56 protein-coding genes, 3 tRNA genes and 2 pseudogenes (1 of these 61 running past the window's edge) are annotated in these 55,094 nt (G+C 69.6%); 39 read left to right on the forward strand and 22 right to left on the reverse strand.

Translation table 11 applies throughout. The features are described 5' to 3' along the window. A pseudogene (locus EXE46_RS07350) lies at window positions 1-238 on the forward strand (IS66 family transposase); the annotation flags it as partial. A 144-nt stretch (window positions 239-382) separates the two neighbouring features. Here the strand turns inward: EXE46_RS07350 and EXE46_RS07355 are convergent. The 9 genes and pseudogenes from EXE46_RS07355 to EXE46_RS07400 all read right to left on the reverse strand — a co-directional run. After that, window positions 383-3,139, reverse strand: a pseudogene (locus EXE46_RS07355) (Eco57I restriction-modification methylase domain-containing protein); the annotation flags it as partial. A gap of 144 nt (window positions 3,140-3,283) precedes the next feature. After that, window positions 3,284-3,580: a DUF3006 family protein gene (locus EXE46_RS07360; RefSeq protein WP_137687781.1), complete on the reverse strand. Its 297-nt coding sequence runs from the start codon at window positions 3,578-3,580 to the stop codon at window positions 3,284-3,286. Next, entirely contained in the window at window positions 3,577-5,034 is a 1,458-nt protein-coding gene (locus EXE46_RS07365) for a lamin tail domain-containing protein (protein WP_241981512.1), read from the reverse strand. Before EXE46_RS07365 ends, EXE46_RS07360 begins: the two co-directional genes overlap by 4 nt. A 449-nt stretch (window positions 5,035-5,483) precedes the next feature. Continuing rightward, window positions 5,484-5,554, reverse strand: a tRNA-Pro gene (locus tag EXE46_RS07375). Between the two features lie 46 nt (window positions 5,555-5,600). Beyond that, complete coding sequence (locus EXE46_RS07380) at window positions 5,601-6,788, reverse strand: succinylglutamate desuccinylase/aspartoacylase family protein (RefSeq protein ID WP_137687783.1); 1,188 nt, start codon at window positions 6,786-6,788, stop codon at window positions 5,601-5,603. Between the two features lie 22 nt (window positions 6,789-6,810). After that, complete coding sequence (locus EXE46_RS07385; protein ID WP_137687784.1) at window positions 6,811-7,815, reverse strand: RNA-guided pseudouridylation complex pseudouridine synthase subunit Cbf5; 1,005 nt, start codon at window positions 7,813-7,815, stop codon at window positions 6,811-6,813. A gap of 21 nt (window positions 7,816-7,836) precedes the next feature. Continuing rightward, a complete protein-coding gene (gene cmk, locus EXE46_RS07390) occupies window positions 7,837-8,415 on the reverse strand; it encodes a (d)CMP kinase (RefSeq protein ID WP_137687785.1) in 579 nt (192 codons plus the stop codon). 98 nt (window positions 8,416-8,513) lie between these two features. Continuing rightward, a complete protein-coding gene (locus tag EXE46_RS07395) occupies window positions 8,514-8,906 on the reverse strand; it encodes a hypothetical protein (RefSeq protein ID WP_137687786.1) in 393 nt (130 codons plus the stop codon). Then, window positions 8,896-9,936 (reverse strand): zinc-binding dehydrogenase, encoded by a 1,041-nt coding sequence (locus EXE46_RS07400; RefSeq protein WP_137687787.1) that lies wholly within the window; start codon window positions 9,934-9,936, stop codon window positions 8,896-8,898. Before EXE46_RS07400 ends, EXE46_RS07395 begins: the two co-directional genes overlap by 11 nt. 270 nt (window positions 9,937-10,206) lie before the next feature. On the opposite strand from EXE46_RS07400, the gene EXE46_RS07405 reads away from it, so the two are divergent. The 13 genes from EXE46_RS07405 (at window position 10,207) to rpsB (ending at window position 16,420) form a co-directional block, all read left to right on the forward strand. Next, a tRNA-Ser gene (locus EXE46_RS07405) sits at window positions 10,207-10,292 on the forward strand. A 56-nt stretch (window positions 10,293-10,348) separates the two neighbouring features. Beyond that, window positions 10,349-10,870, forward strand: coding sequence for a 30S ribosomal protein S13 (locus EXE46_RS07410; RefSeq protein WP_137687788.1), 522 nt, complete (start codon window positions 10,349-10,351; stop codon window positions 10,868-10,870). Further along, complete coding sequence (locus EXE46_RS07415; RefSeq protein ID WP_006112313.1) at window positions 10,867-11,394, forward strand: 30S ribosomal protein S4; 528 nt, start codon at window positions 10,867-10,869, stop codon at window positions 11,392-11,394. Before EXE46_RS07410 ends, EXE46_RS07415 begins: the two co-directional genes overlap by 4 nt. Before the next feature lie 6 nt (window positions 11,395-11,400). Next, window positions 11,401-11,790 (forward strand): 30S ribosomal protein S11, encoded by a 390-nt coding sequence (locus EXE46_RS07420; RefSeq protein WP_004046448.1) that lies wholly within the window; start codon window positions 11,401-11,403, stop codon window positions 11,788-11,790. 1 nt (window position 11,791) lies between these two features. Beyond that, window positions 11,792-12,544, forward strand: coding sequence for a DNA-directed RNA polymerase subunit D (locus EXE46_RS07425; protein WP_137687789.1), 753 nt, complete (start codon window positions 11,792-11,794; stop codon window positions 12,542-12,544). A gap of 149 nt (window positions 12,545-12,693) precedes the next feature. Continuing rightward, a tRNA-Leu gene (locus EXE46_RS07430) sits at window positions 12,694-12,778 on the forward strand. Window positions 12,779-12,817: 39 nt separating this feature from the next. Further along, window positions 12,818-13,171: a 50S ribosomal protein L18e gene (locus tag EXE46_RS07435; protein WP_137687790.1), complete on the forward strand. Its 354-nt coding sequence runs from the start codon at window positions 12,818-12,820 to the stop codon at window positions 13,169-13,171. Next, window positions 13,168-13,617, forward strand: coding sequence for a 50S ribosomal protein L13 (locus EXE46_RS07440; RefSeq protein WP_137687791.1), 450 nt, complete (start codon window positions 13,168-13,170; stop codon window positions 13,615-13,617). The genes EXE46_RS07435 and EXE46_RS07440 overlap by 4 nt, the downstream gene beginning before the upstream one ends. After that, a complete protein-coding gene (locus EXE46_RS07445) occupies window positions 13,611-14,009 on the forward strand; it encodes a 30S ribosomal protein S9 (protein WP_137687792.1) in 399 nt (132 codons plus the stop codon). The genes EXE46_RS07440 and EXE46_RS07445 overlap by 7 nt, the downstream gene beginning before the upstream one ends. Before the next feature lie 12 nt (window positions 14,010-14,021). Beyond that, window positions 14,022-14,216 carry a DNA-directed RNA polymerase subunit N gene (locus EXE46_RS07450; protein WP_006628058.1) on the forward strand — a complete coding sequence of 65 codons (195 nt, stop codon included), beginning with the start codon at window positions 14,022-14,024 and terminating at the stop codon, window positions 14,214-14,216. Between the two features lie 2 nt (window positions 14,217-14,218). Continuing rightward, on the forward strand, window positions 14,219-14,395 hold the full coding sequence (locus tag EXE46_RS07455; protein ID WP_006628057.1) for a DNA-directed RNA polymerase subunit K: 177 nt from the start codon (window positions 14,219-14,221) through the stop codon (window positions 14,393-14,395). Then, window positions 14,395-15,597 carry a phosphopyruvate hydratase gene (eno, locus tag EXE46_RS07460; RefSeq protein ID WP_137687793.1) on the forward strand — a complete coding sequence of 401 codons (1,203 nt, stop codon included), beginning with the start codon at window positions 14,395-14,397 and terminating at the stop codon, window positions 15,595-15,597. Before EXE46_RS07455 ends, eno begins: the two co-directional genes overlap by 1 nt. Before the next feature lie 16 nt (window positions 15,598-15,613). After that, window positions 15,614-16,420: a 30S ribosomal protein S2 gene (gene rpsB, locus EXE46_RS07465; protein WP_137687794.1), complete on the forward strand. Its 807-nt coding sequence runs from the start codon at window positions 15,614-15,616 to the stop codon at window positions 16,418-16,420. 80 nt (window positions 16,421-16,500) lie between these two features. On the opposite strand, the gene EXE46_RS07470 is transcribed toward rpsB, so the two are convergent. Next, a complete protein-coding gene (locus EXE46_RS07470) occupies window positions 16,501-17,064 on the reverse strand; it encodes a mechanosensitive ion channel domain-containing protein (protein WP_137687795.1) in 564 nt (187 codons plus the stop codon). 43 nt (window positions 17,065-17,107) lie between these two features. Then, complete coding sequence (locus EXE46_RS07475) at window positions 17,108-18,046, reverse strand: halo transducer protein (RefSeq protein ID WP_137687796.1); 939 nt, start codon at window positions 18,044-18,046, stop codon at window positions 17,108-17,110. Window positions 18,047-18,254: 208 nt separating this feature from the next. Between EXE46_RS07475 and EXE46_RS07480 the strand changes: the two genes are divergently transcribed. The 8 genes from EXE46_RS07480 to EXE46_RS07515 all read left to right on the forward strand — a co-directional run bounded on the left by EXE46_RS07480 (window position 18,255) and on the right by EXE46_RS07515 (window position 26,967). Beyond that, window positions 18,255-19,487: a PstS family phosphate ABC transporter substrate-binding protein gene (locus EXE46_RS07480; RefSeq protein WP_137687797.1), complete on the forward strand. Its 1,233-nt coding sequence runs from the start codon at window positions 18,255-18,257 to the stop codon at window positions 19,485-19,487. 170 nt (window positions 19,488-19,657) lie between these two features. Next, window positions 19,658-20,791 carry a phosphate ABC transporter permease subunit PstC gene (gene pstC / locus EXE46_RS07485; RefSeq protein WP_137687798.1) on the forward strand — a complete coding sequence of 378 codons (1,134 nt, stop codon included), beginning with the start codon at window positions 19,658-19,660 and terminating at the stop codon, window positions 20,789-20,791. Then, the gene (gene pstA, locus EXE46_RS07490) at window positions 20,791-22,419 is read left to right on the forward strand and encodes a phosphate ABC transporter permease PstA (RefSeq protein WP_137687799.1); all 1,629 of its coding nucleotides are present in this window, start codon (window positions 20,791-20,793) and stop codon (window positions 22,417-22,419) included. Before pstC ends, pstA begins: the two co-directional genes overlap by 1 nt. Window positions 22,420-22,425: 6 nt before the next feature. Continuing rightward, window positions 22,426-23,409, forward strand: a complete 984-nt coding sequence (gene pstB / locus EXE46_RS07495; protein ID WP_137687800.1) for a phosphate ABC transporter ATP-binding protein PstB — start codon at window positions 22,426-22,428, stop codon at window positions 23,407-23,409. 4 nt (window positions 23,410-23,413) lie between these two features. Further along, on the forward strand, window positions 23,414-24,085 hold the full coding sequence (gene phoU, locus EXE46_RS07500) for a phosphate signaling complex protein PhoU (RefSeq protein WP_137687801.1): 672 nt from the start codon (window positions 23,414-23,416) through the stop codon (window positions 24,083-24,085). 2 nt (window positions 24,086-24,087) lie between these two features. Next, the gene (locus EXE46_RS07505) at window positions 24,088-25,098 is read left to right on the forward strand and encodes an AbrB/MazE/SpoVT family DNA-binding domain-containing protein (protein ID WP_137687802.1); all 1,011 of its coding nucleotides are present in this window, start codon (window positions 24,088-24,090) and stop codon (window positions 25,096-25,098) included. 61 nt (window positions 25,099-25,159) lie between these two features. Continuing rightward, window positions 25,160-26,176, forward strand: coding sequence for a mevalonate kinase (mvk, locus tag EXE46_RS07510; RefSeq protein WP_137687803.1), 1,017 nt, complete (start codon window positions 25,160-25,162; stop codon window positions 26,174-26,176). Continuing rightward, on the forward strand, window positions 26,173-26,967 hold the full coding sequence (locus EXE46_RS07515; RefSeq protein ID WP_241981513.1) for an isopentenyl phosphate kinase: 795 nt from the start codon (window positions 26,173-26,175) through the stop codon (window positions 26,965-26,967). The genes mvk and EXE46_RS07515 overlap by 4 nt, the downstream gene beginning before the upstream one ends. Before the next feature lie 12 nt (window positions 26,968-26,979). Here EXE46_RS07515 and EXE46_RS07520 read toward each other — a convergent pair whose 3' ends face one another. Then, window positions 26,980-27,816, reverse strand: a complete 837-nt coding sequence (locus EXE46_RS07520) for a response regulator (protein ID WP_137687804.1) — start codon at window positions 27,814-27,816, stop codon at window positions 26,980-26,982. A gap of 123 nt (window positions 27,817-27,939) precedes the next feature. On the opposite strand from EXE46_RS07520, the gene EXE46_RS07525 reads away from it, so the two are divergent. Together EXE46_RS07525 and EXE46_RS07530 are read left to right on the forward strand one after the other, a co-directional pair. After that, on the forward strand, window positions 27,940-28,995 hold the full coding sequence (locus EXE46_RS07525; protein WP_137687805.1) for an Mrp/NBP35 family ATP-binding protein: 1,056 nt from the start codon (window positions 27,940-27,942) through the stop codon (window positions 28,993-28,995). Further along, window positions 28,992-29,315, forward strand: coding sequence for a hypothetical protein (locus EXE46_RS07530; RefSeq protein WP_137687806.1), 324 nt, complete (start codon window positions 28,992-28,994; stop codon window positions 29,313-29,315). The genes EXE46_RS07525 and EXE46_RS07530 overlap by 4 nt, the downstream gene beginning before the upstream one ends. A gap of 34 nt (window positions 29,316-29,349) precedes the next feature. Here the strand turns inward: EXE46_RS07530 and EXE46_RS07535 are convergent, their stop codons facing one another. Continuing rightward, a complete protein-coding gene (locus EXE46_RS07535) occupies window positions 29,350-31,239 on the reverse strand; it encodes an aldehyde ferredoxin oxidoreductase family protein (RefSeq protein WP_137687807.1) in 1,890 nt (629 codons plus the stop codon). Window positions 31,240-31,415: 176 nt separating this feature from the next. Here EXE46_RS07535 and yqeC point away from each other — a divergent pair, with 176 nt between their 5' ends. Continuing rightward, window positions 31,416-32,147, forward strand: a complete 732-nt coding sequence (gene yqeC, locus EXE46_RS07540) for a selenium cofactor biosynthesis protein YqeC (RefSeq protein WP_137687808.1) — start codon at window positions 31,416-31,418, stop codon at window positions 32,145-32,147. 3 nt (window positions 32,148-32,150) lie between these two features. Here yqeC and EXE46_RS07545 read toward each other — a convergent pair whose 3' ends face one another. Further along, window positions 32,151-32,777: a hypothetical protein gene (locus EXE46_RS07545; protein ID WP_137687809.1), complete on the reverse strand. Its 627-nt coding sequence runs from the start codon at window positions 32,775-32,777 to the stop codon at window positions 32,151-32,153. A gap of 89 nt (window positions 32,778-32,866) precedes the next feature. On the opposite strand from EXE46_RS07545, the gene EXE46_RS07550 reads away from it, so the two are divergent. Then, window positions 32,867-33,997, forward strand: coding sequence for a GTP-binding protein (locus EXE46_RS07550; RefSeq protein ID WP_137687810.1), 1,131 nt, complete (start codon window positions 32,867-32,869; stop codon window positions 33,995-33,997). On the opposite strand, the gene EXE46_RS16800 is transcribed toward EXE46_RS07550, so the two are convergent. Beyond that, entirely contained in the window at window positions 33,994-34,173 is a 180-nt protein-coding gene (locus EXE46_RS16800) for a hypothetical protein (protein WP_158413932.1), read from the reverse strand. The genes EXE46_RS07550 and EXE46_RS16800 overlap by 4 nt on opposite strands. 140 nt (window positions 34,174-34,313) lie before the next feature. Here EXE46_RS16800 and EXE46_RS17080 point away from each other — a divergent pair, with 140 nt between their 5' ends. Next, on the forward strand, window positions 34,314-34,481 hold the full coding sequence (locus EXE46_RS17080; RefSeq protein WP_199234127.1) for a hypothetical protein: 168 nt from the start codon (window positions 34,314-34,316) through the stop codon (window positions 34,479-34,481). A gap of 72 nt (window positions 34,482-34,553) precedes the next feature. On the opposite strand, the gene EXE46_RS07555 is transcribed toward EXE46_RS17080, so the two are convergent. Further along, entirely contained in the window at window positions 34,554-35,723 is a 1,170-nt protein-coding gene (locus tag EXE46_RS07555) for a glutathione-independent formaldehyde dehydrogenase (RefSeq protein ID WP_137687811.1), read from the reverse strand. Window positions 35,724-35,931: 208 nt separating this feature from the next. Here EXE46_RS07555 and fdhF point away from each other — a divergent pair, with 208 nt between their 5' ends. Beyond that, complete coding sequence (gene fdhF / locus EXE46_RS07560; protein ID WP_137687812.1) at window positions 35,932-38,073, forward strand: formate dehydrogenase subunit alpha; 2,142 nt, start codon at window positions 35,932-35,934, stop codon at window positions 38,071-38,073. A gap of 14 nt (window positions 38,074-38,087) precedes the next feature. Here the strand turns inward: fdhF and EXE46_RS07565 are convergent, their stop codons facing one another. Then, on the reverse strand, window positions 38,088-38,555 hold the full coding sequence (locus EXE46_RS07565) for a hypothetical protein (RefSeq protein WP_137687813.1): 468 nt from the start codon (window positions 38,553-38,555) through the stop codon (window positions 38,088-38,090). A 123-nt stretch (window positions 38,556-38,678) separates the two neighbouring features. On the opposite strand from EXE46_RS07565, the gene EXE46_RS07570 reads away from it, so the two are divergent. The 3 genes from EXE46_RS07570 (at window position 38,679) to EXE46_RS07580 (ending at window position 41,648) form a co-directional block, all read left to right on the forward strand. Then, entirely contained in the window at window positions 38,679-38,996 is a 318-nt protein-coding gene (locus tag EXE46_RS07570) for a DUF5785 family protein (RefSeq protein WP_137687814.1), read from the forward strand. A gap of 532 nt (window positions 38,997-39,528) precedes the next feature. Then, the gene (locus EXE46_RS07575) at window positions 39,529-40,605 is read left to right on the forward strand and encodes a DUF1611 domain-containing protein (RefSeq protein ID WP_137687815.1); all 1,077 of its coding nucleotides are present in this window, start codon (window positions 39,529-39,531) and stop codon (window positions 40,603-40,605) included. After that, window positions 40,602-41,648, forward strand: a complete 1,047-nt coding sequence (locus EXE46_RS07580; protein WP_137687816.1) for a dipeptide epimerase — start codon at window positions 40,602-40,604, stop codon at window positions 41,646-41,648. Before EXE46_RS07575 ends, EXE46_RS07580 begins: the two co-directional genes overlap by 4 nt. A 110-nt stretch (window positions 41,649-41,758) precedes the next feature. Here EXE46_RS07580 and EXE46_RS07585 read toward each other — a convergent pair whose 3' ends face one another. Together EXE46_RS07585 and EXE46_RS07590 are read right to left on the reverse strand one after the other, a co-directional pair. After that, window positions 41,759-41,947, reverse strand: coding sequence for a hypothetical protein (locus tag EXE46_RS07585; RefSeq protein ID WP_137687817.1), 189 nt, complete (start codon window positions 41,945-41,947; stop codon window positions 41,759-41,761). Window positions 41,948-42,083: 136 nt separating this feature from the next. Continuing rightward, window positions 42,084-42,971 carry a PspA/IM30 family protein gene (locus EXE46_RS07590; protein WP_137687818.1) on the reverse strand — a complete coding sequence of 296 codons (888 nt, stop codon included), beginning with the start codon at window positions 42,969-42,971 and terminating at the stop codon, window positions 42,084-42,086. Between the two features lie 197 nt (window positions 42,972-43,168). Between EXE46_RS07590 and EXE46_RS07595 the strand changes: the two genes are divergently transcribed. Then, window positions 43,169-44,140 (forward strand): sugar phosphate isomerase/epimerase, encoded by a 972-nt coding sequence (locus EXE46_RS07595; protein ID WP_137687819.1) that lies wholly within the window; start codon window positions 43,169-43,171, stop codon window positions 44,138-44,140. A gap of 31 nt (window positions 44,141-44,171) precedes the next feature. Next, on the forward strand, window positions 44,172-45,305 hold the full coding sequence (locus EXE46_RS07600; RefSeq protein ID WP_137687820.1) for a Gfo/Idh/MocA family protein: 1,134 nt from the start codon (window positions 44,172-44,174) through the stop codon (window positions 45,303-45,305). Between the two features lie 75 nt (window positions 45,306-45,380). Here the strand turns inward: EXE46_RS07600 and EXE46_RS07605 are convergent, their stop codons facing one another. Beyond that, on the reverse strand, window positions 45,381-45,842 hold the full coding sequence (locus tag EXE46_RS07605) for a type IV pilin (RefSeq protein ID WP_137687821.1): 462 nt from the start codon (window positions 45,840-45,842) through the stop codon (window positions 45,381-45,383). A gap of 209 nt (window positions 45,843-46,051) precedes the next feature. On the opposite strand from EXE46_RS07605, the gene EXE46_RS07610 reads away from it, so the two are divergent. Further along, window positions 46,052-46,660: a YIP1 family protein gene (locus tag EXE46_RS07610; protein WP_137687822.1), complete on the forward strand. Its 609-nt coding sequence runs from the start codon at window positions 46,052-46,054 to the stop codon at window positions 46,658-46,660. A 108-nt stretch (window positions 46,661-46,768) separates the two neighbouring features. Then, window positions 46,769-48,970: a DHH family phosphoesterase gene (locus EXE46_RS07615; protein ID WP_137687823.1), complete on the forward strand. Its 2,202-nt coding sequence runs from the start codon at window positions 46,769-46,771 to the stop codon at window positions 48,968-48,970. A 51-nt stretch (window positions 48,971-49,021) separates the two neighbouring features. On the opposite strand, the gene fer is transcribed toward EXE46_RS07615, so the two are convergent. Beyond that, window positions 49,022-49,681, reverse strand: a complete 660-nt coding sequence (gene fer / locus EXE46_RS07620) for a ferredoxin Fer (protein ID WP_137687824.1) — start codon at window positions 49,679-49,681, stop codon at window positions 49,022-49,024. 140 nt (window positions 49,682-49,821) lie between these two features. On the opposite strand from fer, the gene fen reads away from it, so the two are divergent. The 4 genes from fen (at window position 49,822) to gcvPB (ending at window position 54,422) form a co-directional block, all read left to right on the forward strand. Then, window positions 49,822-50,799: a flap endonuclease-1 gene (gene fen, locus EXE46_RS07625; protein WP_137687825.1), complete on the forward strand. Its 978-nt coding sequence runs from the start codon at window positions 49,822-49,824 to the stop codon at window positions 50,797-50,799. 219 nt (window positions 50,800-51,018) lie between these two features. Then, entirely contained in the window at window positions 51,019-51,402 is a 384-nt protein-coding gene (gene gcvH / locus EXE46_RS07630; RefSeq protein ID WP_137687826.1) for a glycine cleavage system protein GcvH, read from the forward strand. Window positions 51,403-51,613: 211 nt separating this feature from the next. Next, window positions 51,614-52,990, forward strand: coding sequence for a glycine dehydrogenase (locus EXE46_RS07635; RefSeq protein WP_137687827.1), 1,377 nt, complete (start codon window positions 51,614-51,616; stop codon window positions 52,988-52,990). Window position 52,991: 1 nt separating this feature from the next. Next, on the forward strand, window positions 52,992-54,422 hold the full coding sequence (gene gcvPB, locus EXE46_RS07640; RefSeq protein WP_137687828.1) for an aminomethyl-transferring glycine dehydrogenase subunit GcvPB: 1,431 nt from the start codon (window positions 52,992-52,994) through the stop codon (window positions 54,420-54,422). A 27-nt stretch (window positions 54,423-54,449) separates the two neighbouring features. On the opposite strand, the gene EXE46_RS07645 is transcribed toward gcvPB, so the two are convergent. Beyond that, window positions 54,450-55,094, reverse strand: partial view of a helix-turn-helix domain-containing protein gene (locus EXE46_RS07645; protein WP_137687829.1) — the 3' portion only. 177 nt of this gene lie beyond the right edge of the window; only the last 645 of its 822 coding nucleotides appear in the window; its start codon lies off the right edge, out of view — the gene reads right to left on this strand; the stop codon is at window positions 54,450-54,452.

The following is a 55,094-nucleotide window of genomic DNA, read 5'->3' on the forward strand; positions in this document are numbered from 1 at the left end:
GGTCTCCCCGACGAACAACGCCGCAGAGAACGCACTCCGTGAACCCGTTGTTCTCCGGAAAATCATCGGAACGCTTCGTAATGACCGAGGAATGTTCGTCCACGAGACAGTCTTGTCCCTGCTGGCGACGTGGCGCCAGCAGGGACGCAATCCTTACGACGAACTCAGGCGAGTTGTCCGCGACAACGAGATGATCTCACGGGATCAAGCTGCTCCGATTGTTGAGTCTTCAGGGTAAACACGTACCATCTATGTTTTGGAGCAATTCCAATTCCTTGAGACCTGAGCCATAGCGTATCTGATGTCCCGGCGTCTCGTGGAACGTAGACTGGTCGACTGTCTTCGGATTAGAAGTCCGATGCCTTGTTTTGATGAAGTCCTCGTCAATCGATATTGGCTTGGATTCTACCGCTGAATCAGTTTTTGAGATGATTGGGACAATCGTCTGTCTCGATACGCCTGAGAAGACATTAACATCTCCAGATGGTGCGACAGTTTTAATGTCAGAATTAGTTAAAAAGAGATCCCTAACTGGCTCCGCATACTTTTCCCTTGAGAATGCGTTTGGAATAATAAATGATAGATACCCTTCATTTCGGATTAGAGAATAGGATTTGAGCAAGAAAGGCACATAGAGATCCCAGTGGCCTTCTAGAACCTCAGAAAATGGATTTGTCCCATTGATACCATCACGGAGTGATCCTCCTACATCCGACTCCGTCATTTGCCAAGCATTCACCCAAGGCGGGTTCCCGACAACCGCGTCGAACCCTGCCTCGCCCATCCTCTCGCCTTCCGAATCGAAGAACACCTCGGGGAACTCCAGTTCCCAGTGGAAGAAGTCCTGCTCGTCGGCCGTCGCCTGTGCCGCTTTGAACCACGGCTCCTCGCGGATCTCCGCCCAATCGTCCTCGTCTTCGATCGCACCGGCCATCTGCTCGTAGGCGTCCTCGGGCACGTCGACGCCGAACTCCTCGGCGGTGTGGACGTTCGCCAACTCGAAGAGTCGCTTGTAGAGGGGATCGTCCCGGATCTCGTGGTACAGATCCTCCATCGATTTGATCTCGTCGAGCGTCTCGTTGTCGTACGCGAGTAAGTCCGCCATCAGGTCCATCACGTGTTCGAGCGTGTCCTGCCGAACGCGAGCGAACGCCTGTGTGAGCGTGATCTGCCCGTCGTCGTCGCCCGGTCCGTCGTCGCTCAGGACCTCCGTGATGTCGCTCCCGACGAGCGAGTTCCCCGGCTTCACGTGGTGATCGAGGAACGCCAGCGGCTGATCCGCCGCGAGCGTCTCCAGCCACATCGAGAGCTTCGACAGCTCGACCGCCATCTCGTTGATGTCGACGCCGTAGATGACCTCTTTCGAGATCTGCCGCCGGATGTGCTGTTCGTCTAAGAACCCGCCCTGCTCGTCGAGCGCCCGCACCTCGTCCATCACCTGCTTCGAGAGGTAGCCCGTCGCCTTCGTGAGGAAGTGCCCGGACCCCATCGCCGGATCGAGGACGCTCAACTCCTGAACCCGGTTGAAGAACTCCGCGGCGTACTCGACCGTCTCGGGTTCGTAGTCCTCCGCGCGGAGGTCCTCGTGAATCTCGTCGAGCAGAGGATCGATCGTCTCCTCGACGATGTACGTCACGACGTAGTCCGGCGTGTAGTACGCGCCCGTCGCCTTCCGCTCGCCGTCGTCGTTGACGACGTACAGCCCGCCCTCGTCGACGACTTCGACCGCCTCCGAGACGGACACCTCGTCACCCGACTTCCAGACCTGTCCGCCGTCCTCCGAGACCGCGGCGACGCCCTCCGGCCCCGCGATCCGGAACTCGTGTTCGAGCAGGCCCTCGTAGATCGACCCGAGGTGCCGCGTGTCGAGGTCGGCGTAGTCGGCGGGGACGTGCTCGCCCGCCTCGTTCTCCGTCGTCGACAGCCAGTAGACCACCTCCGCGATGTACGGGTCTTTCACCTCGTTCTCGGTCAGGAACGCGTGGTCCTCGCGACTGAACAGCCCGCCGTTGTACGGCGGGATGTCGAGGTCCTCTTCGCCCTCGTCGATCAGCTCGAACAGCTCCGTGAGCCGTCCCCAGATCGACGACGAGTACTGACTGAACTCGCGATCGAACGCCGCGCCCGACTCGACGTCGAGCCCGTCGACCTCGTCGAGGATCTCCTCGCGCTTCGCTTCGAGGCTGAAGTACTCCTGGTACTCCTCGCTGGCTGCCGGGTCGTCGGGGTCGATCAGCCCCCGCGACTCGGCGTAGAGGACGAACATCAACCGGTAGAGCAGCACCAGCGACTGCTCTTTCAGCTCGTCGGCGCTGAGCCCGTCCTCGTCGTCGGGATCGATTTCGAGGTCGTTCGACTCGACGAACCCCTTCCCGAGGACGCGGAGCGCCCGGAACACGTTGTCTTGGAGGTCTTCTCCGAGTTCCTGTGCCGCGGTCTCGGACTCGGACCACACGTCGTCGAGGAACGAACTCCCCGCCGTCTCGACGAACGCACCGGGCCGGAAGAAGACGTAGAAGTACTTGAACGCCTCTAGGTTCCCGCTTTCGAGGATCTCGGGCAGGTCGACCTCGTAGTAGGTTTGGGTCTCGTAGTCCTTCGTCCCGTAGAGCCGCCACTTCTTCCCGTCGGTGAGGATCCCCCAGTTGAGGTCGCCGGGAGTCCGTTCGAGGTAGAACTTGATCTGGTGTGACGCGTCGCGGTACGACCGCTGTTCGGAGAAGAACTTCTCGAAGTCGGCGTCCCACTGCTTCGCTTCGAGAATCGACAGCGCCCGGGAGAAGTGGCCTTCCGTGCCGCTGTCGAGCGCCTGTTTGGCGCTCTCGCGGCGCGTGTCCGGATTCTCGAAGAGCAGTCGGTCGACGTAGCCACCGCCGTCCGGGAGCGTCACCTCGGAACTCGTGCCGTACCCGAGGATGTCGAGGACCTCGGCGATCCACGTGTCGATCAGTTCGTCTTCCTTGTAGGAGGGCAAGAGGGCGCCCTCCCGGTTCCAGAGGTCGCGGATCTGCTCGAACGCTTCCTCGGCTTCCGCGTCACAGTCCCACGCGTCGAGGTCGGCGACGCGCTCGTCGAGATAGTAGCCGGAGAAGAGGCTGGAGTTCCGGTAGGGTCCGCTCCCGAGCGTCGCTTGACTCATTGAATATCAAACCCACACGTCAGCGCGATTAAATAGATGACGGAGAAGGTCACAGGTTCTGATCTGTCGCGAGCCGGGACCGAGACGAGGCTCCCGGACAGCGGTTAGAACTGATCCCACGGCGCCAACTCGGTCGTCAGCCAGCTACGTCTCCTCGTCGGACGGCGGCCGCTTCGAGAGCCGATCGAACCGGTCCTGTGCCGCCTCTGCTCGACGCTCCGTCCGCTCTGGCTCGTACGAGGCGGACTCGATACGCCCCTCGCTGAGAACCACCGAGAGGATCGCGTCCGCGTGCCGTCCGTCCGACGGGAGCCGCGAGGCCTCCAGCACCGCGTTCCCGATCTCGCCGCCGTCGCGCTCGAAGAACACCGTCGCGAGCCCGTCCTCGACGCTGTCGACGACCGCGGTGTACTCGCCGTCGGGGAGGTCGATATCGGTCATTCGTCGCTCACCTCCAAGACGTGTTCCCCGTCGGCGTTCGAGAGCGTCACCGTGTCGCCGGCGTTGTTCCAGATCGGCGAGCCCGCTCCCCAGTACAGGTCGGTGTCCGTGTCCGTGCCGCTGCCCGTCCGGAGCGTCACGGTCGCGCCCGCGTCGAGCGTGAATCCCTGCGGGAACTCGTAGCTGTGCGACGCCTCGTCTTCGACGGTCCACCCGGACAGGTCGATCGCCTCGTCGCCCGCGTTCTCGAAGACCACGTACTCGTCGTTGAGGTTCGCCCCGTCGTCGCCCTCGGCGTCCGCGTTGATCGCCGCGACCGCCAGCGCCGCGGCCGGGTCGGTCGAGGTCGTCTCGTCGTCACTGCCGGTACCGTCGGTGTCGCCGGTGTCGTCGCCGCCGTCGTCAGTGCCGTCTCCGGAGCCGGCGCCGACCGGGTCACCGCCGAGCCGAGCGCGTTCGACGACTCCGCCGCTCGTGCCCGGCTCGATCGGCTCGGCGTCGCGGATCGCCAGCGGGTCAGTGGGCGCGTCGCGTTGCGTCCGCACGGAGACGCCGTTCCCGTCGCTCACGAGGACGATGTTCCCGTGCGTGGCGGTCCAGTACGTCGGAATCGACCGGTCCGCGAAGCGCTGGAGGACCTCCTCCGTCGGGTGTCCGTACTGCGAGTCGTACGCGCTCGACATGACGACCGCCTGCGGCGCTACCGCGTCGACGAACGGCCCGCTCGACGAGCTCGACGAGCCGTGGTGCCCGGCCTTCAACACCGTCGACCCTAACGCCGCGCCGTACGTGTCGATCATGTACTCCTCCTGGTCGTCTTCGGCGTCGCCGGACAGCATGAAGCTCGTCTCGCCGTGCGTGAGCTTGAGCACGATGCTGTTCTCGTTGCGCGCTTCGCTTTCGAGGTACGGCTCGGGCGGTCCGAGCACGTCGACGTCGACCGCACCGAACGAGACCGTGTCTCCCTCGCGCGTCTCGTACAGCGTCACGTCGTGTTCCTCGACGGCGTCGAGGTACTCGGCGTACGTCTGCGTGCTCGCGGCGATTCCGGGGTCGTAGACGGCGCCGATCCCGTCGGCCTCCGTCTCGAAGTACTCGATGATCGCCGCGTTGCCGCCGATGTGGTCGGCGTCGTTGTGCGAGGTGACGAGGTGGTCGATGCGCGTGACGTCGTGTCGCCGGAGGTACTCCAGCACGTACTCGCCGTCGTCGTTGTAGTGACCCGTATCGACGAGCATCGTCTCGCCCTCCGGCCCGATAACGAGCGTACTGACTGATTGGCCGACGTTGATGTAGTGGACTTCGAGGGTCCCGTTCGCCGTTTCACCCGTCGCCTCGTCGCCCGTGTCCGATCCGGTCGGTGCCTGCTCGCCGGGTACTGCGCCGGCACATCCCGCGAGGAAGATGATCCCCACAATCAGGAGGATCTTGAACGCACCTCCTGTTCGTTTCATGTCTTGTTAATATCCCACACCGGCAAAGAGGTATGTATCCGTTAATTACCCACACGTGAGCGAATCGAAACCTCCCTGTGGGATCGGGGCGGGCGACAGACAGCAGAAAAGCGAGCCGACACCGATTGTCTAATACCCCGCTCGACTCGCAGCTCAGTTGTCTGAGGGCTGTGCGGGGAGCGCGATCTCGCCGTCGTGGAGGCCGATACCGACGGCGCTGCCGCGGCTGATGCGACGGGGGCAGTACACCCGAAGCAGCGGTGTGCGACGCCGCCTTCGTCGCCGAAGACGGCATGGAATCTATCAGTTACGTGACCGTCACAGAACCGGCACTGCCCGGTGTCGTCGGAACCGCCGATCTGGCGGTTCATAGCGCACCCCCAGAACGCTGTTTTCGGGCGTTAGATGGTTCTGAGGCTGCTGATAATGAGAAGCAGTCAGAATTTTTATGGGACCGCTGAGAGTCGAACTCAGGTCATACGGACCCCATCCGCATAGGATACCACTACCCCACGGTCCCTGACTACACGCTGACGAACGGCGGTCCGGTAATTAAGGACTTCGCTTCACTCCTCGTCGGCGTCCCTCGGGGCCACGAGGTCGCCGTCGTCCCGGACCGCGAGGCTCCCGATCGGATCGCCCTCGTAGACGGCGAGTCCCTCGCACCGACCGAGGACGTACCCGTCGCGGTCGGCGGGGACCGTCGCTCGCGCTTCGCCCGCGGGCTTGACGACGTCCGCGAGGACGTCGCCTTCGTCGAACGCGTCGCCGGCCGCGACGCGGTGCCGAACGATCCCGGACACGTCGGCCGTCGGCCCGCGGAAGCGCCGCACGGGGAACTCGACGGGTGCGGGTTCGACGCCGCCGCCGGGCTCGTCGACCGACTGGGGGACGGCTTCGAGCTCCAGCAGCCCGAGTTCGACGGCGACGCCGACCGCGCCCGCGACGCCCGCGTCGAGGAGAGCGTCGTCGACGACGCTGGGTGCGCCCAACTCCGCCGTGAACGCCGGGACGCCCGCCTCGTTGAGGACCGCGCCCGCGGTCGACCGCTGGAGGTTCTCCTCGACGTATTCGGCCGCGGGGTACTCGCGGACGACCGGGAGCCCGAAGGCGTCGACCAGCCGGCCGAGGTCCGCCGAGAGCGCGGCCGCTTCGGACTCGCTCCGTCGGTCGCCGTAGAGGACGCGGTCGCGGATGGCGAAGGGCTCGCTGCCGACGCCCGCCGTGTGGCAGTCGATCAGCGCGTCCGCGGCGGCGTTCGTTCCGGCCGTCTCGACGGGAACGTCGTTCGCGTCGGCCGGGGAGTCGCCCGTGATCGCGGCGTACAGCCGGGCGTCGATCCGCTCCTGAAGCTCCGGGGGACGGGCCGACTCCGCGTCGGCGTCCGGAAAGTGACGGTTCGGGTCCTCGTCGGCGTAGTACGTCTCCCTCGCGTTCCGACGCAGTCCCGCCGGGGAGACCACGGGCACCGCGACGACCGCGCCCGCGAGGTCGGCGAGCCCCTCGCCGAAGGCCGCGACCGCGTCCTGAACGACCGCGACGCCGGTCGCCTCGTCGCCGTGGACGCCGCCCGTGAGCCAGAGCGTCGGTCCGTCGGCGGCCCCGTTCGCGACGACGACCGGGAGCCGCTCCGAACCCCCGGTCGGGAGATCCGCGACCGTGAGCCACCCCCGATCGACCGCGCCCGGCGCGGCGCTCGCGCTGCCGACTTCCACCCGTCCGCCGTCGTCCCCGCCCGCACCCGAATCGATCATACCTGTATCCGGGGTAGCGGGTTCATAAAAGAACGCGCTCCAAGGCGACGACCGTCCCGGCGTCGGCGTCGGGATCGCCGACGACTCGCCCGAGACAGACCGCAGTCCCGTCGGGGGTGAAACACGCGACGAGCGGCGGCTCGGAGTCGCCGGTGTCCTCGCCGGCATCTTCTGTGTCGCCTCGCAGGGCCGCGTCATCGGCGTCGATAACCCCGGGGGCGTAGACGGGTGCCCCGGTCGCGACGCTGCGCGCGGCCGACCCCGCGATCGTCACCGCGGGGAGGTGCGTCAGGGCGTCCTCGGCCGGCCGGACGACCTCGCGGAGGAACCTGTCGTCGCCGTCTTCGGCCCACGTGAGCGCGTCCACCAAGTCCTGGAGCGTACGGAGATCGCGGTCGTCGAACGGGTCGGTGGCGGTGCGCCGGAGGTGACCCATGTGCGCGCCGACACCGGTCGCGAGCCCGATGTCGTGACACAGCTTCCGCACGTACGTCCCCGACTCGCACCGGATCCGGAGGAGGGCCTTCCGGCCGTCGACCTCCAGCACGTCGAGGTCGTGGACCGTCCGCGTCCGGAGTCGTCGGCTGACGGCGCTCTTCCGCGGCGGCTTCTGGTAGATCTCGTCCTCGAACTCCGCGACCACGTCTCGGAAGTCCGCCGGTGGAGATCCGTGGAGCTCCAGCACCGCGACGTACTCCTTGGTGCCTTCAAGGAACACCTGCGCCATGCGCGTCGCGTCGCCGGTCAGCGTGGGGAGACAGCCGGTGACCTTCGGATCGAGCGTGCCGGAGTGAGCGACGCCGCCGGTGGAGGGACCATCCGGGTCGAGCGCCGCGAGCGTCTCGTCGACGGCGTCGCGCACCCACGCGGACACCTGGTGCGAGGAGGGGCCGGCCGGCTTGTCGAGGTTGACGACGCCGAACCGAAGCAGCTCGGGCACCGAGCGCTCGCCGGGCGGGGCTCTGAGTGGCCCCGCCTCGTCGGCGGCGGCGTCGGTGGGAGCGTCGGCGTCGGAGTCGTCTGTCATGAGGTTGGCGGCGGGTGCGGCTCAGAAGTCGTAGACGACGCCCTCGACGGGCGCCTTCCCCTCGTCGTCGTCGGGGTCGTACGCCTCGACGGTCGCGACGAGGACGTCGAGGAAGCGCTCGGGCCCCCAGCGGGCGGTGTTGTACGCGGCGTCGTAGATCGACAGATCCTCGATGTCGATGTTGTAGTACTCGCGGTACCGCTTGCTCTCGGAGGTCTCGCGGCGCTCCGTCTCCGTTCGCGCGCGGTCGACGGGCTTCGCCTCGCGCTCCGCGATCCGCTCGGCGCGGACCGACAGCGGCGCGTCGAACCAGAACCGGAAGTCGGCGTGGTCGGCCGCGAGCCATCCGGCGAGCCGCGATTCGAGGACGATGTCGTCGCGCTCGACGGCGATCTCGCGGAGCCGGCGGTCGAGGTCGCGGTCGATCTGGGGGTCCTCCTCGGCGAACTCGTTGAACTCGACCGGCGTCATGTCGCGTTCGGCCGCCATCTCGCGGAAGATGTCGCCGCCGGAGACGTGCCCGAGGTCGAGCGCGTCTGCCAGTTGGACGGCGTTGGTGCTCTTCCCGCTCCCTGGCGGGCCGGAGACGGTGATCAACATATCACCACTGCGCGGGTGCCGTTCAAAACGGTTGTCGTTCGACGGCGCGACGGGGCGCTCGGACTCGGAGGGCCGATCGGACGGGGACGGCGGCCCGCTCACTCCTCGCCGTCGGCCGTCGCGGCGGTCATCGACCAGACCGCGACGAGGCCGAGCAGGACCGCGGGAACGAGCGGGAGCGCGAGGTACGTCGCGAAGAAGGGGAGGCCGAACCAGCCCGCGGCGTACGGATACACGTAGATGATCCCCGGGATGACGAGGGCGCAGGTGAAGATCGCCGCCGTCAGCGCCCATCCCTTGCGACCGAAGCCGTCGGCGGCGGGTTCGTCGGCGTCGACGGTCGGGTCCCGCGAGCCGTCGCCACCGCTGTCGGCGAGGCCGGCACCGCCCTCGGCGCCGGGGACGTGGACGTAGCCGCCGTCGGTGGTGCCGTCGGCGGTCGCATCTGCGTCGGCAGTCGCGTCCGCGCCGGCGTCGGTTTCAGAGCTCACTGTCGGGTTTAACCACCACTTTGCCAAAGCCCTCACGGTTCTCGATCATCTCGTGTGCGCGCGCGGCCTCGCTCATCGGGAGGACCTCGCGGACGCGCGGCTCGAAGGTGCCGTCCCAGACGAGTTCCAAGACGTCGTCGACCTCGCCGGGGGTCGCCATCGTCGAACCGATGATCGACAGCTGGTTCCAGAAGATGCGGTTGAGCCCGGCGCCCGGGTTCGGCCCGGTCGTCGCCCCGCAGGTGACGAGCCGGCCGCCCTTCGCCATCGACTTCAGCGAGTTCGGGTAGGTGGCCTCACCCACGTGGTCGACGACGACGTCGACGCCGCGTTTGCCCGTGAGCGCGTCGATCTCCTCGGCGAAGTCGTTCGCCTCGTAGTCGATGACGTGGTCGGCGCCGCAGTCCTCGGCGTGCGAGAGCTTTTCCTCGGTGGAGGCGGTCGCGAACACTTCACAGCCCGCGTGGTCCGCGATCTGGACCGCGGCGTGGCCGACGCCGCCGGAGGCGCCGAGGACGAGGACCTTCTCGCCCGCCTCGATGTCGGCGCGCGTCTGGAGCATGCGCCACGCGGTCTGGAAGACGAGCGACGCGGAGCCAGCGACCTCCCAGTCGACGCCGTCCGGGACCGGGACGAGGTTCTCGGCGGGCACCGCGGCCGTCTCGGCGTGGACGCCGCGGACGTGTTCGCCGATGATGTGGAAGGAGACGCAGAGCGACTCCTCGCCCGCCCGGCAGAACTCGCAGTTCCCGCAGGAGACGCCGGCGCTCACGGCGACGCGGTCGCCGGGCTCGAAGCGCGTCACGCCCTCGCCGACGGCCTCGACGACGCCCGCCGCGTCGCTGCCGGGGATGTGCGGCATCTCCAAGTCGATGCCGGGCATTCCGCGTCGGGTCCAGATGTCGAGGTGGTTCAACGCGCCGGCCTTGACGTCGACGAGGACCTCCCCGCGGTCGGGCTCGGGGTCGGGGAACTCGCCGTACTCGATCACGTCGCGGTCGCCGTGTTCGGCGAACTGAACGGCCTTCATACTCGCACCCTCCCGCGGGACCCACTAAACAGTACGCCTCACGGAAACGGATGACGCGCCCCACTGAAACGAATACTGCGTCTCACTGATAGGCAGTCCCCTCGAAACGAGAGCTCAGCGGTCGCGGTACGGCGCGCGCATCGACCGTGCGAGTCGCCCACAGCGACCCGACCGTTTCGTGATGTTTAAGTACCGAAAGCGGGAGCATACGAACGCACGAACTGCAGGGGCGTCGGGTCCCGAGTCCACGAGGGCGATGATACAACGCGGGTTGCGGTAGCCAAGCCTGGCCCAAGGCGCAGGGTTGCTAACTCTGTGGCGTCACTGCCTCCGGGGTTCGAATCCCCGCCGCAACGCTCGAACGGACGAGTACCGCCGGATTCGCGCCGGTAGGGCTCACCACAACCAACACATGAGCACGGAAGAATCACAGGACGACTCGCCGGAGGAGGAGGAAGACCTCCAGTACTTCGTTCGGATCGGGGGCGCGGACCTCGACGGGACGAAGACGGTCGAGCGAAGCCTGTCCGAACTCGACGGCATCGGCACGCGCACGGCGCGGCTGGTCGCCGAGAAGGCCGACGTGGACAGAAACGCCACGTTCGGGCTCCTCGACGAGAAGGACATCGACGCGGTGGTCGACATCGCCGAGAACCTCGAAGACCACGTCCCGTCGTGGATGACGAACCGACAGAACGACTTCTTCACCGGAGAGACGACGCACCTCGTCGGCACGGACGTCGACGAGAAGCGCCGTCACGACATCAACCGGATGAAGATCATCGAATCGTACAAGGGCGTGCGCCACAAGCGCGGGCAGAAGGTCCGCGGCCAGCGCACCAAGTCCACGGGTCGCTCGGAGGGGACCATCGGGGTCAACGTCGAGGAGATCCGCGAGGAGATGGCCGACGAAGAAGGCGGTGACGAGGAATGAGCACCGGAAAGAACACCAAGGGCTACGAGACGCCGAACCACCCGTACCAGGGCGAGCGAATCGCCGAGGAGTCCGACCTCCTCTCGCGGTACGGCCTGAAGAACAAAGAGGAGTTCTGGCGCGCCCAGTCCGAGCTGCGCAACATGCGTCGGGAGGCCCGACGGCTGCTCGGCGAGGCGCAGGGTGACGTCGACGCCGCCCAGGACGCCGGCGCGGAGTTCGTTACGCGGCTCCGCCGCATCGGCATCCTCGGCGACAACGACGACATCTCGACGGTCCTGTCGCTCGACGTGACGGACCTGCTGGAGCGTCGCCTCCAGACGGTCGTCTACCGGCAGGGGTTCGCCTCCTCGACCCAGCAGGCCCGCCAGTTCATCGTTCACGGCCACATCACCGTCAACGGAGCGCGCGTCACGCGCCCGTCGGTGAAGGTGGACGTCGACGACGAAGGCGCCATCGCCTTCGACGAGACGAGCCCGCTCGCGGACGATCTCCACCCCGAGCGCGCGGAGTCACAGGAGTAACCAACCATGAGTGAATCCGAGGACGGAAAGTGGGGCATCGCCCACGTCTACGCATCGTTCAACAACACGCTCATCACGGTCACCGACGAGACGGGCGCCGAGACGATCGCCAAGTCGTCCGGCGGCACCGTGGTGAAGCAGAACCGCGACGAGGCGTCGCCGTACGCCGCCATGCAGATGGCGGAGGTCGTCGCCGAGCGCGTCAAGGACGCCGGTCTGGAGGGCGTACACGTTCGCGTGCGCGGCCCCGGCGGCAATCTCAACAAGTCCACCGGCCCCGGTGCGCAGGCGACGATCCGCGCGCTCTCGCGTGCGGGCGTCGAGATCGGGCGCATCGAGGACGTCACGCCGATCCCGCACGACGGGACGAAGGCGCCGAAGAACAAGCGAGTCTGACATGACCGAAGACGAATTCGACGTCCAGTACGTCGAACGGGACGAACGCAGCGCGCGGGTGCTGATCCGCGGGCTCACGCCGGCGTTCGCCAACGGCATCCGCCGCGCGATGATCGCCGACGTCCCGACGTTCTCGATCGACACCGTTCGGTTCGTCGAGAACTCCTCGGTCATGTTCGACGAGATGATCGGTCTGCGTCTGGGGCTGGTGCCCCTGACGACGCCGCTCGACGACTTCGAGATCGGCGACGAGGTCACCCTCGCGCTCGACGTCGAAGGCCCGGCGACGGCGTACTCCGGCGACATCGAGAGCAGCGATCCGCTGGTCGAGGTCGCCGACGAGAACGTCCCGATCATCGAGCTGAAGGAGGGACAGCGGTTGGAGTTCGAGGCCGACGCGGTCCTCGACACCGGCAAGGAGCACGCCAAACACCAGGGCGGCGTCTCCGTCGGCTACCGCCACCTCCAGCGCGTCTCGGTCGAGGGCGACCGCGGCGAGTTCGACGACGACGAGCCGAACATCCTCCGCGGGGTCATCGAGACGCCGGAGGGTGATATCGAGCTCACGGACGAGTTCGACAACGACCTCTCGGAGCGGTTCCCCGGGAAGGAGGTCGCGGTCGAGGACGTGCCGGGCGCGTTCGTCTTCCACATCGAGACGGACGGCTCGTTCGACGTCGAGGAACTGCTGCTCCGCGCCATCGACTCCATCGAGGAGCGCGCGGACGAACTACAGACGAAAGTCGCAGTCTAAGGAAATGACGGCCCTTCGAACCAACACCCTGACCGTCGCCCCCGCCGCGAGCCGCGGCGCCGCTCCGACCGTCGGAGCGCCCGCGGCCGACCCGGCGGACGGCGGGACCGAAAGTGGTTTGAAGGGAGCCGGAATACGGTGGAGTGCACGCAGGGATAGCCAAGTCAGGCCAACGGCGCAGCGTTCAGGGCGCTGTCCTGTAGAGGTCCGCAGGTTCAAATCCTGCTCCCTGCACTCCGTTTTCCACGAACTCTCCGATCAGGAGAGACAGCTATGAGTAGCAAGACGAATCCGAAACTACAGAACCTCATCGCCGATCTGAAGTCGGTCTCGCGTGACTCCGGTGCCAACGTGTGGCAGGACGTCGCCGACCGACTGGAGAAGCCACGGCGCACGCACGCTGAGGTCAACCTGGGCCGCATCGAGCGGTACGCTCAGGAAGACGAGACGGTCGTCGTCCCCGGCAAGGTGCTGGGCAGCGGTGTGCTCGAAACGAACGTCACCGTCGCCGCCGTCGACTTCTCCGGGACCGCCCGGACGAAGATCGACCAGGCCGGCGAAGCGGTGACGCTGGAACAGTACGTCGAACAGAACCCCGAAGGAAGCAACGTGCGGGTGGTCCGATGAGCCTCGCGAAGATAGACGCGGACGTCGTCGTCGACGCCCGCGACTGCATCCTCGGTCGCGTCTCCTCGGAGGTCGCGCAGCGCGCCCTCGCGGGGGAGACCGTCGCCGTCGTCAACGCCGAGCGCGCCGTCATCACCGGCAACGAGGAGGCGACGATGGAGACGTACCACAAGCGCGCGGAACTGGGCTCGGACAGCGGGCCGTACTACCCGAAGCGCCCCGACCGCATCTTCAAGCGTGCCATCCGCGGCATGCTGCCGTACAAGTCGGAGGACGGCCGCGAGGCGTTCTCGAACGTGCGCGTGTACGTCGGGAACCCCTACGAGCGCGACGAGGACGTCGAGGGCGTCGTCCTCGACGGCACGTCGCTCGACCGCCTCTCGAACATCAAATTCACGACGCTCGGGGAGATCTCCGAGTCTCTGGGAGCCAACGTCACATGGTAACGAACACCTCAGGCAAGAAGAAGACGGCCGTCGCCCGCGCCACCGTACGCGAGGGCGAGGGTCGCGTGCGAATCAACTCCCAGCCAGTCGAGCTGGTCGAACCGGAGCAGGCGCGGCTCAAGATGCTGGAGCCGTTCCGCATCGCGGGCGAGGAGCTCCGCGACGGCGTCGACATCGACATCGACGTCGAGGGCGGCGGCTTCAGCGGCCAGGCGGACGCGGCGCGGACCGCCATCGCCCGCGGGCTCGTCCAGCACCTCGGCGACGCGGAGCTGCGCGACGCGTACATGAACTTCGACCGCACCCTGCTGGTCAACGACGTGCGCCAGTCCGAACCCAAGAAGTGGGGCGGACCCGGCGCGCGCGCTCGCTACCAGAAGTCCTACCGCTGAGGTGATCCAGTCATGATGATCCCCGTCCGGTGTTTCACGTGCGGCAACGTCGTGGGTGAACACTGGGAGGAGTTCAAAGAGCGGGCTCGCGAGGGCGACGAGGACCCCGGCGAGGTGCTCGACGACCTCGGGGTCGACCGGCACTGCTGCCGGCGCATGCTGGTGAGCCACCGCGACCTCGTCGACGTCGTCTCGCCGTACCAGTAACTATGTCAGGACAGCGATACAATCGGTACGAGAAGGCACGCATCCTCGGCGCGCGAGCGCTACAGGTGTCCTACGGGGCGCCCGTGCTGATCGACACGGACCAGACGGAGCCGATCCTCGTCGCCGCGGAGGAGTACGACGCGGGCGCGCTCCCCTTCACGGTCCGGAGGGAGAGCTGATGACGCGAATCACGAGCGTCTCGCTCCGCCGCGTCCTCGACTCCCGCGGCAACCCGACGGTCGAGGCGGACGTGCTCACGGAGTCCGGCGGCTTCGGCCGCGGCGCGGCTCCCAGCGGCGCCTCGACGGGCGAGTACGAGGCGATCGAACTGCCCGCGAGCGAGTCCATCGCGAAGGCCCGCGAACACGCGGTGCCCCGCCTCGAAGGCGTCTACGCGGGCGACCAGCGCGCGGTCGACAACGCCTTGCGCGCCGCCGACGGGACGGACGACTTCTCCGCGATCGGCGCCAACAGCGCGGTCGCGATCTCGATGGCGGCCGCGAAGGCCGCCGCCGACGTGCTCGGCGCGCCGCTGTACCAGCACCTCGGCGGCGCGTTCCGCGGCGAGAACTTCCCGATTCCGCTCGGCAACGTCGTCGGCGGCGGGGAACACGCCAAGGAGGCGACTCACATCCAGGAGTTCCTCGCGGCGCCCGTCGGCGCGCCGAGCGTCTCGGAGGCCGTCTTCGCGAACGCCGCGGTCCACGCGGCGGTCGCGGACGTGCTCGACGAGCGCGGCGTCCCCGCGGCGAAGGGCGACGAGGGCGCGTGGGCGCCCCCGATCTCGGACGCCGACGCGTTCGAGGTCGTCGACGAGGCGGTCGGCCGGGTCGAAGACGAGGTCGGATTCGAGATCCGCTTCGGCCTCGACATGGCGGCCGCCGAACTGTACGACGACGACGAGGAGGCGTACGTCTACGGCGACGAGACGAAGTCGGCCGACGAGCAGATAGAGTACGTCGCCAGTCTCGTCGACGAGTACGACCTCGCGTACGTCGAGGACCCGCTCGACGAGAACGACTACGAGGCGTTCGCCGAGCTGACCGACCGGGTCGGCGACCGGACGCTGATCTGCGGCGACGACCTGTTCGTCACCAACGTCGAGCGGCTCCAAGACGGGATCGACGCGGGCGCGGCCAACAGCATCCTGATCAAGCCGAACCAGATCGGGACGCTGTCGGACGCGTTCGACGCCGTCGAACTCGCCGCCCGCAACGGATACGAGACGGTCATCTCGCACCGTTCGGGCGAGACCGAGGACACCACCATCGCACACCTCGCCGTGGCGACCGACGCCGGCTACATCAAGACCGGTACGGTCGGTGGCGAGCGCACCGCTAAGCTGAACGAACTGGTCCGCATCGCGGACGACGCGGTATGACGGACCCACACCACGCATGAGCGAAGACAACGACGCGGTCGAACTCGACGACGACGCGGAGACCGAGGCGGTCGACGCGGCGGTCGAGGAGGAGGCCGACACGACCGAGGAACCGACCGCCGACGCGGGCGCTGAGGAGACACCCGCCGACGCCGAGAGCGAGACCGCCGCGGGCGACGACGAAAGCGAGGCCGACGAGGAGGAGGCCTCCCCCTTCGACGACGACGTCATGCCCGACGACGACGTCGATCTGCTGATCCCCGTCGAGGACTACCTCTCCGCCGGTGTCCACATCGGGACCCAGCAGAAGACGGCGGACATGGAGCGGTTCATCCACCGCGTCCGCGACGACGGGCTCTACGTCCTCGACGTGAGCCTCACCGACGACCGGATCCGCACGGCCGCGGACTTCCTCTCGAACTACAATCCCGAGCAGATCCTCGTCACGTCCTCGCGGCAGTACGGCCGGTTCCCGGCCGAGAAGTTCGCGGACGCCATCGGCGCCCGCGCCCGCACCGGGCGTTTCATCCCGGGCACGCTGACGAACCCCGACTACGCCGGCTACATCGAGCCGGACGTCGTCGTGGTGACCGACCCGATCGGCGACGCGCAGGCCGTCAAGGAGGCCATCACCGTCGGTATCCCGGTGATCGCGATGTGCGACTCCAACAACCAGCTGTCGAACGTCGACCTCGTCATCCCGACGAACAACAAGGGTCGCCGCGCGCTGTCGGTCGTCTACTGGCTCCTCGCCAACGAAACGCTCGACCGCCGCGGCACCGACACGGTGTTCGCCCTCGAAGACTTCGAGGACGAACTCTAAGGCGGTCGCTTTTCGAGTTCCCGGTTCCGTTTCGACCGTTCACTGTCCGCCAGCAGCGGCCAGCGCGCCGCGGTCCACCCTCAGTCGCCGGCGGCCGACTCGTCCGCCGCCGGCACGTCGTGGGTCCACTTCGCCTCAATCTCGCGGTTCGCCACCACGACGCGGTCGCCGGCGTCGGTGTCGATCCGCGTCTTCCGGAGTTCGATCGCGGCGACGGTGCCGGTGACGCCCTTCGCCTCGATACGGTACCCCGGGTTGAAGTCGGGATCGCGCAGGAGGTAGACGCCGGCGACCGTGTCCTCGATCATCTCGGAGAGCGCGTACGAGACCCCGAGCGCGACGAAGCCGACGGCGGTGCCGAGGCTCGCCGCGATGTCCCCCATCCCGACGACCTTCAGGAAGGTGAGCGCGACGCCGAACCAGAGGAAGACGGACGCGAGCGTGACGATGAGATCGCCGACCAGCTCGCGGTCGCCGACGTAGAGCCGGTCGATCGATCCGCGGATGAGCGAGAGGACGAACCGCACCGTCAGGTACGCCAACACGAGAAAGGTCAGCCCCGACAGCAGTCGGGGAACCGCGACCACGAGTCCCTCGACGAAGTTCGCGAGCGAGCGGCCGATCAGCGACGGGATCTGTGTCATGACAGACCGGACACGGTGGCGGGCCGAAAAGATAGGGGCTGCGTCAGCCGCCGTCGGTCGCGCTCGTCGATAGCGCCGCCCGCGCCTCGGCAACCGCCCCGTCGACGCGGCTCCACGCGACCGGCGGTTCGACCGCGGAAAGCTCCTCGTCGAGGGCGTCGAGTCGCTCCGCGTACCGGTCGGCCGGCTCCGGCCCGTCGGCGAGCGCCTCGGAGCTCGCGGTCACCGCGGCCGCGAGTTCGTCGAGCCGCTCGTCGACGCCGTCGGGGAAGGCGACGCCGTCGCGGTCCGCCCACGCGCGGAGGTCGGCGGCCTCGGCCCGGAGGTCGGCGACGACGAGGTCGAGGACGCGCGCCTGGACGCCCGCGTCGAACCGGCGCTCCGCGTCGGGCTCCTCGGCGGCCCGCAGCGCGTCGACGGTCTCCGCGAGTGACCGGGCGGACTCCTCGGCGGCCTCGATCTCGTCGACGAGGCCGTCGTGGCGGCGGTTCGCGGAGGCGATCCACGCCTCGAACGCTTCGAGTTCCGTCTCGAGGTCGTGAGCGACCCGGACGACGTCCTGTGCGCCGGTCGTCACCTCGTGGAGGTCGACCGCGGCGTGGTACACGTCCGTCGGCGACTCTCGGTCCGCCCTGGCCGCCCCCAGATCGTCGCCGAGCGCCTCGACCTCCGCTCGGAGGTCGCCGAGCCGCGCCTCGAACGCGCGGCTCCGAACCTCGACGACGTCGAGGTCGGGCGCGTCGGCGGCCGCGGCGGTCGCGTCTTCGCGGGCGCGCGTCACGAGGTCGACTCGCGTCTCGGCGGTGGCGAGGATCTGCGACACGTCGGTGACGGTCGACTCGAACGCCGCGGCCGTCACGGTCCCGTCGTCGGTGACGGGATCGAGCCGACGACGGATCGACGCCGGATCCGCGTCCACTCGGTCGGAAACTTCGTCGACAAGTACGTCGACTGAAACGTCTTCCGTCGCGGGGCGGGCCATGTCCGGTCGTATTCGACGGCGGGGTGTTATACCTTCGGTCAGGGCTCTAAATTATGCGATAGAGGCCATCAGAGTGCTATATGCGGCTATATATTCTAATGAATTCGCTAGTACCGATATGGGGAATACTGACTCCTCTCTCCGGTCACGGATGCGGATATATCAAAAATATAAACCAGTTTAATAGACCGCGCTGTGCCTTTACTCGATGTCAGACCGCAACTGGGTCGACGGCGGCGTGTCGCGGCGGACAGTTCTCATCACGTCCGGAGCTCTCGGGGCCGCTGGGCTGGCGGGCTGTAGCGGTCAGAGCGACGGCGGGGACGGTGGGTCCGGTGGGTCGAGCGGCGGGAGTTCCGGTGGGTCGAGCGACGGGAGCGACGGCGGTGACGGGGGCAGCGGCCCGAACACGGCGCTGCTCAACGCCGAGGGCTCGTCGACGGTGTACCCCATCTCGAACACGGGGAGCTCCTACTGGAACTCCAACGCGCCGCCGAGCGACGGCGAGTACTGGGGTTCGAACGACGAGGGGTCGGTCCCCGGCTGGAACCAGCTCTCGTCCGACGGCGCGGACGACATGCTCATCGCCGACTACTTCGCGTCGAAGTTCGGCTTCGAACCGAGCGAACAGCGCTCCTCGCCGCCGTTCCCGACGACCGTCGGCCTGAGCCACTCGGGCACCGGCTGCGAGGCCGTCACCGAGGGGCTCGTCGACATCGGGAACTCCTCCGGACCGATCACGGCCGAGCTCGACTGGAGCGAGGAGGAGGCGGAGAGCACGGTCGTCGACAACGTCGTCGGCCGCGACGGCCAACCCGTCGTCGTCAGCTCCGACGTCGCGGACGCCGGCGTCACTCAGCTGACCGGCGAGGAGATCCGCGGGATCTACCAGGACGAGATCACCAACTGGAACCAGATCGACGGGGTCGACTACGACCAAGAGATCTACGCCATCGGCCGCGCCGAGGGCTCGGGGACGGACACCTCGTTCCGGCTGAACATGCTCGGCAGCGCCGACGCCTCGATGTCCGGCGTCGACACGCGCTTCGGACAGAACCAGCAGGTCGCGCAGGCGGTCGCCCAGAACGAGGGCGCCATCGCCTACATGGCGCTCGCGTTCACGGGGCTGGAGGTGACGCCCATCGCGATCAACTTCGACGGCACGCTGTACGAGACCAGCCGGGACGCGGAGAACACGATCTTCGACAGCGAGTACCCGCTGAACCGCGATCTCCACATGTACACGCTGATCGAGGAGGACAACCCCGACGGCGGTGGCTACGACCCGCGGGAGGCGGCGTTCGTCAACATGTTCCTCAACGAGTTCGGGCAGACCGTCTTCGTCGAGGGGAACAACTACATCCCGCTCCCGACCAGCGACCTCGAAGCGATGAAAGAGCAGGTCTCGGCGGTCGCCACGGAAGAGCTCCTCTCGGCGTAACCCGTCCGGGACTCGGCCGTCGCCACGCGACGGTTCGCCGCCGCGTGCGGACCGCACTCGCGCGGCGCCGACGCGGCTCGACCCCCGTCCCCCTGACGCTCGGCACCCGTCTCCGATATGAGCCCCAATTATCGACCACACGGAACGCGAATGAATTCGAGCACTGACACATGGCACCGGTAACGGACGCGCTGAACGGACGCGTGCGCGGCGCGCTCACCGCCCGACTCCGACGGCTGCGGGGGTTCGTCGATGACACGGACCCGCCCGCGCTGGCGATCGTCGCCGCGATGACGCTGTCGCTGTTCGCCACGCTCGTCGGGTTCTTGGCGGTCTCCGACCTGACGATCGTCCCGTTCGTCGCCTTCGCGACGTCAACGGCGATCGGCTGGGTCCTGTACCAGGAGGAGACGGCGTACACCATCGCGCTGATGATGACGGTCTCGACGATCCTCATCCTCGGGCTGATCATCGTGTTCATCTTCCGGGAGTCGGTCCCGGTGATCCGGTACGAGAGCGCGACGGCGTTCGGGGTGACGGTGCCCGGGCTCCGGATGTTCATCCAGCCGAACTGGGACGCCGTCTCGCCGCCCATCCGGTACTCGATGGTCCCGATGATCCACGGGACGGTGATGGTGACGCTCATCGCGTCGGTCGTCGCCGCGCCGCTCGGCGTCTCGGCGGCGCTGTTCCTCTCGGAGATCGCCCCGCCGACCGTCCGCGAGGTCATCAAGCCCGGCGTCGAGATCCTCGCCGGCGTCCCCTCGATCGTCTACGGGTTCATCGGGTTCACCGTGCTCGGGCCGTGGGCCTCGGACCAGTTCCAGACGACGGGACAGGGGTCGTACCTGTTCGTCGGCATCGTCGTCGGGCTGATGGCCCTGCCCACGGTCGTCTCCGTGGCGGAGGACGCGCTGAGCAGCGTCCCCGAATCGATGAAGAGCGGGTCGCTGGCGATGGGGACGACCGACTGGCAGACGATGACCTCGATCACGCTGCCGGCCGCGTTCTCCGGCGTTTCGGCCGCGGTCCTGCTCGGCGTCGGGCGCGCGATCGGCGAGACGATGGCCGCCACGGTGATGCTCCGCGGCGTGCCGCGACTGACGGAGCCGCTCGTCAACGTCTTCTACGGGCAGGAGACGCTGACCTCGATCATCGCGCGGAACTACGGCGAGGCGGACGGGCTCCAGATGGACGCCCTGTTCGTCGCGGGCGTGATCCTGTTCGTCACCGTCCTCGTCATCTCGATCGGCGCGCAGTACATCGAATGGCGGATGCACGAGCGGCTCGGGGGTGAGATCTGATGGCGGGCGAGCGTCGGACCGACGCGAAGCTGGTCGAGTCGGAGACCACGGAGACGGACGCCGCCGCGGGCGCCGCCGTCGGCCTCTCGGCGGTCCTGTTCGCGCTCGCCGTCGCGGCGCTGTTCGAGCGCGTCAGCCTCACCGGCTCCCTGTTCGGCGTCGGGACCGTGACGCTGCTCGGCGGCCTCCTGACCGCGCTCGGCGTCGCGGTGGTCGCCTTCGGGGTCGGCTCGCGGCTCGGCTACGTCGAGACCGACCCCGATCGGAGCGTCGGGCTCGTCGCGGGCCTCGGCGCCGCCCTCCCGTGGGTCGTCGTCGGAGGGAGCGCCGCGAGTCAGACGCTCGGCCTCGGAACCGCCGTCGGCGTCGTCGCTGGGGTCGCCGCGGGCGGCGCCGCGTTCGCGCTCACCGTCCTCCCCTGCGAGGACCTCGGGTCGACGCTCCCGCTCGGGTGCCTCCTCGCGCTGACGGGGCTCGTGTTCCTGAGCGGCGTCATCGGCCCGGAGTGGGTGTGGGAGCTGGGCTGGACGCAGCAGGCCGCGATCACCGCCGAGTTCCTCATTCCCGCGTCGACGCTGTTCGCTGCCCTGTACGGCGGCTGGGCGTCCGCGAAGGCGTACGGCGGCTTCGGCGCTCGCGGGCGTCACATGGGCGCGTACGTTCTCGTCTATCTGAACGCGCTCTCTATCGTGGCGTTCCTCCTCATTCTCGTCGCCTACGTGGCCGTCCAGGGCCTCCCGGGCCTGCTGAACGGCGCCGAACTCGGCCTCGGAAGCGGGCCGCAGACGACGGTCCTCGGCGCGTCGGTCGCCCTCCCGGTCTCGGTCCCGTTCGTGATGAACGGCGTCGCCCTGTTCAACGACTTCCAGGGCGTGTTACCCGCCATCGTCGGGACGGTCTGGCTCGTCGTCGGCGCCGTCGTGCTCGCGGTCCCGCTCGGCGTCGGCGCGGCGCTGTTCCTCACCGAGTACGCCGAGCGCGGCCGGTTCACGCAGGTCGTCGAAGTCGCCACCAACGGGCTGTGGAGTACCCCGAGCATCGTCTTCGGGCTGTTCGGGTTCGCCTTCCTCGTCCCGCGGTTCGGCAACGGGAAGTCGCTGCTCTCCGGGATGATCACGCTCGGCTTCATGCTGCTTCCGCTTGTGGTGATCACCTCTCGCGAGGCGATGCTCTCCGTCCCGGACGAGTACCGCGACGCCAGCGCCGCACTCGGGGTATCGAAGTGGCAGACGATCCGGAGCGTCGTCCTCCCGGCGGCGCTCCCGGGCGTCGTCACCGGCGTCATCCTCGGCGTCGGCCGCATCGCCGGCGAGACCGCGCCGATCCTGTTGACGATGGCCGGCGGGACGTTCCTCCCGGGCTCGCAGACGGTCGACGTCCTCGGGAGCTTCCAGTTCACGACCGCGCCGCCGTTCGTGGCGAACCCGGCGCTGATGGAGGCGACGTCGGCGCTCCCGTACCAACTGTACGCCCTCATCTCGGCCGGCGTCGGCGCGAGCAGCAACGTCGGCAACGCGGACGAGTTCCGGTGGGCGACGGCGCTGGTCCTGCTCGTCGTCGTCCTCTCCTTCTACGCGATCGGCATCGCGACGCGCTACTACTTCCGGCGGCGGCTCAGGCACACGTAACTACCAATGAGCGAGAACACGAACCCACAGACCACGACGGACCCCCAGACGGAGACCGCGACGACGAACGGCGACCAGCCGCTCACGGCGAACAGCGACCAGTCGCTCACGGCGAACAGCGACCAGTCGCTCACGACGACCGCCGGCGAGACCGTCGAGCAGACGCGGTCGGAGTGGACCGAGTACGAGTTCCGGGGCGACGCGAAGATGGCCGTCGAGGACCTCGACGTCCACTACGGCGACGACCACGCCTTGAAGGGCGTCTCGATGGAGATCCCCGAGCAGAGCGTCACCGCGCTGATCGGTCCGTCCGGCTGCGGGAAGTCGACGTATCTCCGGTGTCTCAACCGGATGAACGACCGCGTCAGCTCCGCCCGGATCGACGGGTCGGTGAAGCTGGACGGCCAAGAGATATATCAGGACGGGGTGAACCTCGTCGAGCTCCGGAAGCGGGTGGGGATGGTGTTCCAGTCCCCGAACCCGTTCCCCAAGTCGATCCGCGAGAACGTCGCCTACGGCCCGCAGAAGCACGGCGACCTCGACACGGGGCTGCTCGCGCGGCTGCTGAACCGGAGCGACGCCGAGGAGCGCGACGAGCTCGTCGAGCGGTGTCTCCGCGACGCGGCGCTGTACGAGGAGGTGAGCGACCGGCTCGACGACAACGCGCTCGGCCTCTCGGGCGGCCAACAGCAGCGGCTCTGTATCGCGCGCTGCCTCTCCGTCGACCCGGAGGTCATCCTGATGGACGAGCCCGCGTCGGCGCTCGACCCGATCGCCACCGCGAAGATCGAGGATCTGATCGACGACCTCGCGGAGGAGTACACGGTCGTCATCGTCACGCACAACATGCAGCAGGCCGCGCGCATCTCCGACCAGACCGCGGTGTTCCTCACGGGCGGCGAGCTCGTCGAGTACGGCGACACCGATCAGGTGTTCGAGGACCCGCACAGCGAGCGCGTGGAAGACTACATCACGGGGAAGTTCGGGTAATCGCGTGCCCCGAGAACGCTATCAGGACTCGCTCGACGAGCTCCGTTCGGAGGTGCTCGCCATGGGCGATCTGGTGACGGAGCGGCTGGGCGAGAGCATCGACGCGATCGACCGCCGCGACGAGTCGCTGGCGCGCTCGGTCGTCGAGGGCGACGCAGAGGTGAACGCGACGTACCTGCGGTTAGAGGACCGCTGCGTCGACCTCTTTGCCCTCCAACAGCCGGTCGCCGGGGACCTCCGGTTCGTCACCGCCTCGTTCAAGATCATCACCGACCTCGAACGGATCGGCGACCTCGCGGTCAACCTCGCGAACTACTCGCGGGCCGCGAGGCGCACGGTGGCGCCGGACGTGGCGGTGGACGCGATCGGCGAGGCCGCGCGCGACCTCGTCGAACGAAGCCTGTCGGCGTACGGGACCGCGGACCCGGGCGCGTGCCGGGCGGTGGCGGCGGCCGACGACGAGGTCGACGCGCTCTGTCAGCGCGCGAGCGAGAGCGTCACCCGCGACCTGATCGCCGGGACCGACGACGACGGGTGGGGCGCCGAGCGGCTGTTGGACGACGTCTCGCGGGTCCTCCTGACGATCCGGGATCTCGAACGCGTCGCGGACCACGCCGTGAACATCGCGGCTCGCACCCTGTACATGGCGGAGAACGACCCGGAACTGCTCTACTGAACATGGATACACGCAAGGTCCAGACGGTCGGAAACGGAACGTACACGGTCTCGCTGCCGAAGGGGTGGGCCGAGTCGCAGGGCGTCACCGCCGGTGACACCGTGACGCTCCACGACCACATCGACGGCGTGTTGGCGGTCCAGACCGAGGACGGGTGCGACGCGGACGCGCCGCCTGTCGCTCGGGTCGAGTCGACCGACGCCGCGGTGATCGAGCGGACGTTGCGAGCGGCCTACGCCGCCGGGGCGCGCGAGGTCGCGATCGAACGGGACGGGCCGCCCGCCCCGGCGCAGCGGCGGGTCGTCGAGCGGATCGCCCGGGGCAGGATCGGCATGTCGGTGGCCGCGGAGTCGGAGACCGAGACGACGGTGCGGATCATGCTGGACTCGGCGGAGGTCTCGGTGAGCCAGTCGCTCCGCCAGCTGGCGTTCACGGTGCGTTCGATCCACGCGGACGCCGTCGAGGCGCTCGCGGCGGCGCCGGACGCGTCGCCGGTCGACTCCCGCGACGATCAGGTCGAACGCCTCGCGGCGATGATAGAGCGGTCCGTCTCCCGGGGCGCGGCGGACCTCGGGGAGGTCGACGCGCTCGGCGCGACCCGGCCGGAGCTGTTCGAGTCGTGGACCGCGATGCGCGAGCTCCGTCGGATCGGCGACGCCGCTGCGGAGATCGGCGACGCCGCGGCCGCCCTCGACGACCCGCCGACGGAGTCGCGACTGGCGTCGTGCCGGGAGGTCGGGCGGGCGGTTCGCGAGATCGCGGCGACCGGCGTGGGCGTCGTCCTCGGCGACGAGGGCGGCGCCGTCGCTCGGGACGCGATCGGCGACCTGCGCGAGGCGCGCGACCGGATCGACGCGTTGGATCGGGGACTGGACGAGGGGGGACCGCGCGCGGCGGAGCTCCGGCGAGTCTCCCGCGCGCTGCGGCGAAGCGCGGAACGCGCCGGCGACGTGGCGGAGATCGGACTGCGGCGGGCGGTCCGGTCCGGCGAGCCGATACGCGACGGCGAGTGACCGGAGCGCGCCCGCTCCGGCAAGCGCAACGACTGTAAGCCAGCGGAGCGACGGTCGTCGTATGACCGTTTGCGAGGCGCCGGGGAAGGTGTACCTCTTCGGCGAACACGCCGTCGTCTACGGCGAGCCGGCCGTGCCCGCGGCGATCGAGCGGCGCGCCACGGTGAGCGCCGAGCCGCGCGAGGACGACCACGTGCGCGTCGAGGCCGAGGACCTCACGCTCGACGGGTTCACGGTGGAGTACGCCGGCGGCACCGGCGACCGCCCCGACGTCGACGTGCCGACGCCGCTCGTCGAGGCGGCGATGGGCTACGTCGACGCCGCGGTCGAGCAGGCCCGAGAGGCGGCCGACGCCCCGGACGCCGGCTTCGACATCACCGTCGAGAGCGACATCCCGTTGGGCGCGGGGCTGGGGTCGTCGGCGGCCGTGGTCGTGGCCGGTATCGACGCCGCGACCCGCGCGCTCGGCGAGCCGCTCGACCGCCGCGAGCTGGCGGAGCGGGCGTATCAGGCCGAGTTCGAGGTCCAAGACGGGCAGGCCTCCCGCGCGGACACCTTCTGCTCGACGATGGGGGGCGCGGTGCGAGTCGCGGGCGACGACTGCGAGCCGATCGACGCCCCGAACCTCCCGTTCGTCGTCGGCTTCGACGGCGGCGCGGGCGACACCGGCGAGCTTGTCGCCGGCGTCCGCGCGCTGCGCGACGAACACGAGTTCGCCGCTGACACCGTCGAATCGATCGGCGATCTCGTCCGGACGGGCGAGGAGCTCCTCGCAGACGCGGACCCGGAGGAGCCCCCGGCGCCCGGTCTGCTCGCCGAGCTGGGCGAGCTGATGGACTTCAACCACGGGCTGCTCGCCGCGCTGGGCGTCTCCGCGCGGTCGCTCGACGCGATGGTGTGGGCCGCGCGAGACGCGGGCGCGCACGGCGCGAAGCTCACCGGCGCGGGCGGCGGCGGCTGTATCGTCGCGCTCGACGAGAGCGACGCGACGGAGACCGCGCTCTCGTTCACGCAGGGCTGCGAGGAGGCGTTCCGCGCCGAGCTGGCGACCGAGGGCGTTCGGGTGGTGGAGCCGTGAGCGACGGATCCGGAGTGCCGGCCCCGGTCGGCGACTCCCCGCCGGTCGTGCTCAAGCTCGGCGGGAGCCTGATAACCGAGAAGGACCGGCCCGAGACGCTCGACGACGCGGCGCTCGACGCCGCCTGCGACGCCGTCGCCGACGCGCTCGCCGCGGGCGAGGTCGACCGGCTCGTGGTCGTCCACGGCGGCGGGAGCTTCGGGCACCACCACGCCAGCGAACACGGCGTGTCGACGACGGCGGGCACGCGCGACGCGGACGCGGTGGCTGCGGTCCACGGCGCGATGAAGCGGCTGAACGCGCGCGTGTTGGACCGACTGCGCGAGCGGGGCGTTCCAGCGGTCCCGGTCCACCCGCTGTCGCTCGCGTCGCGGGGCGAGGGCGCCGACGGCGGGCTCGACCTCCCGCTCGGGTCGACGGCGACGCTGCTCGGCGAGGGGTTCGTCCCCGTCCTCCACGGCGACGGCGTCGCGACCGCCGGCGACGGCGTGACGGTGGTTTCGGGCGACGAGCTGGTGGTCGAACTCGCCGCCGGGCTCGGCGCGCGCCGCGTCGGCGTCTGCTCGACGGTCCCGGGCGTCTTCGACGGCGACGGGGCGGTGATCCCCGAGATCGACGACTTCGGGGCGGTCGCGGACGCGCTCGGCGCGAGCGACGCGACCGACGTCTCCGGCGGGATGGCCGCGAAGGTTCGGGAACTGCTCGCGCTCGACGCGCCGGCGCACGTGTTCGGCGCGGACGGGCTGGCGCCGTTTCTGCGCGGCGAGGACGCCGGGACCCGGATCGACTGACGCCGCTGGCGTTCAGCCGGTCTCAGTGGGGTCGTCGGTCTCACCGGGCCCATCGGCCTCCGGGGGGTCGTCGGTCCCGGCGCTCGCCGGCGTCCCCTCCATCGGCTCCGTTTCCCTGATGATACACACGTGACCGCCGCCGGTCGTGTGCGTGAGCGCGAGTCGCTCGCGGAGCAGTTCGCCGTCCGAACCGTGAACGACGGCGTCGCCGTTCCAGTGCCCCTCGTCGGTCACCTGCGGGAGGACCTCCTCGGTGAACCGTTCGACCTCCTCCTCCGGGTAGAAATTCTCCCAGTGCGTGCCGACGACGTCGCGGGGAGTGGAGCCGTACACCGACGCGTACGCCTCGTTGACGAACAGATAGGTGCCGTCAGCGCCGAGCACGCCGATCGGCTCGCTGGCGGCTTCGAGCGCGGCGGCGACGCGGTCGACCTGTCGCTTGAGTCGGTATCGGTCGACCGCGTTCCGGACCCGGTTGACGAGGACCTCGTACTGGTCGGTCCCGCCGCGCTTCTGGAGGTAGTCGGTGACGCCCGCGGAGATCGCCTCGCTCGCGACCTCTTCGCTTCCCTTCCCGGTGAAGAGGATGAACGGTAGCTCGGGCTCGTCCTCGCGGACGCGTTCGAGGAGGTCGATACCCGTCCCGTCCGGGAGGTCGTAGTCGCAGACCACCGCCTCGAACGAGTCGCCGCGACACCGGCGCTCCGCGGCCGCGACGGTCCGGGCCGTCTCGTGGCGGATGTCGGCCTCGATCCGCTCGAAGTGCGCCGCAGTGAGGTCGGCGAAGGCCTCGTCGTCCTCGACGTGGAGGACCCGGATCCGATCTCCGAACGGGCTGCGCTGTGCCATTGCGTACGGGTTCCTGACAGCCGGATATAAGCATGGTGGCAGATCGGCGATCCGCGCACGCGAGACCGCGTCGACCGCGGTCCGTACAGAACCCTTATTCGACCGAGTTCCCTCCGTCCGAGCATGAACGAATCGGACGTGCGGGAGCGGCTCGCGGACGTGCGCGACCCCGATCTCGGCGGCGACATCGTCTCGCTCGGACTGGTGAACGACGTCGCGGTCGAGTCCGGCGAGGACGGGGGCGGCGGCACGGTCCGCGTGTCGCTCGCGCTCGGCGCTCCGTTCTCCCCGAGCGAGTCGGCGATCGCAGACGACGTGCGCGAGGCGCTCGCGGACACCGGACTCGACGTCGAGCTGTCGGCGTCAATCCCGGACGACCTCTCCGCCGACGAGCAGGTCCTGCCGGGCGTCCAGAACGTGATCGCGGTCGCCTCCGGGAAGGGCGGCGTCGGGAAGTCGACGATGGCCGTCAACATCGCCGCCGGGCTCTCGGAGCTGGGAGCGCGCGTCGGCCTGTTCGACGCCGACGTGTACGGGCCGAACGTGCCCCGGATGGTGTCGGCCGAGCAGCGGCCGGAGACGGACGGCGAGACGATCGTTCCCCCGGAGCGGTTCGGGGTGAAGCTGATGAGCATGGACTTCCTCACCGGCGAGGACGACCCCGTCATCTGGCGCGGGCCGATGGTCCACAAGATCATCACCCAGCTCGTCGAGGACGTCGAGTGGGGCGAGCTCGACTACCTCGTGATGGACCTCCCGCCGGGGACCGGCGACACCCAGCTCACGATCCTCCAGACCCTACCGCTGACGGGGGCCGTGATCGTCACGACGCCGCAGGACGTGGCGCTCGACGACGCGGTGAAGGGGCTCCGGATGTTCGGCAAACACGACACGAACGTCCTCGGCATCGCGGAGAACATGGCCGGCTTCCGCTGTCCGGACTGCGGCGGCTTCCACGAGATATTCGGCTCCGGCGGCGGGAAGGCGCTCGCCGCGGACCACGACCTCCCGTTCCTCGGCGGAGTCCCGCTCGACCCCGACGTGCGCACCGGCGGCGACGAGGGCGAGCCGGTGGTCTTGGAGGACGGCGAGACGGCGGACGCGTTCAAGGTACTCGTCGAGAACGTCGCGAACAACGCCGGGGTCGTGCGCCGTCGCGGGGTGAGCGAGGGGCGATGACCGACGCGGACGGCGACGCCGCGGCGGGCGACGCCGACCGGGAGGACCCCCTCGCGGCCGCGGGCGTCGACCCGGTCGTCCCCGAGTCGGCCGCCGACGCGGCCGAGGAGGCGTTCGCCGCGGACGACGAGGTCCGGGAGTTCCTCCGGGACGTGGCCGAGGACGTGCGGGGCGACAGCTCGGAGAGCAAACAGCTGTCCGCGGTCCTCTACCGCGTCTCGGACCTGTACGACGCCGAGGAGGAGACCTCGCCCGAGGAGATCTACCTCAACGTCCGGCACATCATGCGGATCAAGTCGGAGGGCGGACTGCGGCGCTGACTCGCGCGGTCGCGGGAACTACTTGTAACACTCGTCAGTCGTCTGCGTCGGTCGCCGCGGCGAAATCGATCGGTCGATCGTCCGTCGGGGTCGCGTCGTCGACGACGGCCGCGAGGTCGAGCCGATCGAGCGTCTCCGGCGTCGGGAGCCCGTTTTCGCCCCAGCCGCGCGCCGCGTAGTAGCGGTCGAGCAGGCGGTCGAACGCGTCGGCGTCGACGCCCGGCGTCCCGTCGGGCGCGGACCTGCGGAGCGGCTCGGGGAGCGCGTCGTCCGCGCGGTCGAACCCCTCTCGGGCGTTGAACAGCCGCGTCAGCGTCCAGATCCGCTCTCCCGTCGTCGCCAGCGTGGCGACCGGGTCGGTCGGCGCGGCGGGATCGCCCTCGGGAGCGACGTCGGCGACCGCGGGGTGGTCGACCGCCGCGAGCCACTCCGCGCCGAGGTCGGCCCAGACCGCCTCGCCGACGAAGTCGTCGACGACCAGACTCCACAGCAGGGACCGGGCGTTCTGCTCGCCGACGACGTCGCGCACCCGGTCGGCGGGCGAGCGGCCGGGGCGGGCGAGCGGCTCGCGGTCCTGCGGTCGCGCCCGGCGGTGACACGCGCCGCGGTCGCTCGTCGCGTACGCGAGCGCGACGCCGACCGCGGCGCGCGGGTCGAAGCCGGGCAGCGCCATCGACTTCACCGTGGGAACGAGTTCCGCGCCGCCGAACCGGGCGACTGCGGCGTCAATTCCGTCCGCGAGCGCGTCGGGGAGGCCGGGGGCGACCTCGAAGTCGGACGGCGCCTCGCGAGCCGCGATCGCTTTTAAGAGGCGCTCGGCGCCCGTCGCGTCGCCGAACGACACCGAACAGTCGACGACTCCCGCTTCCCCCGCACGGATCGCCCACGCGACCGCGTTGCCAGCCCCGATCACGTCGAGTCCGAGCCGGTCGCAGACCCCGCAGAGGTCGACGACGCGGTCGAAGTCGTCGATGCCGAGACCGGCGCCGAGGGTGATCGGCGCCGCGCCGCGCGGGATCACCTCGCCGTCCGGCGTGTCGATCCGGAAGCCGCCGGGGACGGCGAATTCTTCCCCGTCGCCGGCTTCGGCGACTCCCTCGCGGCCCGTCGCGCGCTCTATTGCGGCCTCGACGCCGATGTCGTCCGCCCCGTCGAAGCCGGTCCCCGTCCACCCCTCGGCCGCGAGGATGCCGACCTCGTCGGCGTAGTCGACCGTCTCGACCGTCTCGCCGGCCGCCTGCCACTCGCCGGTCGGATCGTCGCCGTAGGCCGCGGCGTCGCGGTCGCGGAGCGCGGCGAGGTCGTCGGGGACCGTCGGCGCCGGGTCGCGGGCGACGACCGCCTTGAGGCGCTTCGAGCCCATGACTGCGCCGGCGCCGCCGCGACCGGCGTGGTGGGCGCCGCCGTCGCTCGCGACCGTCGCGTACGCGGCCTCGCGCTCGCCCGCCGGGCCGACGCAGGCGACCCCGGCGTCCGGGAACCGCTCGGCCGTCTCGGCGGCGTCGGCGCCCCACGCGTCGCTCGGTTCGATCCGGGCTCGACCCGCCTCGATCTCGATCCGAACCGGACGCTCGGCGGCGCCGGTCACGAGCAGGCCGAGGCAGTCGTCCAGCGACCCGGCGAGCCGGTCGGCGAAGTCGCCGCCGGCGTACGAGTCGAGGAAGCCGCCGGTGAGCGGCGACTTCGTCACCGCGGCGTAGCGCGTCTCGCCCGGGAGGTACCCCGCGAGCGGCCCGACGAACAAGGCGAGGAGGTTCGCCGGTCCCGTCGGGTCCGCCCCCGGCGACAGCTCCTCGTAGAGGTAGCGCGCCCCGAGCCCCTTCCCGCCGACGTAGTCGCGTCGCCACTCTCGCGGGACGCGCTCGCGGGCGGTCTCCCCCGTCGAGAGGTCGACGCGGAGGACGCGGGTGCGGCTTCGACGCATTCAGACGCCTTGCGCGGCGGAGACGTATCAATCTGTTCGACGCGGGGGTCGCTCGCTCGCCCGCCACCCTCCCGCTTCCGTCGATCTCCCGCTCCCGTCGATCTCCCGCTCCCGTCGCCCGGCGCGGCGTCGGCCCGACCGTTAGAGTGAGGCCGCCGGCGACCGAACGCCGGGCCATGGACTTCACGACCGCGCTCGACGCCCGGGACGCGACCGTCTGCGTCGTCGGGGCGGGCGGCAAGAAGTCGACGCTGTTCGCGCTCGCCGACCGGCTCGACCGGCCGGTCGTGACCGCGAGCGTCCGGATACCGATCTTCGACGACCGCGTCGCCGCGGTGCGCGTCACCGAGGACCCCGTGGCCGCGCTCGACGAGGCGGGCGAGGGCGATTGGCCGCTCGGGCTGGTCCCCGAGCGCGAGCGATCCGACCGGTACCTCGGGTACGACGCCGACACCGTCGCCGAGATCGCCGACGCGGCGCCCGGCGCGACGCTCGTGAAGGCGGACGGGGCGCGCCTCCGCGAGTTCAAGGCGCCCGCCGAACACGAGCCGCAGATCCCGGAGAACGCCGACGTCGTCGTCCCGATCGCCAGCGCGCACGTCGTCGGCGAGCCGCTCACCGAGGAGCTCGTCCACCGGCCGGAGGAGGTCGCCGCGATCACCGGTCGCGAGATCGGCGACGAGCTCCGCCCCGCGGACGTCTCGACCGTCCTCGCGAGCCCCGCCGGCGGGCTGAAGGGCGTCCCGAGCGGCGCGACGGCGATCCCTGTCGTGAACAAGGTCGACGACGAGGCGGACGCGACCGCGGCCCGCGCGGTCGCCGGGGAGATCCTCCACCGCGCGAACGTGCCGCGCGTCGTCCTCACGCGCCTGATCGCGGACGACCCCGTCGTCGAGGTCGTCGAGTAGGGCTCACGGAGCGTCGGCCGGAGCGTCCGAGAACGACCGCCACAGCGCCCGGTACAGCGTCCACGCGTCGACGCCGGTCCGGTCCATCACGGCCCGACAGGCGTCGTCGAACCGGCGGTAGTCGGCCGCCGAGGGCGGGTCCGGGTAGTCGCCGTCGAGCTCGCCGGCCGCGGCCAACACCGTCCACGTCCGGCGGTCGATCGCGACGAACCGCGACGGGGCGAGGAACTGGCAGAACCCGGACGCGACCGCGACGTCGACCCCGTCGAGCGCGGTGAGCGCGTCGAGGGCGGCGTCGACGTCCAGTTCGTCGTCGTGTTGCGTCCCCACCGCCTCCACTGCTCCCATCGCCCCCACCGCGTCGACCGCGGCGTCGAGCGCGTCGATCACGTCGTCGAACGCGTTGTCGCGGAACGCCTCCTCCCGCTCGCGCCGCACCCGGTCCGGGTACTCCCCGAGGTACCGCCGGAAGTACCACCGGACGATCCACTGGGCGTCCCGGCGCCCGTACTCGTCGCCCGCGAACGTCATCGGGACCGTCTCGACGTGCTGGCGCTCCACGTCGTACAGCGGCTCCGCCTCGGCGTACTCCCGGGCGCGGTCCCGGATCGTCGACTCGCTCAGGTCCATCGCGCTGCGGTACGGCGGTGGGACGGATGAACGTTCGTCTCATCAACCTGATCGATCGTTTCATACAGCCGTGGCCACTGGTAGCACACATGACAGACTCCCGTATCCCGGTCACCGTCCTCAGCGGCTACCTCGGTGCCGGGAAGACGACGCTCGTGAACCACCTGCTCGCGAACCCCGGCGACCGGCGGATCGCTGTCATCCTGAACGACATGGGCGAGGTGAACGTCGACGCGGACCAGATCGCCCGCGAGAACGACGAGGAGGGGGTCGTCGACCTCTCGAACGGCTGTATCTGCTGCCGGCTCCAGGACGACCTGCTCTCGGAGGCGGCGGCGCTGGCGGACTCCCGGGAGTTCGACTACCTCCTCGTGGAGTCGTCGGGCATCTCGGAGCCCGTCCCGATCGCGCGGGCGTTCACCGAGGGCACCGCGGACAGCGACGTCGACCCCCGGGAGCGGTTCCGGCTCGACACGATGGTGACCGTCCTCGACGCCTACGGCTTCTGGAAGGAGTTCGACGCGGGCGAGACGCTTCCGGGCGGAGCGGAGCCCGAGACCGACCGGCCGCTCGCCGACGTGCTCGTCGAGGGGATCGAGTTCTGTGACGTCCTCCTCGTGAACAAGACCGACATGGTCCCCGACGACGTGCTCGACCGGATCGAGTCGGTCGCGGAGCGGCTGGGACCGCGGGCGAAGCGGATCCGGACCACCTACTCCGCGGTCGACCCCGACGAGGTGCTCGACACCGGGCGGTTCGACTTCGAGGCGGCGAAGGGGTCGGCGGGCTGGAAGCGCGCCATCGCCGACGAGGAAGCCGGAGGGCACGACCACGACTGGGAGGAGAGCGGCGGCCACGACCACGCCCATCCCGAAGGGGCGGCCGCCGCCCACGGGGTCGGATCGTTCGTCTACCGCTCCGGCGACCCGCTGGACCCGGGCGCGCTCGCCGAGTGGCTCGACGACTGGGACGGGTCGATCATCCGCGCGAAGGGCGTGGTCCGAGTGGCGGGCACCGACGAGGTGATCGGGGTGAGTCAGGCCGGGCCGTCGGTTCAGGCCGGGCCGATCGGCGAGTGGGGGCCCGAGGACGACCGTCGGACGCGGCTGGTGTTCATCGGCGAGGACCTCGACGAGGCGCGGATCCGGACGGAGCTGACCGGGCTCGTCGCGGACGGGGACGACCCGACGGCCGACCCGGACGCGGTGTTTCCGGTTTAGATACCCAGCTCGCTCCGCAGGTCGTCCCACTCGTCGTGGAACCCGTGGGTCGACTCCGTCTCCGCGCCGACCGCCGACTGGTACGTCTCGTCGTACTTCAGCAGCTCCCCCCACCCGTCGTGGAAGGCCCAGTTACAGTACTGACACATGTCCGGGACCACGCCCCGGAGTGACATACCGGTTTCGGCGCACCGAGTCGCGAGGGGGCGGGCGGCGAACCCCCCGCGTTTCGGGGGACTCGACGCCGACGACACCCTGAACCGTGTGGAACGTTTACAACCCGTAGACACGGGGGGACCCGCGTCGACGAACGAAAATGGCGACTTACAGACGCGGCGGACACGTCCGCGGGGGCGACGACGGAGTGGAACGCGAGTGCGACCTGTGCGACTGGCACTGCGTGGCCGACACGTACCCGACGCTGATCAGACGGTACCAGACGCATCTGCGGGCGGACCACCCGAAGGCGTGGCTCAGGGCGTAACGAAGGCGCGGCTCGGGGCGTGAGTGCGGCGGAAAAAACGGCGGATCGATCGCGAGGGGCTGAGCCGGTGTTTCAGGGCTCCAGCAGGACCTTCGTGACGCCCTCCTCGCGGGCGTCGAACGCCTCGTACATCTCCGGCGCCTCTTCGAGGTCGACCCGGTGCGAGACGACCCAGCTCGGGTCGGCGCGGCCCTCGATGATCATGTCGCGCAGGTACCGGTTGTACTCTTTCACGTTACACTGACCGGTCCCGCACTTGAGCCCCTTCTCGAAGAACTTCCCGAAGTCGATACCGAGCCGCCCCTGTGCGGCCATGTCGTCGGGCGCGCCGGGGTCCTCCGGAACGTACAGCCCGGGGACGCCGAGCTGGCCGGTCGGACGGACGACCCGGATCAGGTTGTTGAGGACGACCGCCGGGTTCTCCTTGGCCGGCTGGTAGGAGTAGTCCTCCGTGTCCTGGTCGACGTCGTCGGGGTCGGTCGCCTGATACCCGACCGCGTCGACGCCCTTGTCGACCATCCCGCCGTGTTCCTCGATGATCTGGTCGACCGGGTCGCCCTCGGAGAAGTCGATGGCGTGCGCGTCGCAGTGCTCCTCCGCGAGCTCCAGTCGGCTCGGTACCTGGTCGACGACGTAGATCTCCGCTGCGCCCTTGATCTTCGCGCTGTAGGCGGCCATCAGGCCGACCGGGCCGGCGCCGAAGATGGCGACCGACTCGCCCGGCTGGAGGTCCGCCAGCTCGGTGCCGTGCCACCCGGTCGGGAAGATGTCCGCGAGCAGCGAGAACGCGTCCTCGTGTTCGCGCCCCTCGGGCAGCTTCAGGGCGTTGTGGTCGGCGTACGGGACGCGCAGTTTCTCGGCCTGTCCGCCCGGATACGGGCCCATGGCCACGTAGCCGTACGCGCCGCCCGCGAACCCGGGGTTGACGTTGGTACAGAAGCCGGTGAACCCTTCCTCGCAGTTCTGACAGAAGCCACAGGAGACGTTGAACGGCATGACGACGCGGTCGCCCTCCTCTAACGTCGATACGGCCTCCCCTACCTCGCTGACGATCCCCATGTTCTCGTGACCGAAGACGATCCCCTCCTCGGCCGCGGTCCGCCCCTCGTACATGTGGAGGTCGGAGCCACAGATACAGGACGTCGTGATGTCGACGACGACGTCGTTCGGGTGTTCGATCTCCGGTTCGTCCACGTCCTCGACGGCCACCTCGTAGGGGCCCTGATAGACAACTGCTCTCATGTTGGTTCCGATTGTATCGTGTTAACAAACCATAGTAAATGTTTTTCCATGATATTTCACGGTTAATATGAATTGCCTTGATTTTGTTAATCGGTGACTCGCCCCGAACGGGGATCACCGGGGCCGTTTCCCGGGCGCCCCACCGACACACTCATGAATTGTGACGATGAATCATGTTATATGTACGCACACAACGGTGGTGGGCTCGATGTCCAGTGAACCGGACGACGCGACGAAGACGATCTGTCCGTACTGCGGCGTCGGCTGCGGGATCCGCGTGCTGGAGGGCGACGAGCCGGGCGAGATGCGCTTCATGCCGTGGGCCGACGCGCCGGTGAACGAGGGGAGCGTCTGTATCAAGGGCGGGGCGGCGACGCAGGTCGTCGACCACGAGGACCGGCTGACGGAGCCGTTGATAAAGGAGGACGGCGAGTTCCGCGAGGCGACCTGGTCCGAGGCGCTCGACCGCGTCGTCGACGAGATGGAGGGAATCCGCGACCGACACGGCCCGGACGGGATGGGATTCTTCGGCTCCTCGAAGACGTTCAACGAGGAGAACTACCTCATCCAGAAGCTGGCGCGGCGGTACGGCACCAATCAGGTCGACAACTGTACGCGCATGTGTCACGCCTCCACCGTCTGGGCGCTGCGGACCAGCCTCGGGATGGGCGCGATGACGAACAGCATGGCCGACCTGGAGGACTCGGCGGACGTGCTGTGGATCCAGGGCGCGAACCCGGGCGAGCAGCACCCGATCGCCAACAGCCAGTACTTCAGGCAGGCCGTACTGGAGGGCGCGACGGTCATTCAGGTCGACCCGCACGCGAACAAGACCACCCGGTCGTTCGAGATCGACGAGACCGACCGGCACATGCACCTCCAGCTGAAACCCGGCACCGACATCCCCCTGTTGAACATCGTCCTCAAGACGATCTTAGAGCGCCACGAGGAGGACCCCGACGCGGGCTGGATCGACGAGGCGTTCGTGGAGGAGCGCACCAAGGGGTTCGACCACCTGAAAGAGACGCTCGCGGACTTCGACGTGGAGGCGGCCGCCGAGGAGTGCGGCGTGCCGCTCGAAGACATCGAGCTCGCCGCCGAGAAGTACGCGATGGCCAACGACGCCGCCATCTTCACCGGGATGGGGATGAGCCAGCACACCTGCGGCGTCGACAACGTCCAAAACGAGATCAACCTCGCGCTGATCACGGGGAACCTCGGCCGCCCGGGCACGGGCGTCAACCCCCTGCGCGGACAGAACAACGTTCAGGGCACCTGCGACGTCGGCGCGATGCCGAACGTCCTCCCGGGGTACCAGCTCGTCGACGACGACGAGGCCCGCGAGTCCGTCGAGGACGTGTGGGGCTTCGAGGTCCCCTCGGAGCCGGGGCTGACGAACGTCGAGATCTCGCACGCGATCGGCGACACCGTCCACGGGCTCTACGTCATGGGCGAGAACCCGATCATGAGCGAGCCCGACGGCAACGAGACGGAGCGCCGGTTCCGCGAGGAGCTCGACTTCATGGTGGTCCAGGACATCTTCATGACCGAGACCGCCGAACTCGCGGACGTGGTCCTCCCGGCGACCACGTGGGCCGAGCGCGACGGCACCGTCACCAACACCGACCGCCGCGTCCAGCGCATGCGCGGCGTCCACAAGGTCCACGAGAACACGCGCCACGACCTCGACATCCTCTGTGAGGTCGGCGACCGACTGTTCGACGGCGACGAGTTCGACTTCGACGGCCCCGAGGACGTGTTCGAGGAGCTCCGCGAGGTGTGCCCGATCATGCACGGGATGACCTACGACGCGCTCGGCGAGACGGGGATCCACTGGCCCTGCTACGAGGAGGGCGACGAGGGCGACTCGTACCTCTACGAAGACGAGTTCGAGACCGACGACGGCCTCGGTCGCATCGAGGGCGTCGTCCACCAGGAGCCGAAGGAGGTCCCCGACGAGGAGTACCCGCTCGTACTCACGACGGCCCGGCTCGAGGAACACTACAACACGGGGACGATGAGCCGGCGGTCGCCGACGCTCTCGAACCAACACCCGGAGAACTTCGTCGACATCCACCCGAACGACGCCGAGCGGTACGGGATCGAGGACGGCGACGACGTGGTTCTCAAGTCCCGCCGCGGGGAGATCACCGTCCGCGCCGACGTCACCGAGGACATCAAGGAGGGCGTCGTCTGGACCACGCCCCACTTCGCGGCCGCCTCCGCGAACCGCCTCACCAACGACGTGCTCGACGAGCGCGCCAAGATCCCCGAGTACAAGGCCGCGGCCGCCGAGATCGAGGTCGGCATCGAGGCCGCGGGCGACGACGCGGCGTCCGCCGACGACTGAGCGGCGTCCGCTTTTTATACGCTCTCTTCCAGCACCGTCTCGTCGCCGTGCTGGACCGCGACCCGGTCCGGGATGGGTGCCTCGGTGAACGCGACGGCGACCGCGTACGGATGGGGTTCGGCGACGTCCGAACAGACGTCGGCGTCCGAGTCGGGGTCGTCCTCGGACCGAATTCGGAGCCGGAGCGTCGCGTCGTCGAGCGCCACCTCGAACAGCGAAACGCGGTAGCAGCGCGTGGGCCCGTCGAGCAGCGATCCGGCCACGACCAGCCGTGGCGGGTCCTCGTCGAGGCGTCGGCGCACCTCGGCGACATCGTTCCCGCCGCCCTCGGTGACGTCGAGGTCGCCGTCGTACGCTCGTCGGAACGTCACCTCGGCGCCCTCGATCGTCGTCGGGTCGTCGCTCCACGGCGGGGTCGGGCAGCCCGCGAGCGGGACGGTCGAGAAGGCGGCCGCGGACGCGAGGAGGGCTCTGCGGCGCACACCCGGGTCGACGCGGAGCGCCGTGAAGTGTCTTGTGCGGGCTGCGGGGGCGCCGAGCGGCGCGCGGTCAGTCGCCACCGCCGCATCCGAAACCACTATCCCCGATCCGGCAAATTCCCCGGTATGGACTGGCCACACGACCCCGACGGCGAGCAGGGGAGCGAGGGCATGCGGCAGTACGGCCACGCCGTGCTCGCGAAGAAGATCGACGAGGAGGAGGACTTCCCGCTGACGGCGGCGGAGTACGTCGAGCAGTACGGCGACCACCCGATCCGGATCGACTTCGAGACGGTCGTCTCCGTCGAGGAGATCTTCGAGGGCGTCGAGAAAGAGGAGTTCGCCGACTTCGTCGAGTTCCACCAGGAGCTCGGCCGCGCGATGCGTGAGAACGGCTACTGGTTCTACGAGGGCGCCGACCAGTTCGTCGACGGCAGCGCCTGAATCCGGGATTTTCGATTTCCGTGTCGTTCTTTTAGACGCAGCCCCAGCCGCGGCCGTACGACGATGTTTATAAACGGCCGATCGACACGAACTCTTCCGAAGCCCCAGTCGCTCGGCTGTACGTATCTGTTTATAAACGATTCTCCGACACCGACACCCCCGAAGCCCCAGCCGGGAGGACTCGATGCGCTCGCTGCGGTCCTCAGTCACTCACTTCGTTCGCTCCTTGCGGTCCTTGCGTCGCGCGTCTTCGTCCTCCCGGCTGCCCCTTCGAGTCCCACCCGCACAGCACCGCGACCGCACCTCACCCCTCCCCAGCCTCGTCGGCCTCCCTCCGGTCGGCCGACTCCCTCGCGCGTGCTGTCTCGCGGCCGCCGAGGGCGGCCGCTCGCAGGCACGCGCCACCGCACATCGTTCGTTTATAAATGTCGCAGCGATGGTCTAGTTCTCGTCCGATGGAATCGCCACGGCCGAGTCGGCCGCTCGGCCGACCCTCGACTCTTTTAAGAACTCCCGGGGCGACCGTCTCGGCATGAACCACGAGCGGATCGCGGTGCTGGCCCACGAGAAGTTCCCCGACCGCGCGAAGACCGCCCTCGGCGTCATGCGCTACGGCGACCAGGACGTCCGGGCCGTCCTCGACCGCGACCGCGCCGGCGACCGCGTGCGCGACCACGTCCCGGACCTCGCGGACGCGCCGATCGTCGACTCGTTCGCGGACGCGCACGCCGCGGCCGACGGCGACCTCGACGCCTTGTACATCGGGATCGCGCCGATCGGCGGCGGCTTCGACGAGTCGTGGCGCGGCGACGTCGAGGCCGCGATCGAGACCGGCTGCGACGTGGTGAGCGGCCTCCACTACTTCTTAAACGAGGACGCGGAACTGGCCGCGCTCGCGGATGAACACGGGGTCGACCTCGTCGACGTCCGGAAGCCCGACGACGACCTGACGGTCGCTAGCGACGCCTCGGGCGACGTCGACGCCGACGTGGTGTGTACGGTCGGCACCGACTGCTCCGTGGGGAAGATGACCGCCTCGCTGGAGATCGTCGCGGCCGCCCGCGAGCGCGGGGTCGACGCCGCGTTCGTCCCCACCGGACAGACCGGGATCATGATCGCCGGCTGGGGGAACCCGATCGACCGCGTCGTCTCGGACTTCGCCGCGGGCGCCGTCGAGGAGATGCTCGTCGAGGTCGGCGACGACCACGACCTCCTCGTCGTCGAGGGGCAGGGGAGCATCGTCCACCCCGCCTACTCGGCGGTCACCTGCGGCATCCTCCACGGGTCGATGGCCGACGGGCTCGTGCTCTGTCACGCCGCGGGCCGCGAGGCCGTCCACGGCTACGAGTCGTTCGACCTCCCGCCGCTCGCCGACTACGTCGACCTCTACGAGGGCCTCGCGACGCCGGTCCACGAGACGAGCGTCGTCGCGGGCGCGGTCAACACGAAAGACGTGACCGACGACGCGACCGCCGCGGAGACCGTGGCCGACTTCGCCGACGAGGTCGGAGTTCCGGCCGCCGACCCGGTCCGCGACGGCGCGGACCGCATCGTGGACGGGATCGTCGACGCTGGACTCGGGGGCGGCGGAGACGGGAGCGGCGAATGAGCCTCGAAGCCGAGTTCGAGCGCGTCTCGCTGCCGCTGGAGAACCCGTTCGGCATCTCACGAGGGACACAGACCGAGGCGGAGAACGTGATCGTGCGGATCACGGACGGTTCGGGGACGACCGGTATCGGCGGCGCCGCGCCGTCGAGCCACTACGGCGAGACGGCCGACACCGTGGCGGCGGTGCTGCCGGCCCTCCTCGACGCGGTCGAGCGCGTCGGCGACCCCCACGCGATCCGCGAGATCGAGGCCGAGCTGCGCGCGGTCGTCGAGGGCAACCCGGCCGCCCGCTGCGCCGTCTCGATCGCCGTCCACGACCTCGCGGCGAAGCGGTTCGGCGTCCCGCTGTACCGCCTGTGGGGGCTCGACCCGAGCGCCGCGCCGAAGACGTCGTTCACGATCGGGCTCGACGAGACGGACCGCGTGCGCGAGAAGGCCGCCGACGCCGTCGCGGCGGGCTACGACGTGTTGAAAATCAAGCTCGGCACCGACCGCGACCGCGAGCTGGTCGACGCGGTCCGCGACGCTGCGCCCGACGCCCGGCTGCGCGTCGACGCCAACGAGGCGTGGACGCCGAAGGAGGCGGTGGCGAAGAGCGCGTGGCTCGCCGACCGCGACGTGGAGTTCGTCGAACAGCCCGTCCCGGCCGAGAATCCCGAAGGCCTCCGGTACGTCTACGAGCGCTCGGAACTACCGATCGCCGCCGACGAGTCCTGCGTGACGGCCGCGGACGTGCCCGCGATTGCCGACCGCTGTGACATCGCGAACCTGAAGCTGATGAAGGCCGGGAGCCTCTCCGAGGCGCGGCGACTGATCGCCGCCGCCCGGGCGCACGGCCTCGAAGTGATGTGCGGCTGTATGATCGAGTCAAACGCGTCGATCGCGGCCGCCGCGCAGCTCGCGCCGCTCCTCGACTACGCCGACATCGACGGCTCGCTGCTGCTCGCCGAGGACCCGTACGCGGGGGTTCGCCTCCCAGACGGGGAGATTCGGCTCACGGAGCAGGACCGCGCGGGGACCGGCGCGCGCCCCGCAGGGGAGTGAGGGGATCCGGAAGTCGAAAGGCGACTGTCGCGGCACGGCCCACTCTCCGAAGACACGTCAGGCCGAAACGGCGGGTGGTTTGAAGACGGCAAAACGGTCCGTTCTCTCGATCAGTCTCTCCGTTCGGATCTGTCTCTCATCCGTTTTTCGTGGTACATCTTGAACCCGTAGAGCACGATTCCGACACCCAACACGAACAGGCCGATCGGAACCCAGATCCAGGCGGCGCTCAGCAGGGCCAGGAGGAGGGGGATCGCGATCAGTAACCCACCGATCCAGATGAGGTGTTTGGGGACCATCGCTACGGGCCGATCCGTGTCCGATCGTATAAAATCCCGCGGCGAGAGCGCGTCTCTCTGCCGTATTCTCGGTGGCGAGTGCGATGTCTCGTCTCTTGTGGGCGATAACGGAGTCACCGCAACGAGACTCGACGCCTCAGTTCTGCTTCTCGTTTGCGTCGGCCTCGGACTCCTCCAGCTCGACGTCGAGCTCCTCGTCGAGGTCGGCGCCCGAGTCGTCGCTCAGGTCGGCTTCGAGATCGTCCGCGTTCATCTCGCTCTCGATGTCCTCCAGTTCAGCGTCGACCTCCTCGTCGCTGACCGCGTCGCCGTCGTCCGCCGCCTCGCTTTTGCCGAGCTCGCCTTTCAGCGTCTCCAGCTCGGCGTCGACCTCGCTGTCGGTCGAGAGGCTCTCCAGCTCGCGGTCGATGCTGTCCTTGTCGGAGAGCGCGTCCTCGAACGCGCCGGAGTCTTCCAGCTCGTCCATCGCCTCCGCGCGCGCCTCCATCTCCTCGGTTCGCTCCTCGGCGCGCTCGATGGAGCGCCCCACGTCCTCCATCTCGTCGCCGACGCCGGTCATCGCCTCGGAGACGCGGGAGGAGGCCTCGGCCGCCTCGTAGCGGGCCTTCATCGTCTCCTTCTTCGTGCGGAACTCCTCGATGCGGTTCTGGAGCTTGTTCTTCTTCTCGACGAGCTGCTCTTGGGTGTTGTTCAGCTCGGCGATCTGGCCCTCCAGCTCCTCGATCTGGCTCATCTTCGACTTCTTCTTTTCGAGGGCCTTGCGCGCGAGGTCGTCGCGGTCCTGCTGGACCGCCTCGCGGGCCTGCCGGTTGTGCTTCTCGACGTTCTCTTCGAGCTTGCGCTTCTGTATCTCCAGCCGCTTCTTCTGAGTCGTCAGGTCCGCGATCCCCTGCTTGACGTCCTGAAGCTCGTCGCGCATCTGTTCGTACGAGTAGTCGAGCGACTCCGTCGGGTCCTCCGCCCGGTTGAGGAGGGCGTTCACCTTCGAGCGGACGACGTAGGAGGCGCGCGAGAGGATTCCCATGACGTGTCATACGCGTTCCACCCGTTAAAACCTCATGCGGTTCGCGACGGGAAGACACAGCTCGTCGTGACGGGAAGACACCCCTCGGCGCGTTCGTCGGCTGCGGCCGCGGCCGACGAACGCGCCCGCCCCTGCCGACCGCGGCCGCGCCCGACGCTTCCTGAAGGTTTATGCGGGGCGTCGGTGTAGCTCCGCACATGGACATCGGCGTGCTAACGGTTCCCTTGGGCGGCGAACCGATAGACGACGCGGCCGCGTACCTCGATGATCTCGGTGTCGACGCCGTCGAACTCGGGGTCGGCGGCTGGCCCGGTTCGGACCACGTCGACCCCGAGACGCTCCTCGACGACGCGGCGGCGCGGGAGGAGCTCCGGGCGCTGCTCGACGGCCACGGGCTCCGGATCTCCGCGCTGGCGACGCACAACAACCCGCTCCACCCCGACGAGGGGCGGGCCGCGGCGGCCGACCGCGAACTGCGCGAGGCGATCGAGCTGGCCGACCTGCTCGGCGTCGACACCGTGACCTGCTTCTCGGGGCTCCCCGCGGGTGCGCCCGGCGACTCGACGCCGAACTGGGTCACGGCGCCGTGGCCGACGGAGCACGCCGACGCGCTCGACTATCAGTGGGACGAGGTGGCGATTCCCTACTGGAGCGACCTGGCGAAACACGCCGAGCACCACGGCGTCGACGTCGCCATCGAGATGCACCCGAACATGCTGGTGTACGAGCCGACGGGCATGCTCGCGCTCCGCGAAGCGACGAACGACCGGATCGGCGCCAACTTCGACCCGTCGCACCTCTACTGGCAGGGGATCGACGTGACCGAGGCGATCCGCTTCCTCGGCGAGCGCGACGCGATCCACCACGTCCACGCGAAGGACACGAAGGTGTACGACGCGAACGCCCGGGTGAAGGGCGTCCTCGACACGACGGGGTACGCCGAAGAGGCCGACCGCTCGTGGCTGTTCCGGTCGATCGGCTACGGCCACGACGAGGGACACTGGAAGGACGTCGTCTCGACGCTCCGGATGGTCGGCTACGAGGGCGCGCTGTCCATCGAACACGAGGACTCGCTCACCTCCTCCCGGGAGGGGTTAGAGAAGGCCGTCGACGTGCTCGACCGCGCCGTCTTCGAGACGGAGCCGGGCGACGCCTACTGGGCGGAGTGACGCTGCGGACGCGGACCACGGTGAGACGCATATGACACGAGACCCACTCAAGATCGGCGTACTGGGGTACCGCTTCATGGGCAAGGCGCACGCGAACGCGCTCGCGCGGCTCCCGATGTTCTTCCCGGACGCGCCCGAGATCGTGCGGCACACGCTCGTCGGGCGCAACGAGGAAGAGCTGGCGGACGCCGCCGACCGGTTCGGCTTCGCGCACACCGCGACCGACTGGGAGGCGGCGCTCGACGAGGTGGACGTGTTCTACAACCTCGGCCCGAACCACGTCCACGCCGAGCCGTCGATCGCGGCGCTCGAAGAGGGCGTTCCCGTCCTCTGCGAGAAGCCGCTCGCCCCGACGGTCGAGGAGGCGGCGACGATGCGCGACGCGGCGGCCGCGGCGGACGTCCCCGCGGGGACCGCGTTCAACTACCGGTTCGTCCCCGCGATCCGGTACGCGAAGGGGCTGATCGAGGACGGCGAACTCGGCGAGATCCGACAGGTCCGCGGGCGGTACCTCCAGGACTGGCTCGTCGACCCCGACGCGCCGTGGGCGTGGCGGATGGACGCCGAGATGGCCGGGTCGGGCGCGCTCGGCGACCTCGGCGCACACACGATCGACCTCGCGAACTTCCTCGTCGGCGACCGGGTCGGCGGGATCGATCGCGTCTCCGGGCAGCTGACGACGTTCGTCGACGAGCGTCCCGTCTACGACGAGAACGGTGACGTCGCGGAGTACCGCGACGTGACGGTCGACGACGCGTACGCCGCGCAGGTCGACTACGAGTCGGGCGCGACCGGGAGCTTCGAGGCGAGCCGGGTCGCCGAGGGGCACAAAAACGACCACACGATCGCGGTTCACGGCTCGAAGGGGAGCCTCGAGTTCTCCTTGGAGCGCCTCAACGAGCTGGAGGTGCTGCGGGAGGGGAACCGCGGCTACGAGACGGTGCTGGTCACCGAGGAGTCGGACCCGTACGTCGACCGCTGGTGGCCCCCCGGACACGTGATCGGGTGGGAACACACGTTCGTCCACGAGAACTACGAGTTCCTGTCCGCGGTCGCGGAGGGGGACACCTTCGAGCCGTCGTTCGAGGACGGGTACGAGATCCAGCGCGTCCTCGACGCGATCGGTCGGTCGGACGAGCGCGGCGAGCGGGTCGCGGTCGAGTGAGTCGCGGTCGAGTGAGCGTCACGGTCGGATGAACTCGCGGTCGGACGTCGCCCCGACAGCCCGTCCGTCAGGCCGTCAGACGCCGACGCCCGGCGTGGAGCCCCCGTTCTCCTCGCCCCACTCTTGGATCGCAGAGTCTTCGCCGTTGTAGCTGCCGAGCGTCTCGCGGGTGTCGAACGCGACCGGCTCCCAGACGACCTCGAAGTTCTCGTTGCCCGTCGCGTTCGGGACGGGGACGCGGTCGCCCGGTCTCACGATGCCGTCGCCGGGCCACGCGCCGAACTGGACGTTCCCGTCCGGGTCCTCGCCGCGGACGTACAGCTCCTCGGCCGGGACCGGCTCCGGGCCGAGCGCGACGACCACGAGGTCGCCGCCCTCCCGTTGGCCCTCGAACTCGGCGTCGGGCGGCGCGACGCCGTCGATGAGGCCGAACACCGCCGCCCCGACGATGGCGAGCAGCAACACGACGACTCCGACGAGCAGTCCCGTCCCCGCCAAGGGGGTGAACCCGCGCTCGTCGTCTCGGAAGGCCACCATTCGGCCGACACTCAGACGGCACCGATATAAGCATTTCCGCGCCGCGTATCAGCGCTGATAAGTTTGGACGGCGGCGCCGAGCGGAGACCGGATCGGGACGGGTTCGCGCGGAGCGAACCGAACCGGAAGCGGGGAACCGAGCCGGAAACGGGCAACCGAACCGGAAACGGGTTATCCCGCGCCGTCGAACTCCGACCGTGACGTCTCGGATGAGCGATCCCGCCGGCGGACGACCCCGCGGTCTCCGGGGGATCGCGCGAACCTGGATCGAGGTCCTCGTCCGGCCGCGGCGGGCGTTCGCGAACGGGATCACGCCCGGCGATCAGGCGCCCGCGCTGACCTTCGCGGTCGCGGTCGCCGCGGCGTTCACGCTCGGACTGATCGCGACGGACCCCGGATCGGTGCCCGTCGTCGTCCCGTCGTCCGCACTGTTATCCGGGCTCGTCGTCTTCCTCGTCGCGGTCGCGCTGGCGGCGCCGGTCGGCCTCCACCTGACCGCCGCGGTCGCGACCGTCTCGGTCGTGCTAGCGAGCGTCGAGTTCGACGACGGGCTGGGGCTGCGCGACCGCGGCGGGGTGAGCGAGACCGTTCAGGTCGTCGCGTACGCGAGTTCGCCGATGGCGCTGGCCGGCCCGTCAGTCCCCGAAATCCGGGTTCTCTGTGGCGCGTACGCCGCGGTGCTGCTGGTCGTCGGGCTCCGGACGGTCCACGGGCTTGGACCGGTCCGGACGGTCGCGGCCGCGCTCCCGCCCGCCGCGCTCGGCTACGGCGTCGGCTACCGCGTCGTCGCCGCGGCGCGGACGCTGCTCGGCGCGTGACGCACCGGTCCGTCCCGGCGTGACCGCCGGAGGGGCGCCGCGTTCTCCTCGAGGCGCCTAGCGGGCTTTCGACAACCGTTTTAGGCCCGAGACTCTCGGTGTACTCAAATGGGATCCTGTATCATCTGTGGCACCGACGTCGGGGGCGGTCGCGTCTGCGACTCGCACCAAGAAGACGTCGTGTTCGACTTCCGTGGCGACTCTCCCGACGGTCTGGTTCCGAGCCGGTTCTACCGAGGCGTCGTCGACGGGTACGCCGAGTTCGGCGTGTTCATCGACCTCGCGCCCGGCGTCACCGGACTGTTACACCGCTCCGAGCTCGACCGCCGCCTCGACAGCCTCGACTGGGAGCCGGGCGACGAGGTGTTCGTCCAAGTGAAGGGCGTCCGCGACAACGGGAACATCGACCTCGGGTGGTCGATCCGACAGACCGACCGCGAGTTCCGCGGCGTCCTCGTTCAGGAGTCCGCCGGCGAACACCTCCCCGACGAGGGAGGCGACGCCGACGAGAGCGACGACACCGGCGAGAACAGCGAGGCCGCGGAGCCGACCGAGGAGACCACGGAGCCGGTCGACGAGGACGACGAGGGCGACGAGCCGGACGCGGACGACGAGTCCGAAGACGGCGACACGACCGCCGCGGAAGTCGCCGACCCCGAGCCGGACGTGTCCGACGACGAGGTCGAAGCGACCGCGGCAGACGGGGAGACCGACAACGGGGCCGAAGCGGCCGCAGCCGACGGAGAGGCCGACGACGGGGACGAAGCGGCCGCAGCAGACGACGAGACCGCAGCAGACGACGAGACGCCCGATCGCGTGTCGATCACGACGCTCGGGGACGCGGTCGGCGAGTCGGTCCGGATCGAGGGCGAGGTCGTCGGCGTCCGTCAGACCGGCGGCCCGACGGTGTTCGAGGTCAGCGACGAGACGGGCGCCGTCGACGTGGCCGCGTTCGTCGAGCCGGGCGTCCGGGCGTACCCGGACGTCGAGGTCGGCGACGCGGTGCGGGTCGACGGTGAGGTGGAGAGCCACCGCGGCGACGTTCAGGTCGAGTCCGAGGCGCTCGTCCTCCTCGACGGCGAGGAGGCCGAAGCGGTCCGCCGCCGGATGGCCGAGGCGCTCACCGACGAGGCGCGGCCGGAGGGGCTCCAGCCGCTCGGCGGCGACGAGACGGTCGCCGAACTCGCCGACGGGCTGCTCGACGCGGCCGAGGCGGTCCGCCGCGCGGTGCTCGAATCGCGGCCGATCGTCGTCCGCCACCCGGCGACCGCCGACGGCTACGTCGCCGGCGCCGCGGTCGAGCGAGCCGTTCTCCCCCTGATCCGCGACGAACACGCCAAAAGCGACGCCGAGTACCACTACTTCACCCGGCGCCCGCTCGACGAACCGGTGTACGACATGGACGCAGCGACCAACGACGCGACGCGGATGCTCCAGGACCGCGACCGCCACGACGAGAAGCTCCCGCTGTTCCTCCTCGTCGGCGCCGGCTCGACGACCGAGTCCGCCGACGGCATCGACCTGCTGTCGGTGTACGGGGTCGACGCCGTCGTCGTCGACGCCGCGGTCGCGGACACCGAGACGCGAGACGCGGTCGACACGCTCGTCTCGCCGGAGCTGTCGGACGTCGGCGGCGACGAGACGCTCTCGACGGGCGCGCTCGTCGCCTCGCTGGCGTCGGCGATCAACGACGAGGTCCGCGCGGACCTCCGGCACCTGCCGGCGGTGAGCTACTGGGCGGACGCCCCCGAGCGGTACGTCGACCTCGCGCGCGACGCCGGCTACGACGCCGAGCGCGTCGCCGAACTTCGCGAGGCGGTCGCGCTGGAGGCGTACTACCAGTCGTATCAGGACAAGCGCGAGCTGATCGCCGACCTCCTGTTCTCTGACGGCGGGAACCTCGCGGCGCACGTCTCCGAGCAGTTCCGCGAGAAGCTGGAGACGGAGGTCGAGACCGCGGACGCGAACGTCGTGACCGAGGCGGTCGACGGCGTCGAGTTCGCGCTGCTCGACACCGACGGCTACACCCACCGGTACGACTTCCCGCCGACGCCGCTCCTCTTGGACGACCTCCACCGGCGGCGCGCCGACGGGGAGCCGTTCGCGACGGTGGGCGTCGGCACCGACGAGCTGTACGTGCGCACGACCGCGGACGTCTCCGTCCGCGACGTGGCCGAGCGCGCGGCCGAGCTCGCGCCCAAGGCGGACATCGCGACCGCTGGCGTCCGCGAGGGGAAAATCGAGTTCCTCTCCGGCGAGCGCGACGCCGTCGAGGACGCCGTCGTCGCGGCCGTCGCCGAATCGTTCTGAGGTCCGCGGCCACGAGCGGAGCGCTTCGAATTTCGCTCGCCCGTCGCTCGGTCAGCGGCGCGTGAACGGTCCGGGCGGAAGGATGAGGTCGTCGAGCTCCGGTCGCTGTTTCACGTTGAACACGACCGACAGCTCGTCGGTCAGCGGATAGCCGTTACAGGAGAGCCGGAACCCGCGCTCGGCGAGGTCGTCCGGCATGATGTGGTCGGTCGGCTGCGAGAGCTCCCCCTCGGCGAGGTACACCGCGCAGTTCGCGCAGGCGCCGCCGCGACAGGAGAAGGGCCACGCGAACCCGCTCCGCTCGGCCGCCTCCAGCAGGCTCTCGTCGGGGTGGACGAGCAGGCGACCGTGAGCGTCCGGGGCGAGGTCGGCGTGAGAGGCTTTCCGAAAGAGGTCGTCGTCGTCGAGCGACCAGCCGTAGTCGACGATCGCCTCGTAGTCGAGGAACTCGACGCGGGTCGGCTGTACCTCGGCGGCGTCACTGTCGTCGTCGAGGTCGATGTCGGCGGCCGCGGTCGTCTCACTGTCACCTTCCTCGCCGTTCTCGTCGCGCGCCTCCAGCTCGCGGTAGGCCCGGCGGACGAGCTGGAACTCCTCGACCGAGCCGCCCTGATCGGGGTGGGCGCGCTTCACGCGCTCGCGGTAGGCCCGTTCGATCGCCTCGTCGTCGGCGTCCTCGTCGACGTCTAACACCTCGAACGGGGAGACCATCCAACGTGTGGCCGTAGGCGCGTGACGCACATAAACTGCCCAGAAGTCGGCAGGCTCGCGGGCGGGGTCGAGAGTCGTCGCGGCGCCGGTAGCCGCCCGACCGATCAGCGTTTAATAGCGGCGCGCCCCACCACTCGGTAATGGGAAACGCCGACCTCCGCGACCTTGCGTCGATCCGCGACGTCGCCTTCTCCGAGATCGAGGGGAGCGTCGTCGCCGTGGACGCGCACAACTGGCTGTACCGGTACCTCACGACCACGGTCAAGTGGACGAGCGACGAGAAGTACACCACCGCCGACGGCGTCGAGGTCGCGAACCTGATCGGGGTCGTCCAAGGGCTCCCGAAGTTCTTCGAACACGACCTGATCCCGGTGATGGTGTTCGACGGCGCCGTCACCGACCTGAAGGCCGACGAGGTGGCCGAACGGCGCGAGAAGCGCGAGAAGGCCGAGGAGCGTCGGGCGGCCGCCGAGGAGCGCGGCGACGCGGTCGAGGCGGCGCGGCTGGAGGCCCGCACGCAGCGGCTCACCGACGCGATACAGGAGACGACACGCGAGCTCCTCGACCTGCTCGACGTGCCGATCGTCGAGGCGCCCGCGGAGGGGGAGGCGCAGTGCGCGCAGATGGCCGCGACCGGGACCGTCGACCACGCCGGCAGCGAGGACTACGACACCCTGCTGTTCGGCGCGCCGACGACGCTCCGACAGCTGACGAGCAAGGGCGACCCGGAGCTGATGGACTTGGCTGCGACGCTCGACGAACTCGGACTCGATCGGCAGGGGCTCGTCGACGTCGCGATGCTCTGCGGGACCGACTTCAACGAGGGCGTCCGGGGGATCGGCCCGAAGACGGCGGTGACTGCGGTGAAGGAACACGGCGACCTGTGGGGCGTCCTCGACGCCCGCGACGCCGAGATCCCGAACGCCGAGGCGGTCCGCGAGCTGTTCATGTCCCCGCCGTCGGCGGACGTCGCGGTCGACACCGACGTGAACCCGGACGTCGAGGCCGCCCGCGAGTACGTCGTCGACGAGTGGGGCGTCGACGCCGACGAGGTCGAGCGGGGCTTCGAACGCATCGCGGAGTCGCAGGTCCAGACCGGGCTCGACCGGTGGACGTGACGGGCTTCGATCGGGGGACCTGAGAAATCTCGATCCGCGGACGTACCGGACCTCGACCGACTGATCCGACGCGACCGACGGAACGGGCTCCGGCCCGCGCTCCGTCGCGCGTCCGTCGGCGCGACCGCCGCGAACACACCTTTTATTTCCTCGTCGTCAGAAGGGTGATTCACACGTGTCGCGGGCCGGAACCCGAGCGGACCGCGGCGACTCTGACCAATGAGCTTCGACGTTCCCGACGACAGACGGTACCTGGAATCGCACGAGTGGGCGACGACCGGCGGTGACACCGTTCGAATCGGCGTCTCCGACTTCGCGCAGGACGAACTGGGCGACGTGGTGTTCGTCGAACTGCCCGCGGTCGGCGACGAGATCGCCGCCGGCGAGTCGTTCGGCGTCGTCGAGTCGATCAAGGCCGTCTCGGACCTGTACGCACCGGTCTCGGGCGAGGTCGTCGCGGTCAACGAGGAGCTGTTCGACCGCCCGGAGCTCGTCAACGAGGACCCGTACGGCGAGGGGTGGATGCTCGAGGTCGACCCGACCGAGGGCGGCGACGCCGAGGGGCTGCTCGACGCCGACGCGTACGACGACCAGATCGCCTGACTGCGCCGGTTCGACGTGAACGCGACCGCGGCCCCTCTGCGTGCCCGCGGGCGTTCGACGCGACCGCAGCGACCGCACGGCCGACCGGATTCGACGACACACTGCCGACACCGGACCCGATCATGACACCGCCACGTTCCGACCGACGAGCCGCGAACCGAGCACCGACCGACGGCCGACCGACGGCCCGCGGACGCGGAGGAGAGACCAGATGAGCCGGGCGAACGGCACGCCGTACGCCCCCCACACCGACGAGGAGACCGAAGCGATGCTGGCGGCGATCGGCGTCGCCGACGAGGAGTCGCTGTTCGACATTCCCGACCCGGTCGCCTTCGACGGCGACTTCGGCATCGACGGGCGGACCGAACGCGAGATCCGCGACGAGTGTGCGCGGATCTTCGCGCGGAACGACGACCTCACCGAGTTCCTCGGGCGAGGTCACTACGGCCACTACGTGCCGAGCGTCGTCGACCACCTCGCGGACCGCGCGGAGTTCCTCACGAGCTACACCCAGTACCAGCCGGAGGTGTCGCAGGGGTTCCTCCAAGCGCTCTTCGAGTACCAGTCGATGCTGGTCGAGCTCACCGGCCTCGACGTCGCGAACTGCTCGATGTACGACGCCGCGACCGCGCTCGGCGAGGCGGCGACGCTCGCCGACCGGGTCCGGTCGGCCTCGGGCGACGTCGTCCTCGTCCCCGAACAGCTCCGGGAGGGGAAGCGGGCGGTGCTGGAGAACTACTGCGACGGCGCCGACCTGCGCGTCGAGACGTACCCGATGGCCGACGGGACGGCCGACGTCGACGCGCTCGCCGACCGCGCGGGCGACGACGTCGTCATGGTGTACGCCGAGAGCCCGACGGTGCGGGGCTGTATCGAAGCGCGGCTCGCGGCGGTCGGCGAGATAGCGGACGAGACGGACGCGCTGTTTACGCTCGGCTCGGACGTCGTCGCGCTGTCGGTCCTCGAATCGCCGGCCGAGGTCGGGGCCGACGTCGTCGTCGGCGAGTCGGGCGCGCTCGGCCTCCCGACCGCGTACGGGATGGGACTGGGGATCTTCGCCTGCCGCGACGACTTCCTGCGGCAGGTCCCCGGTCGGCTCGTCGGCGCGAGCGAGGAGCGCGCGCCGCCGGAGGCGGCGCGAGACGGAGGCGGCGACGCCGCCGACGCCGGGGGTACCCGCGCGTACACCCTGACGCTCCAGACGCGCGAGCAGCACATCCGCAAGGAGCGCGCCACCTCGAACATCTGTACGAATCAAGCGTGGGTCGCGCTCCGCGCGGCGATCCACGCGGCGACGCTCGGCCCGGACGGGCTCGTCGACCTCGCGAACGACTGCGTCCGCGAGGCTGCGGCGCTCGCCGACCGGATCGACGATCTCTCCGGCGCGGCCGCGCCCGTCCACGACCGCCACCACTTCCGCGAGTTCGCGGTGCGCGTCGACCAGCCGGCCGAGGCGATCGCGGCCGAGTTGGAGGCCGAGGGATTCGCGGTCCACGCGATCGGCGAGCACCTGCTTCAGGTGTGCGTCACCGACCTGAACGCCGGGAAGACGGACGCTCTCGTCGAGGCCTTAGAGGGGGTGCTGTGAGATGATCCACGACCAAGCGAACTACGAGCGGGAGGGCGAGCACGTCCGGGAGCCGCTGCTCTCGGAGAAGGGGCAAGAGACCGTCGACGTGCGCGAGGACTCGCCGCTGCCCGACGACCTCACCCGCGAGGAGCTGACGCTGCCGAACCCCTCGGAGCCGGAGACGGCGCGCCACTACACCCGGCTCTCGCAGATGAACTGGGCGATCGACTCGGGGCCGTACCCGCTGGGGAGCTGTACGATGAAGTACAACCCCAAGTTCACCGAGGACGTGGCGGCCGATCCGAACGCGGCGATCCACCCCGACCGCTCCGCGCGCTCCGCGCAGGGGAACCTCGAACTCCAGTATCGGCTCCAGGAGGTCCTCGCCGACATCGGGGGAATGGACGCCGTCACGCTCCAGCCGCCCGCGGGCGCCGCCGGCGAGCTCACGGGGATCCTCGTCGCGAAGGCGTACCACGAACACCACGGCAACGACCGCTCGGAGGTCGTGATCCCGGCGTCGGCCCACGGGACGAACTTCGCGACCGCCGCGACCGCCGGCTACGACGTGGTCGAGCTGCCCTCCGGCGAGGACGGCCGCGTCGACCTAGAGGCGCTGGAGGCGGCCGTCGGCGACGAGACGGCCGCGCTCATGCTCACGAACCCGAACACGGTGGGGCTCTTCGAGCGCGACATCACCGAGATCGCCGACATCGTCCACGACGCCGGCGGACTGCTCTACTACGACGGCGCGAACCTCAACGCGCTGCTCGGCCGTGGGCGCCCCGGAGACATGGGATTCGACGTGATGCACTACAACGTCCACAAGACGTTCGCGACCCCCCACGGCGGCGGCGGTCCCGGCGCCGGGCCGGTCGGCGTCGTCGACGAGCTGGCGCCGTTCCTCCCGTCGCCCCGCGTCAGAGAGACGAACGGCGGGAAGGGGTACGAGCGGTTCGAGCCGGAACACACCATCGGAAAGGTTCACGGCTTCACCGGGAACTGGCTGGTGCTGATCAAGGCGTACGCGTACGTCGCCCGCCTCGGCGACGAGGGGCTCGCGGACGCGGCCGCGAAGGCCGTCCTCAACGCGAACTACCTCGCCGAGCGGATCGACCTCGACGTACCCTTCGGTCCGTTCCACCACGAGTTCGCGGCAACCGCGGGCGACCGCGACGCGGCCGACGTCGCGAAGCGGATGCTCGACTTCGGCGTCCACCCGCCGACGACGAAGTGGCCGGAGATGGTGCCGGAGGCGATGCTGACCGAACCCACCGAGATCGAGGGGCAGTCGTCGCTCGACGACCTCGCGGCGGCGTTCAACCTCGCGTACGCCGACACCGACGAGGCGCTGGACGCCGCCCCGAACCGGACCGCCGCGAGCCGGATCGATCAGGTCGGCGCCGCCCGGAACCCGCGGCTCTCGTGGCAGGCGCTCGGCGAGGAGTAGGCGACCGGCCCGCCTCGGCAGGCGGCGTCACGGCTCGGTCGGGGCGGACCGGGCCGGTTCTTCGCCGTCGACCGCGTCGAGGTCGTCGGTGGCCGAACCGGCCGCGTCGAGCTCGTCCGCGTCGAACTCCTCCTCGTCGAGCGCGCCCGTCTCGCCGGGATCGGCCTCGCCGGTGTCGGACGTCGAAACCGGGGCCCCGCCGTCGACGAACCGCCGCATCACCCGTCCCTCGGCGCGGTGGAGCGTCTCGCTACACGTCGACTTCGCGATCCCGTCCGCCTCGGCCAGCTCCGTGAGCGTACACCGGCGCGGCGTGTCGTAGTACCCCTTTCGGACCGCCTCGAAGACCAGGTCGCGCTGCGCTTCCGTGAGCGTCCGCTCCGGCTCGTCGACCCCGGCCGCGGCGACGCCGACCGTCACCCCGTCGCCGGCGAGCCGGCGCCCGAACGCCTCGATCCGGTCCCGGTCGCCGACGACCGTCACCGTCGCCCGGCCGTCGGCGACCTCGACCGTCGACGCTACCGGGAGCCCGACCGCCCGCGCCGCCGGGAGGTACGCGGGAGCGCGCCCGACGACCCGAAGCACGTGCCCGTCGCCGCGGCGCTCGATCGACGTCGCGCGAGCGACGCCCTCGTGGTCGCGGAGCGCTTCCTCGACGCGGTCCCTGTCGGC

This window comes from Halorubrum sp. GN11_10-6_MGM (genome assembly GCF_005435165.1).
Lineage (GTDB): Archaea > Halobacteriota > Halobacteria > Halobacteriales > Haloferacaceae > Halorubrum.

Coding starts and splice junctions, on each gene's coding strand:
- EXE46_RS07360 (WP_137687781.1), bottom strand. CDS start 3,580: ATGACCGATATCGACCTCCCCGACGGCGAGTACACCGCGGTCGTCGAC.
- EXE46_RS07365 (WP_241981512.1), bottom strand. CDS start 5,034: ATGAAACGAACAGGAGGTGCGTTCAAGATCCTCCTGATTGTGGGGATC.
- EXE46_RS07380 (WP_137687783.1), bottom strand. CDS start 6,788: ATGATCGATTCGGGTGCGGGCGGGGACGACGGCGGACGGGTGGAAGTC.
- EXE46_RS07385 (WP_137687784.1), bottom strand. CDS start 7,815: ATGACAGACGACTCCGACGCCGACGCTCCCACCGACGCCGCCGCCGAC.
- cmk (WP_137687785.1), bottom strand. CDS start 8,415: ATGTTGATCACCGTCTCCGGCCCGCCAGGGAGCGGGAAGAGCACCAAC.
- EXE46_RS07400 (WP_137687787.1), bottom strand. CDS start 9,936: ATGAAGGCCGTTCAGTTCGCCGAACACGGCGACCGCGACGTGATCGAG.
- EXE46_RS07410 (WP_137687788.1), top strand. CDS start 10,349: ATGAGCACGGAAGAATCACAGGACGACTCGCCGGAGGAGGAGGAAGAC.
- EXE46_RS07415 (WP_006112313.1), top strand. CDS start 10,867: ATGAGCACCGGAAAGAACACCAAGGGCTACGAGACGCCGAACCACCCG.
- EXE46_RS07420 (WP_004046448.1), top strand. CDS start 11,401: ATGAGTGAATCCGAGGACGGAAAGTGGGGCATCGCCCACGTCTACGCA.
- EXE46_RS07425 (WP_137687789.1), top strand. CDS start 11,792: ATGACCGAAGACGAATTCGACGTCCAGTACGTCGAACGGGACGAACGC.
- EXE46_RS07435 (WP_137687790.1), top strand. CDS start 12,818: ATGAGTAGCAAGACGAATCCGAAACTACAGAACCTCATCGCCGATCTG.
- EXE46_RS07440 (WP_137687791.1), top strand. CDS start 13,168: ATGAGCCTCGCGAAGATAGACGCGGACGTCGTCGTCGACGCCCGCGAC.
- EXE46_RS07445 (WP_137687792.1), top strand. CDS start 13,611: ATGGTAACGAACACCTCAGGCAAGAAGAAGACGGCCGTCGCCCGCGCC.
- EXE46_RS07450 (WP_006628058.1), top strand. CDS start 14,022: ATGATGATCCCCGTCCGGTGTTTCACGTGCGGCAACGTCGTGGGTGAA.
- EXE46_RS07455 (WP_006628057.1), top strand. CDS start 14,219: ATGTCAGGACAGCGATACAATCGGTACGAGAAGGCACGCATCCTCGGC.
- eno (WP_137687793.1), top strand. CDS start 14,395: ATGACGCGAATCACGAGCGTCTCGCTCCGCCGCGTCCTCGACTCCCGC.
- rpsB (WP_137687794.1), top strand. CDS start 15,614: ATGAGCGAAGACAACGACGCGGTCGAACTCGACGACGACGCGGAGACC.
- EXE46_RS07470 (WP_137687795.1), bottom strand. CDS start 17,064: ATGACACAGATCCCGTCGCTGATCGGCCGCTCGCTCGCGAACTTCGTC.
- EXE46_RS07475 (WP_137687796.1), bottom strand. CDS start 18,046: ATGGCCCGCCCCGCGACGGAAGACGTTTCAGTCGACGTACTTGTCGAC.
- EXE46_RS07480 (WP_137687797.1), top strand. CDS start 18,255: ATGTCAGACCGCAACTGGGTCGACGGCGGCGTGTCGCGGCGGACAGTT.
- pstC (WP_137687798.1), top strand. CDS start 19,658: ATGGCACCGGTAACGGACGCGCTGAACGGACGCGTGCGCGGCGCGCTC.
- pstA (WP_137687799.1), top strand. CDS start 20,791: ATGGCGGGCGAGCGTCGGACCGACGCGAAGCTGGTCGAGTCGGAGACC.
- pstB (WP_137687800.1), top strand. CDS start 22,426: ATGAGCGAGAACACGAACCCACAGACCACGACGGACCCCCAGACGGAG.
- EXE46_RS07505 (WP_137687802.1), top strand. CDS start 24,088: ATGGATACACGCAAGGTCCAGACGGTCGGAAACGGAACGTACACGGTC.
- mvk (WP_137687803.1), top strand. CDS start 25,160: ATGACCGTTTGCGAGGCGCCGGGGAAGGTGTACCTCTTCGGCGAACAC.
- EXE46_RS07520 (WP_137687804.1), bottom strand. CDS start 27,816: ATGGCACAGCGCAGCCCGTTCGGAGATCGGATCCGGGTCCTCCACGTC.
- EXE46_RS07525 (WP_137687805.1), top strand. CDS start 27,940: ATGAACGAATCGGACGTGCGGGAGCGGCTCGCGGACGTGCGCGACCCC.
- EXE46_RS07530 (WP_137687806.1), top strand. CDS start 28,992: ATGACCGACGCGGACGGCGACGCCGCGGCGGGCGACGCCGACCGGGAG.
- EXE46_RS07535 (WP_137687807.1), bottom strand. CDS start 31,239: ATGCGTCGAAGCCGCACCCGCGTCCTCCGCGTCGACCTCTCGACGGGG.
- yqeC (WP_137687808.1), top strand. CDS start 31,416: ATGGACTTCACGACCGCGCTCGACGCCCGGGACGCGACCGTCTGCGTC.
- EXE46_RS07545 (WP_137687809.1), bottom strand. CDS start 32,777: ATGGACCTGAGCGAGTCGACGATCCGGGACCGCGCCCGGGAGTACGCC.
- EXE46_RS07550 (WP_137687810.1), top strand. CDS start 32,867: ATGACAGACTCCCGTATCCCGGTCACCGTCCTCAGCGGCTACCTCGGT.
- EXE46_RS16800 (WP_158413932.1), bottom strand. CDS start 34,173: ATGTCACTCCGGGGCGTGGTCCCGGACATGTGTCAGTACTGTAACTGG.
- EXE46_RS17080 (WP_199234127.1), top strand. CDS start 34,314: ATGGCGACTTACAGACGCGGCGGACACGTCCGCGGGGGCGACGACGGA.
- EXE46_RS07555 (WP_137687811.1), bottom strand. CDS start 35,723: ATGAGAGCAGTTGTCTATCAGGGCCCCTACGAGGTGGCCGTCGAGGAC.
- fdhF (WP_137687812.1), top strand. CDS start 35,932: ATGTCCAGTGAACCGGACGACGCGACGAAGACGATCTGTCCGTACTGC.
- EXE46_RS07570 (WP_137687814.1), top strand. CDS start 38,679: ATGGACTGGCCACACGACCCCGACGGCGAGCAGGGGAGCGAGGGCATG.
- EXE46_RS07575 (WP_137687815.1), top strand. CDS start 39,529: ATGAACCACGAGCGGATCGCGGTGCTGGCCCACGAGAAGTTCCCCGAC.
- EXE46_RS07580 (WP_137687816.1), top strand. CDS start 40,602: ATGAGCCTCGAAGCCGAGTTCGAGCGCGTCTCGCTGCCGCTGGAGAAC.
- EXE46_RS07585 (WP_137687817.1), bottom strand. CDS start 41,947: ATGGTCCCCAAACACCTCATCTGGATCGGTGGGTTACTGATCGCGATC.
- EXE46_RS07590 (WP_137687818.1), bottom strand. CDS start 42,971: ATGGGAATCCTCTCGCGCGCCTCCTACGTCGTCCGCTCGAAGGTGAAC.
- EXE46_RS07595 (WP_137687819.1), top strand. CDS start 43,169: ATGGACATCGGCGTGCTAACGGTTCCCTTGGGCGGCGAACCGATAGAC.
- EXE46_RS07600 (WP_137687820.1), top strand. CDS start 44,172: ATGACACGAGACCCACTCAAGATCGGCGTACTGGGGTACCGCTTCATG.
- EXE46_RS07605 (WP_137687821.1), bottom strand. CDS start 45,842: ATGGTGGCCTTCCGAGACGACGAGCGCGGGTTCACCCCCTTGGCGGGG.
- EXE46_RS07610 (WP_137687822.1), top strand. CDS start 46,052: ATGAGCGATCCCGCCGGCGGACGACCCCGCGGTCTCCGGGGGATCGCG.
- EXE46_RS07615 (WP_137687823.1), top strand. CDS start 46,769: ATGGGATCCTGTATCATCTGTGGCACCGACGTCGGGGGCGGTCGCGTC.
- fer (WP_137687824.1), bottom strand. CDS start 49,681: ATGGTCTCCCCGTTCGAGGTGTTAGACGTCGACGAGGACGCCGACGAC.
- fen (WP_137687825.1), top strand. CDS start 49,822: ATGGGAAACGCCGACCTCCGCGACCTTGCGTCGATCCGCGACGTCGCC.
- gcvH (WP_137687826.1), top strand. CDS start 51,019: ATGAGCTTCGACGTTCCCGACGACAGACGGTACCTGGAATCGCACGAG.
- EXE46_RS07635 (WP_137687827.1), top strand. CDS start 51,614: ATGAGCCGGGCGAACGGCACGCCGTACGCCCCCCACACCGACGAGGAG.
- gcvPB (WP_137687828.1), top strand. CDS start 52,992: ATGATCCACGACCAAGCGAACTACGAGCGGGAGGGCGAGCACGTCCGG.